At 62.2% G+C, this 55,843-nt stretch carries 50 protein-coding genes, 6 tRNA genes and 3 rRNA genes (2 of these 59 running past the window's edge); 44 read left to right on the forward strand and 15 right to left on the reverse strand.

What is annotated here, in order from left to right; genetic code table 11:
- The 4 genes from argC to AC5LXX_RS01250 form a co-directional block, all read right to left on the reverse strand.
- Positions 1–81: the 5' portion of an N-acetyl-gamma-glutamyl-phosphate reductase gene (gene argC, locus AC5LXX_RS01235; protein ID WP_493410266.1), read on the reverse strand. It extends 870 nt beyond the left edge of the window; the window shows 81 of its 951 coding nt (coding positions 1–81); its start codon is at positions 79–81; its stop codon lies beyond the left edge, outside the window.
- A gap of 161 nt (positions 82–242) precedes the next feature.
- On the reverse strand, positions 243–815 hold the full coding sequence (locus AC5LXX_RS01240; RefSeq protein WP_493410267.1) for a flavodoxin family protein: 573 nt from the start codon (positions 813–815) through the stop codon (positions 243–245).
- A gap of 192 nt (positions 816–1,007) precedes the next feature.
- On the reverse strand, positions 1,008–1,604 hold the full coding sequence (locus AC5LXX_RS01245) for a YbhB/YbcL family Raf kinase inhibitor-like protein (RefSeq protein ID WP_493410268.1): 597 nt from the start codon (positions 1,602–1,604) through the stop codon (positions 1,008–1,010).
- Positions 1,605–1,843: 239 nt separating this feature from the next.
- A complete protein-coding gene (locus tag AC5LXX_RS01250) occupies positions 1,844–2,530 on the reverse strand; it encodes an orotate phosphoribosyltransferase (protein ID WP_006482887.1) in 687 nt (228 codons plus the stop codon).
- A 460-nt stretch (positions 2,531–2,990) separates the two neighbouring features.
- On the opposite strand from AC5LXX_RS01250, the gene AC5LXX_RS01255 reads away from it, so the two are divergent.
- Positions 2,991–5,261, forward strand: a complete 2,271-nt coding sequence (locus AC5LXX_RS01255) for an NADP-dependent malic enzyme (RefSeq protein ID WP_493410269.1) — start codon at positions 2,991–2,993, stop codon at positions 5,259–5,261.
- 150 nt (positions 5,262–5,411) lie between these two features.
- Here the strand turns inward: AC5LXX_RS01255 and AC5LXX_RS01260 are convergent, their stop codons facing one another.
- Positions 5,412–9,002: an indolepyruvate ferredoxin oxidoreductase family protein gene (locus AC5LXX_RS01260; protein WP_493410270.1), complete on the reverse strand. Its 3,591-nt coding sequence runs from the start codon at positions 9,000–9,002 to the stop codon at positions 5,412–5,414.
- A gap of 329 nt (positions 9,003–9,331) precedes the next feature.
- On the opposite strand from AC5LXX_RS01260, the gene AC5LXX_RS01265 reads away from it, so the two are divergent.
- Positions 9,332–9,526 (forward strand): hypothetical protein, encoded by a 195-nt coding sequence (locus tag AC5LXX_RS01265; RefSeq protein WP_493410271.1) that lies wholly within the window; start codon positions 9,332–9,334, stop codon positions 9,524–9,526.
- A 132-nt stretch (positions 9,527–9,658) separates the two neighbouring features.
- On the opposite strand, the gene hppD is transcribed toward AC5LXX_RS01265, so the two are convergent.
- Positions 9,659–10,756: a 4-hydroxyphenylpyruvate dioxygenase gene (hppD, locus tag AC5LXX_RS01270; RefSeq protein WP_124456551.1), complete on the reverse strand. Its 1,098-nt coding sequence runs from the start codon at positions 10,754–10,756 to the stop codon at positions 9,659–9,661.
- Between the two features lie 213 nt (positions 10,757–10,969).
- On the opposite strand from hppD, the gene AC5LXX_RS01275 reads away from it, so the two are divergent.
- Positions 10,970–11,494, forward strand: a complete 525-nt coding sequence (locus AC5LXX_RS01275) for an Lrp/AsnC family transcriptional regulator (protein WP_059528294.1) — start codon at positions 10,970–10,972, stop codon at positions 11,492–11,494.
- A gap of 56 nt (positions 11,495–11,550) precedes the next feature.
- On the opposite strand, the gene AC5LXX_RS01280 is transcribed toward AC5LXX_RS01275, so the two are convergent.
- The 8 genes from AC5LXX_RS01280 to paaA all read right to left on the reverse strand — a co-directional run bounded on the left by AC5LXX_RS01280 (position 11,551) and on the right by paaA (position 17,837).
- A complete protein-coding gene (locus AC5LXX_RS01280) occupies positions 11,551–12,198 on the reverse strand; it encodes a GNAT family N-acetyltransferase (RefSeq protein WP_176048849.1) in 648 nt (215 codons plus the stop codon).
- 235 nt (positions 12,199–12,433) lie between these two features.
- On the reverse strand, positions 12,434–13,039 hold the full coding sequence (locus tag AC5LXX_RS01285) for a TetR/AcrR family transcriptional regulator (RefSeq protein WP_006482923.1): 606 nt from the start codon (positions 13,037–13,039) through the stop codon (positions 12,434–12,436).
- 16 nt (positions 13,040–13,055) lie between these two features.
- Positions 13,056–13,880, reverse strand: coding sequence for a DUF1835 domain-containing protein (locus tag AC5LXX_RS01290; protein ID WP_493410272.1), 825 nt, complete (start codon positions 13,878–13,880; stop codon positions 13,056–13,058).
- Between the two features lie 128 nt (positions 13,881–14,008).
- Positions 14,009–15,097 (reverse strand): 1,2-phenylacetyl-CoA epoxidase subunit PaaE, encoded by a 1,089-nt coding sequence (gene paaE, locus AC5LXX_RS01295; RefSeq protein WP_493410273.1) that lies wholly within the window; start codon positions 15,095–15,097, stop codon positions 14,009–14,011.
- 2 nt (positions 15,098–15,099) lie between these two features.
- The gene (paaD, locus tag AC5LXX_RS01300; protein WP_493410274.1) at positions 15,100–15,672 is read right to left on the reverse strand and encodes a 1,2-phenylacetyl-CoA epoxidase subunit PaaD; all 573 of its coding nucleotides are present in this window, start codon (positions 15,670–15,672) and stop codon (positions 15,100–15,102) included.
- A gap of 25 nt (positions 15,673–15,697) precedes the next feature.
- Positions 15,698–16,501, reverse strand: a complete 804-nt coding sequence (gene paaC / locus AC5LXX_RS01305) for a 1,2-phenylacetyl-CoA epoxidase subunit PaaC (RefSeq protein ID WP_124456546.1) — start codon at positions 16,499–16,501, stop codon at positions 15,698–15,700.
- Between the two features lie 10 nt (positions 16,502–16,511).
- Positions 16,512–16,796, reverse strand: a complete 285-nt coding sequence (paaB, locus tag AC5LXX_RS01310) for a 1,2-phenylacetyl-CoA epoxidase subunit PaaB (RefSeq protein ID WP_006482881.1) — start codon at positions 16,794–16,796, stop codon at positions 16,512–16,514.
- 36 nt (positions 16,797–16,832) lie between these two features.
- Complete coding sequence (paaA, locus tag AC5LXX_RS01315; protein ID WP_493410275.1) at positions 16,833–17,837, reverse strand: 1,2-phenylacetyl-CoA epoxidase subunit PaaA; 1,005 nt, start codon at positions 17,835–17,837, stop codon at positions 16,833–16,835.
- Between the two features lie 199 nt (positions 17,838–18,036).
- Here paaA and AC5LXX_RS01320 point away from each other — a divergent pair, with 199 nt between their 5' ends.
- The 6 genes from AC5LXX_RS01320 to rrf all read left to right on the forward strand — a co-directional run bounded on the left by AC5LXX_RS01320 (position 18,037) and on the right by rrf (position 25,059).
- The gene (locus tag AC5LXX_RS01320) at positions 18,037–19,302 is read left to right on the forward strand and encodes an SGNH/GDSL hydrolase family protein (RefSeq protein ID WP_493410276.1); all 1,266 of its coding nucleotides are present in this window, start codon (positions 18,037–18,039) and stop codon (positions 19,300–19,302) included.
- 564 nt (positions 19,303–19,866) lie between these two features.
- A 16S ribosomal RNA gene (locus tag AC5LXX_RS01325) occupies positions 19,867–21,399 on the forward strand.
- Between the two features lie 64 nt (positions 21,400–21,463).
- Positions 21,464–21,540, forward strand: a tRNA-Ile gene (locus tag AC5LXX_RS01330).
- A gap of 41 nt (positions 21,541–21,581) precedes the next feature.
- Positions 21,582–21,657 (forward strand) — tRNA-Ala (locus AC5LXX_RS01335).
- Positions 21,658–21,937: 280 nt separating this feature from the next.
- Positions 21,938–24,819, forward strand: a 23S ribosomal RNA gene (locus AC5LXX_RS01340).
- Positions 24,820–24,946: 127 nt separating this feature from the next.
- A 5S ribosomal RNA gene (gene rrf, locus AC5LXX_RS01345) occupies positions 24,947–25,059 on the forward strand.
- Together the 16S, 23S and 5S rRNA genes with 2 tRNA genes alongside form the textbook arrangement of a ribosomal RNA operon.
- Positions 25,060–25,797: 738 nt before the next feature.
- On the opposite strand, the gene AC5LXX_RS01350 is transcribed toward rrf, so the two are convergent.
- Positions 25,798–26,085, reverse strand: a complete 288-nt coding sequence (locus AC5LXX_RS01350) for a hypothetical protein (RefSeq protein ID WP_493410277.1) — start codon at positions 26,083–26,085, stop codon at positions 25,798–25,800.
- 845 nt (positions 26,086–26,930) lie between these two features.
- On the opposite strand from AC5LXX_RS01350, the gene AC5LXX_RS01355 reads away from it, so the two are divergent.
- The 35 genes from AC5LXX_RS01355 to rplF all read left to right on the forward strand — a co-directional run.
- A tRNA-Tyr gene (locus tag AC5LXX_RS01355) sits at positions 26,931–27,016 on the forward strand.
- 43 nt (positions 27,017–27,059) lie between these two features.
- Positions 27,060–27,133 (forward strand) — tRNA-Gly (locus AC5LXX_RS01360).
- Between the two features lie 24 nt (positions 27,134–27,157).
- Positions 27,158–27,232, forward strand: a tRNA-Thr gene (locus AC5LXX_RS01365).
- A gap of 66 nt (positions 27,233–27,298) precedes the next feature.
- Positions 27,299–28,489: an elongation factor Tu gene (gene tuf, locus AC5LXX_RS01370; RefSeq protein ID WP_011350666.1), complete on the forward strand. Its 1,191-nt coding sequence runs from the start codon at positions 27,299–27,301 to the stop codon at positions 28,487–28,489.
- A gap of 59 nt (positions 28,490–28,548) precedes the next feature.
- Positions 28,549–28,624 (forward strand) — tRNA-Trp (locus AC5LXX_RS01375).
- Between the two features lie 43 nt (positions 28,625–28,667).
- Positions 28,668–29,048, forward strand: coding sequence for a preprotein translocase subunit SecE (secE, locus tag AC5LXX_RS01380; protein ID WP_006482892.1), 381 nt, complete (start codon positions 28,668–28,670; stop codon positions 29,046–29,048).
- Between the two features lies 1 nt (position 29,049).
- Positions 29,050–29,607 (forward strand): transcription termination/antitermination protein NusG, encoded by a 558-nt coding sequence (gene nusG, locus AC5LXX_RS01385; RefSeq protein WP_006400672.1) that lies wholly within the window; start codon positions 29,050–29,052, stop codon positions 29,605–29,607.
- Between the two features lie 141 nt (positions 29,608–29,748).
- Positions 29,749–30,180 (forward strand): 50S ribosomal protein L11, encoded by a 432-nt coding sequence (gene rplK, locus AC5LXX_RS01390; protein WP_006477201.1) that lies wholly within the window; start codon positions 29,749–29,751, stop codon positions 30,178–30,180.
- Complete coding sequence (gene rplA, locus AC5LXX_RS01395) at positions 30,181–30,876, forward strand: 50S ribosomal protein L1 (RefSeq protein WP_124456905.1); 696 nt, start codon at positions 30,181–30,183, stop codon at positions 30,874–30,876.
- 308 nt (positions 30,877–31,184) lie between these two features.
- The gene (rplJ, locus tag AC5LXX_RS01400) at positions 31,185–31,682 is read left to right on the forward strand and encodes a 50S ribosomal protein L10 (protein WP_059232621.1); all 498 of its coding nucleotides are present in this window, start codon (positions 31,185–31,187) and stop codon (positions 31,680–31,682) included.
- 63 nt (positions 31,683–31,745) lie between these two features.
- Positions 31,746–32,120 (forward strand): 50S ribosomal protein L7/L12, encoded by a 375-nt coding sequence (gene rplL, locus AC5LXX_RS01405; RefSeq protein ID WP_006477198.1) that lies wholly within the window; start codon positions 31,746–31,748, stop codon positions 32,118–32,120.
- 380 nt (positions 32,121–32,500) lie between these two features.
- On the forward strand, positions 32,501–36,607 hold the full coding sequence (gene rpoB, locus AC5LXX_RS01410; RefSeq protein WP_124456904.1) for a DNA-directed RNA polymerase subunit beta: 4,107 nt from the start codon (positions 32,501–32,503) through the stop codon (positions 36,605–36,607).
- A 21-nt stretch (positions 36,608–36,628) separates the two neighbouring features.
- A complete protein-coding gene (gene rpoC / locus AC5LXX_RS01415; protein ID WP_124456903.1) occupies positions 36,629–40,870 on the forward strand; it encodes a DNA-directed RNA polymerase subunit beta' in 4,242 nt (1,413 codons plus the stop codon).
- 267 nt (positions 40,871–41,137) lie between these two features.
- The gene (gene recQ, locus AC5LXX_RS01420) at positions 41,138–42,985 is read left to right on the forward strand and encodes a DNA helicase RecQ (protein ID WP_322084667.1); all 1,848 of its coding nucleotides are present in this window, start codon (positions 41,138–41,140) and stop codon (positions 42,983–42,985) included.
- Between the two features lie 227 nt (positions 42,986–43,212).
- On the forward strand, positions 43,213–43,593 hold the full coding sequence (rpsL, locus tag AC5LXX_RS01425; RefSeq protein ID WP_006400662.1) for a 30S ribosomal protein S12: 381 nt from the start codon (positions 43,213–43,215) through the stop codon (positions 43,591–43,593).
- A 172-nt stretch (positions 43,594–43,765) separates the two neighbouring features.
- Positions 43,766–44,236, forward strand: a complete 471-nt coding sequence (gene rpsG / locus AC5LXX_RS01430; RefSeq protein ID WP_006477195.1) for a 30S ribosomal protein S7 — start codon at positions 43,766–43,768, stop codon at positions 44,234–44,236.
- A gap of 123 nt (positions 44,237–44,359) precedes the next feature.
- Positions 44,360–46,462, forward strand: a complete 2,103-nt coding sequence (gene fusA / locus AC5LXX_RS01435) for an elongation factor G (protein ID WP_493410278.1) — start codon at positions 44,360–44,362, stop codon at positions 46,460–46,462.
- A gap of 39 nt (positions 46,463–46,501) precedes the next feature.
- On the forward strand, positions 46,502–47,692 hold the full coding sequence (tuf, locus tag AC5LXX_RS01440; protein WP_011350666.1) for an elongation factor Tu: 1,191 nt from the start codon (positions 46,502–46,504) through the stop codon (positions 47,690–47,692).
- A gap of 287 nt (positions 47,693–47,979) precedes the next feature.
- Complete coding sequence (gene rpsJ, locus AC5LXX_RS01445) at positions 47,980–48,291, forward strand: 30S ribosomal protein S10 (RefSeq protein ID WP_004199280.1); 312 nt, start codon at positions 47,980–47,982, stop codon at positions 48,289–48,291.
- Between the two features lie 178 nt (positions 48,292–48,469).
- Positions 48,470–49,120, forward strand: coding sequence for a 50S ribosomal protein L3 (gene rplC / locus AC5LXX_RS01450; protein ID WP_006482922.1), 651 nt, complete (start codon positions 48,470–48,472; stop codon positions 49,118–49,120).
- Entirely contained in the window at positions 49,120–49,740 is a 621-nt protein-coding gene (gene rplD, locus AC5LXX_RS01455; protein WP_006477192.1) for a 50S ribosomal protein L4, read from the forward strand. Before rplC ends, rplD begins: the two co-directional genes overlap by 1 nt.
- Positions 49,737–50,051, forward strand: a complete 315-nt coding sequence (gene rplW, locus AC5LXX_RS01460; RefSeq protein ID WP_004199275.1) for a 50S ribosomal protein L23 — start codon at positions 49,737–49,739, stop codon at positions 50,049–50,051. Before rplD ends, rplW begins: the two co-directional genes overlap by 4 nt.
- A 2-nt stretch (positions 50,052–50,053) precedes the next feature.
- The gene (gene rplB, locus AC5LXX_RS01465; RefSeq protein ID WP_124456899.1) at positions 50,054–50,881 is read left to right on the forward strand and encodes a 50S ribosomal protein L2; all 828 of its coding nucleotides are present in this window, start codon (positions 50,054–50,056) and stop codon (positions 50,879–50,881) included.
- Between the two features lie 10 nt (positions 50,882–50,891).
- Positions 50,892–51,167 carry a 30S ribosomal protein S19 gene (rpsS, locus tag AC5LXX_RS01470; protein ID WP_004199273.1) on the forward strand — a complete coding sequence of 92 codons (276 nt, stop codon included), beginning with the start codon at positions 50,892–50,894 and terminating at the stop codon, positions 51,165–51,167.
- A gap of 12 nt (positions 51,168–51,179) precedes the next feature.
- Entirely contained in the window at positions 51,180–51,509 is a 330-nt protein-coding gene (gene rplV / locus AC5LXX_RS01475; protein ID WP_004199272.1) for a 50S ribosomal protein L22, read from the forward strand.
- A gap of 11 nt (positions 51,510–51,520) precedes the next feature.
- Positions 51,521–52,321, forward strand: a complete 801-nt coding sequence (rpsC, locus tag AC5LXX_RS01480; protein WP_006482899.1) for a 30S ribosomal protein S3 — start codon at positions 51,521–51,523, stop codon at positions 52,319–52,321.
- 2 nt (positions 52,322–52,323) lie between these two features.
- Entirely contained in the window at positions 52,324–52,740 is a 417-nt protein-coding gene (gene rplP, locus AC5LXX_RS01485; protein WP_006752927.1) for a 50S ribosomal protein L16, read from the forward strand.
- 9 nt (positions 52,741–52,749) lie between these two features.
- Entirely contained in the window at positions 52,750–52,944 is a 195-nt protein-coding gene (gene rpmC / locus AC5LXX_RS01490) for a 50S ribosomal protein L29 (RefSeq protein WP_006400652.1), read from the forward strand.
- Positions 52,941–53,213, forward strand: a complete 273-nt coding sequence (gene rpsQ, locus AC5LXX_RS01495) for a 30S ribosomal protein S17 (protein WP_006752928.1) — start codon at positions 52,941–52,943, stop codon at positions 53,211–53,213. Before rpmC ends, rpsQ begins: the two co-directional genes overlap by 4 nt.
- Positions 53,214–53,522: 309 nt before the next feature.
- Entirely contained in the window at positions 53,523–53,891 is a 369-nt protein-coding gene (gene rplN / locus AC5LXX_RS01500) for a 50S ribosomal protein L14 (protein ID WP_006752929.1), read from the forward strand.
- Between the two features lie 9 nt (positions 53,892–53,900).
- Positions 53,901–54,209 carry a 50S ribosomal protein L24 gene (rplX, locus tag AC5LXX_RS01505; RefSeq protein WP_006477187.1) on the forward strand — a complete coding sequence of 103 codons (309 nt, stop codon included), beginning with the start codon at positions 53,901–53,903 and terminating at the stop codon, positions 54,207–54,209.
- 16 nt (positions 54,210–54,225) lie between these two features.
- Positions 54,226–54,765 (forward strand): 50S ribosomal protein L5, encoded by a 540-nt coding sequence (gene rplE, locus AC5LXX_RS01510; protein WP_006477186.1) that lies wholly within the window; start codon positions 54,226–54,228, stop codon positions 54,763–54,765.
- 7 nt (positions 54,766–54,772) lie between these two features.
- Positions 54,773–55,078, forward strand: coding sequence for a 30S ribosomal protein S14 (gene rpsN / locus AC5LXX_RS01515; RefSeq protein ID WP_006482884.1), 306 nt, complete (start codon positions 54,773–54,775; stop codon positions 55,076–55,078).
- A gap of 14 nt (positions 55,079–55,092) precedes the next feature.
- Entirely contained in the window at positions 55,093–55,488 is a 396-nt protein-coding gene (gene rpsH / locus AC5LXX_RS01520; protein WP_006477185.1) for a 30S ribosomal protein S8, read from the forward strand.
- Between the two features lie 18 nt (positions 55,489–55,506).
- Positions 55,507–55,843: the 5' portion of a 50S ribosomal protein L6 gene (rplF, locus tag AC5LXX_RS01525; RefSeq protein WP_006477184.1), read on the forward strand. The gene runs 194 nt beyond the window's last position; the window shows 337 of its 531 coding nt (coding positions 1–337); the start codon lies at positions 55,507–55,509; the stop codon falls past the right edge of the window.

The raw sequence follows: 55,843 nt of genomic DNA on the forward strand, positions 1-55,843 counted from the left end.
GTCGCTGCGTGCCGACAGGTATTCGAAGATCTTGAGGCCGGTCGTGCCTTCCTGGCCGTCGACAAAAACTTTGGTGCTCATCTCGCTCTCACTGAATGAAACGCGGGCCCGCGCCCGGAAACCGCCATTTTAAGACCTCAACCGGCGGGGCTGCGCCGCGCGGGGCGAAAAAAGACGGCCGGCGGGCCGTCTTGTGTCCCTTTGGCGCCCGCCGGTGCGGGCGCGCGGGCGTCTGGGCGGGCTCAGCGGGCGCCGGCGTCCCAGCGCGCGGTCGCTTCGGCCACGCGCCGGCCGAAGGCCTTGCCGGTCTCGAGGTCGCCGGGCAGCGGGCCCTCGTCGGGCGTCGCATCGGCCGGCGATTGCGCGAGCAGGCCCGTCGAGCCGCCGAGGTAGTTGATGTCGTTGCGCGTGGCCGCCTTCGAATTGGCCGGCATCAGGCTCGTGCCGACCCATACCATCCCATGCTGCATCGCCAGCGTGACGAAATACTGAATCGTCGAGAACTTGTCGCCGTTCATCGTCGCGGAGTTCGTGAAGCCCGCGGCGATCTTGTCCTTCCACTTCTGCGTGAACCACGCTTTCGACGTGGCATCGGCGAATTGCTTGAACTGCGCCGACGGGCCGCCCATGTAGGTCGGCGCGCCGAAGACGATCGCGTCGGCCGCGTCGAGGGCGGCCCAGCCCGCGTCGTCGAGGTCGCCGACGGCGATCAGGCGCACGTTCGCGCCGGCGTCCTGCGCGCCGGCATGCACGGCCTCGGCCAGTTTCTGCGTGTGACCGTAGCCGCTGTGATAGACGATGGCGATGTTCGACATGAAGCGTTCTCCGGAAAGGGACGGGAACGGCGGACCGCAGGTTCGCCGCGTCACGCGTCGCCGGCGGGCGGCGCGACGGATGCGCGGCGTGGCGCCGCGACCGGTGACAACGAGTCTAGCAAGCCGAAATGACGGGAAAACGCGCGCGGGCGGCGCACTGAAATTCCCGGCGGCCGGCAATCGCGGCGCACGTTACTGCCCGTAGTTGACCGTCAGTTGCGCGGTGCCGATCGTCAGCGTGCCGATCTCGTGCTCGAACATCGGCGCGGGACGGCCCTGCGACACACGCAGGTCGGTGCCTTTCAGCGCATAGACGGTGATCACGTAGCGGTGCGGCTTGCCGGGCGGCGGGCACGGGCCGCCGTAGCCGTCGATGCCGAAGTCGTTGCGCGCTTCGCTCGCGCCGATGCGCCGCAGGAAGCCGGACGCGCTCGCGTCGGCGGGCAGGCTCGTGACGGTGGCCGGGATGCCCGCGACGGCCCAGTGCCACCAGCCGTGCCCGGGCGCGTCGGGATCGAAGATCGTGACCGCGTAGCCGCGCGTGCCGGGCGGCGGGTTGTGCCAGGTGAGCTGCGGCGAGCGGTTCGCGCCCTTGCAGTCGCCGCGGTCGAACACGTTCGCGGCGCGAACGCGCCCACCGGGCGTCAGGTCGTCGCTCGTCACGGTGAACGGGCTTTCCGCGTGCGCGGGCAGCGCCGCGAACACGGCGGCGCAGATGAAGACGAAGAGGATGGACGGAGACGGGCGGCCCGATGGCACAGGCGGAGTGATCCGGCGATCCACACGCATAGGGCGCTTCTCCGTCACGTGGGCCGGGCCGATGCTCCCGGCGTTGTTGGCATTGTGCGTTGCCCGCGCTGCTGATGGCGGCGATGGTTCCAGTCTAGCATTAGGGTTCGATGAGCGACGCACACCGCGACCCGCGATTGCGACCGGTCATCGTGCGGATCGACGGACGAAAAAAAACCGCCCGCGATCGAGCGGGCGGTTTTTTCGGCCGGGACGCCGGCATGCATGCCGGCGCGGCGTCATTCCTTCGGGGCCGTCGCGCCGCCGTGCGCAGCCGACCACTCGGCCGGCGCGTGCAGGAATTTCTCGACTTCGTCGAGCGTCTTCGTCTCGAAGTAGCCCGATGCCTTCGCGACGCGCAGCACGTCCCACCACGTCGCCAGCGCGTGCAGGTCGACGTCGATGTCCTTCAGGACCGACACGCTTTCCTTGAAGATGTTGTAGTGGAACAGCACGAAGCAGTGGTTCACCGTCGCGCCGGCGGTGCGCAGCGCGTTGACGAAGTTGATCTTGCTGCGGCTGTCGGTCGTCAGGTCTTCCACCAGCAGCACGCGCGAGCCTTCTTCAAGATGGCCTTCGATCTGCGCATTGCGGCCGAAACCCTTCGGCTTTTTGCGCACGTACTGCATCGGCACCATCATCCGGTCCGCGATCCAGGCCGCGAACGGGATGCCGGCCGTCTCGCCGCCGGCCACCGCGTCGATCTGCTCGAAGCCGATGTCACGCGTGATCGTCGTTTCCGCCATTTCCATCAGCGCCCGGCGCACGCGCGGGTACGAGATCAGCTTGCGGCAGTCGATATAGACGGGGCTTGCCCAGCCGGACGTGAAGATGAACGGTTTTTCGGCGTTGAAGTGCACCGCCTGCACTTCGAGCAGGATTTTGGCGGTCGTATCCGAGATCGACTGACGATCGTAGCCTGTCATGGGCATTCCTTGGGTGTTGAGCGAGGAGCGGGCGCGGGCCCGGTGGCGCAGCAAGGGGAACCTGCCCAGAGGGCCGGGGCGCGATCGGTGGGCCAATCGCATCGCTGCGCGCGTAGCCCGCTATTTTACCCGATTCAGGCCGGTTTTCGGCGGAATTCGCGCGGGTTCGCCGTGCCGCTCACCACCGGCGAAACAAACGGGGCCTGACCACCTCGGCGCTGATGCCATGGATGCGGCGCTGCACCAACGTAGGTCATTTAGGGGGTGTACACTAGGCGACCCTTAGAAATCGTTCAGTACTTTGTACTTTCCTCTTGCCACCCGCCAAGGTTCGATGGCGTGCCGACCCGGCGCGTCGCGTGCCGTCTCGCAGTCGACCATCCCCTCGATTCAAGCAGACGCGGCCGAAGGTGCTGTGTACTGAGCCGTCAATATTTCGCATGTCTCTCGCAGGTCAATCATGGACGAACAACTGAAGCAGGCCGCACTCGCCTATCACCAGAACCCGAAACCCGGCAAGATTTCGGTCACCCCGACCAAGCCGCTGTCGAACCAGCTCGATCTGTCGCTCGCGTATTCGCCCGGCGTCGCCGCGGCGTGCATGGCGATCTTCGACGAGCCGCTCGATGCGCAGAAGTACACGTCGCGCGGCAACCTCGTCGGCGTCGTGACGAACGGCACGGCAGTGCTCGGCCTCGGCAACATCGGCCCGCTCGCGTCGAAGCCGGTGATGGAAGGCAAGGGCTGCCTGTTCAAGAAATTCGCGGGCATCGACGTGTTCGACATCGAACTGTCGGAAACCGACCCGGACAAGCTCGTCGAGGCGATCGCGATGCTCGAGCCGACGCTCGGCGGCATCAACCTCGAGGACATCAAGGCGCCGGAGTGCTTCTACATCGAGCAGAAGCTGCGCGAGCGCATGAAGATCCCCGTCTTCCACGACGACCAGCACGGCACCGCGATCATCGCGTCGGCCGCGATCCTGAACGGCCTGAAGGTCGTCGGCAAGCAGCTGTCCGAAGTGAAGCTCGTGTGCTCGGGCGCCGGCGCCGCGGCCATCGCGTGCCTGGACCTGCTGGTGAACCTCGGCCTGACGAAGTCGAACGTCCTCGTCACCGATTCGAAGGGCGTGATCTACGAAGGGCGCGGCAACCTCGATCCGTCGAAGCAGCGCTATGCGGCGACCACCGACGCGCGCACGCTCGCCGACGCGATCGTCGGCGCGGACGTGTTCCTCGGCTGCTCGAGCGCGGGCGTGCTGAAGCAGGACATGGTCAAGACGATGGGCGACAAGCCGCTGATCCTGGCGCTCGCGAACCCGGAACCGGAAATCCGCCCGGAAGACGCGAAGGCCGTGCGCCCGGACGCGATCGTCGCGACCGGCCGCTCGGACTACCCGAACCAGGTCAACAACGTGCTGTGCTTCCCGTTCATCTTCCGCGGCGCGCTCGACGTCGGCGCGACGACGATCACGGAAGAAATGAAGCTCGCGTGCGTGCGCGCGATCGCCGAACTGGCCCAGGAAACCGACCAGAGCGAGGAAGTCGCGAAGGCGTATGAAGGCCACTCGCTCGAATTCGGGCCGGAGTACCTGATTCCGAAGCCGTTCGACCCGCGCCTGATCATCAAGATCGCGCCGGCCGTCGCGCAAGCCGCGATGGATTCGGGCGTCGCCACGCGTCCGATCCAGGACATGGACGCGTACCGCGAGCAGCTCGGCGCGACCGTCTACCGCACCGGCATGGTGATGCGCCCGGTGTTCGCGACCGCGAAGCAGAAGGAGGCCCGCATCGTGTTCGCCGAGGGCGAGGACGAGCGCGTGCTGCGCGCCGCGCAGTTCGTGCTGCAGGAAAAGATCGCGAAGCCGATCATCATCGGCCGTCCGTCGGTCGTCGACATGCGCCTCGCGAAGATCGGCTCGAAGCTGAAGGCCGGCGTCGATTTCGAGATCGTCGATCCGGAAGACGATGCGCGCTACCACCGCTACTGGCAGGCGTATCAGGAGATTGGCGCGCGTGACGGCGTGACGCCGGAAGTCGCGAAGGCCGCGATGCGCAAGTTCAACACGCTGATCGGCGCGATGCTCGTGCACCTGGGCGACGCGGACGGGATGATCTGCGGGATGATCGACACGTTCCACAGCCACCTGAAGTTCATCGAGCAGGTGCTGGGCCGTGCGAAGGGCGCCGAGCATTTCGCCGCGATGAACCTGCTGATGCTGCCGGGCCGCAACCTGTTCGTGTGCGACACGTACGTGAACGAACTGCCGAGCGCCGAACAGCTCGCCGACATGACGATCCAGGCCGCGGCCGAGATCGAGCGCTTCGGCATCGCGCCGAAGGCCGCGCTGCTGTCGAACTCGAACTTCGGCAGCGCGCCGTCGGCGTCGTCGCGCCGGATGGCCGAGGCCCGCAAGCTGATCGTCGAGCGTGCGCCGAACCTGGAAGTCGACGGTGAAATGCACGGCGACGCGGCGCTGTCGGAAGTGATCCGCAAGCAGGCGTTCCCCGGCACGACGCTGTCGGGCGAAGCGAACCTGCTGATCATGCCGAACGTCGAGGCGGCGAACATCGCATACAACCTGCTGAAGATGGTCGGCGGCGAAGGCGTGACGGTCGGCCCGTTCCTGCTCGGCGCAGCGAAGCCGGTCCACATCCTGACGCCGGCCGCGACCGTGCGCCGGATCATCAACATGACGGCCGTTGCCGCCGCGAACGTGAACACGAAGTAAGTCCACACCCGCGTGTGCCGCGCGTCACGCGCGGCGCAATGAAAAACGCCACGGAACCTGCGTTCCGTGGCGTTTTTTTTTGCGTGAACCGCAACCGGCGGCGGCGCGGGCGGGCGTTCCGGCTTCGAACGCCGCGCCGCGTGCCGCGCGTTACGCGACCTGCTGGTGCGACTGGCCGCCAGCCGGCGAACGCCACTTCGCGAGCAGCGCGTCCCACTTCACGCGCACCGCGCGCAGGTTGTTCTCCTTCACGTGGCCGTAGCCGCGAATGCCGTCCGGCAGTGCCGCGAGCTCGAGCGCGAGCGGGCGGTTGGTCGCGTTCAGCTTGGCCGTCACCTCGCTGATCAGCGCTTCGTACTCGCCGATCAGCGCGCGCTCGGTGCGACGCTCCTCGGTACGGCCGAACGGGTCGAGCGCCGTGCCGCGCAGGAACTTCGCCTTCGCGAGCAGCCGGAACGCCGACATCATCCACGGGCCGTACGCCTTCTTCACGAGATGGCCATGGGCGTCCGTCTTCGCGAACAGCGGCGGCGCGAGGTGGAATTTCAGCTTCCAGTCGCCTTCGAACTGCGCGGTCAGGCGGGCCAGGAACGCGGGGTCGGACTGCAGCCGCGCGACCTCGTATTCGTCCTTGTACGCCATCAGCTTGAACAGGTTGCGCGCGACCGCTTCGGTCAGTTGCTCCTGCACCGTGTCGCCGTCCGCCAGCGCGCGCTCGGCGGCGCGCACCTTGTCGACGAAGGCCGCATAGCGCGATGCATAGGCGGCGTCCTGGTATGCGGTGAGGAATTCCACGCGCTTCGCGATCAATGCGTCGACCGCCTTCTTCGTATGCAGCGCGATCACCGTGGCGCCTTGCGCGGGGCGTGCGTCGCCGGCCGCGGCCTGCTTCACGCTGGCCAGGTCGTACGCGGCGCGGCGACCCCAGTCGAACGCCGCGCGGTTCTTCTCGACCGACACCGCATTCAGCTCGATCGCGCGTTCGAGCGACGCGAGCGTGAGCGGCAGCCAGCCTTTCTGCCATGCGTAGCCGAGCACGAACGGGTTCGTGTAGATCGCGTCGCCGAGCAGCGCGACCGCGAAGCGGTTCGCGTCGATGAAGTCGACCGACTCACCGGCCGCCGCGCGGATGTCGTTCTCGGCAGACACGCCGGGGAACGCCCAGTTCGGGTTCTTGATGAACTCGGCGGTCGGCGTCTGCGCGCTGTTGACCACCACGCGCGTCGCGTCGTGCCGCATCCGCGACGTGCACTCGTCGCCGGCCGTGACGATCGCATCGCAGCCGATCACGAGATCGGCTTCGCCCATCGCGATTCGCGTGGCGTGAATGTCGGTCGGCGCGTGCGAGATCTGCACGTGGCTCATCACGGCGCCGCCTTTCTGCGCGAGGCCCGTGACGTCGAGCACGGTCACGCCCTTGTTTTCCAGGTGCGCGGCCATCCCGAGCAGCGCGCCGATCGTGACGACGCCCGTGCCGCCGACGCCGGTGACGAGCACGCCGTACGCGCGGTCGATGTCCGGCAAGGTCGGTTCGGGAATCGGCGGCAGCGCGCTGCCGTCGACCGACACGGCCTTCGGCTTCTTCAGCTGGCCGCCCTCGACCGTGACGAAGCTCGGGCAGAAGCCCTTCACGCAGGAGAAGTCCTTGTTGCAGCTCGACTGGTTGATCTGGCGCTTCGTGCCGAATTCGGTTTCCAGCGGCTCGACCGACAGGCAGTTCGATTGCACCGAGCAGTCGCCGCAGCCTTCGCACACCGCTTCGTTGATCACGACGCGTTTCGCCGGATCCGGATACGTGCCGCGCTTGCGGCGACGGCGCTTCTCGGTCGCGCAGGTCTGGTCGTAGATCAGGATCGTCGTGCCCTCGATCTCGCGCAGCTCGCGCTGCACGTCGTCGAGCTGGTCGCGGTGATGAATCGTCACGCCCGGCGCGAGCAGCGCCTTCTGGCTGTCGTACTTCTCCGGCTCGTCGGTGACGATCACGATCTTCTTCGCGCCTTCGGACGCGAGCTGGTGCGTGATCTGCGGCACCGTCAGCACGCCGTCGACCGGCTGGCCGCCCGTCATCGCGACCGCGTCGTTGTAGAGGATCTTGTAGGTGATGTTCGCCTTCGACGAAATCGCCGCGCGCACGGCCAGCAGGCCCGAGTGGAAGTAGGTGCCGTCGCCGAGGTTCGCGAACACGTGCTTCTCGTCCGTGAACGGCGCCTGGCCGATCCACGGCACGCCTTCGCCGCCCATCTGGCTGAAGGTGCTCGTGCTGCGGTCCATCCAGACGGTCATGTAGTGGCAGCCGATGCCGGCGATCGCGCGCGAGCCTTCCGGCACGTTGGTCGACGTGTTGTGCGGGCAGCCCGAGCAGAACCACGGCTTGCGCTCGGTCTGCACGTGCGGCTTCGCGAGGGCCATTTCCTTCGCGTTGATCACCGCGAGCCGCGCGGCGATGCGCGCGCGCACGTCGGACGGCAGCTCGAACTTCTCGAGACGCGTTGCGATCGCCTTCGCGATGATCGCGGGCGACAGCTCATAGTGCGCGGGCAGCAGCCAGTTGCCCATCGGCACCGACCATTCGCCGCCGGCGCCGTCCTTCTCGTCGAACTTGCCGAACACGCGCGGCCGCTGGCCGTCCGGCCAGTTGTACAGCTCTTCCTTGATCGCGTATTCGAGGATCTGGCGCTTTTCCTCGACGACCAGGATTTCGTCGAGGCCGCGCGCGAACGCCTGCGCGCCTTGCGCTTCGAGCGGCCACACGCAGCCGACCTTGTAGAGCCGGATGCCGATCCGCGCGCAGGTTTCGTCGTCGAGGCCGAGGTCGGTCAGCGCCTGGCGCACGTCGAGATACGCCTTGCCGCCCGTCATGATCCCGAAGCGCGCGCTCGGCGAATCGATCTCGATTCGGTCGAGCTTGTTCGCGCGCACGTAGGCGAGCGCCGCGTACCACTTGTAGTCGAGCAGCCGCGCTTCCTGCACGAGCGGCGGATCGGGCCAGCGGATGTTCAGCCCGCCTTCCGGCACGATGAAGTCGGTCGGCAGTACGATCTCGGTGCGATGCGGGTCGATGTCGACCGACGCCGACGATTCGACGACGTCCGTCACGCACTTGAGCGCGACCCACAGGCCCGAATAACGGCTCATCGCCCAGCCGTGCAGGCCGAAGTCGAGATATTCCTGCACGTTGGACGGGAACAGCACGGGCAGCCCGCAGGCCTTGAAGATGTGCTCGGACTGGTGCGCGAGCGTCGACGATTTCGCCGCGTGGTCGTCGCCGGCGAGTACCAGCACGCCGCCGTGCCGCGACGAGCCGGCCGAGTTCGCGTGCTTGAAGACGTCGCCGGTGCGGTCGACGCCCGGACCCTTGCCGTACCACATGCCGAACACGCCGTCGTGCTTCGCGCCGGGGTACAGGTTCACCTGCTGCGAGCCCCACACGGCGGTGGCGGCGAGATCTTCGTTGAGGCCGGGCTGGAACACGATCTGGTGGGCCGCCAGGTGCTGCTTGGCTTTCCAGAGCGACAGATCGAGGCCGCCGAGCGGCGAGCCGCGGTAGCCGGAGATGAAGCCGGCCGTGTTGAGACCGGCGGCGCGGTCGCGTTCCTGCTGGAGCATCGGCAGGCGCACGAGGGCCTGGATGCCGCTCATGTACGCGCGGCCGCGTTCCAGTGTGTATTTGTCATCTAGCGTGACGGACTTCAGCGCGGCTTCTAGCGACGCGCGTTGGTCTGCGTCTAGCGGGGCATTCATTAACTGTCTCCTCCACCCAGTTTGGGATCACCAAAACTCGACCGCTTCAGGCATCTTGTGGATGCATCGGCGTGGCCGGCATGTTCGCCGGTTTTAAGCGATGGTAGCACTGGGGCAAACCCGCCGCCCATCGGTTGGAATCCGGGTGAAATGGCGGCGGCGCACCAGAAAAAAGGGCGTGATGATGCGTTACATCATGTAAAGGCATGTAAAGCCGCGTTCATCAGCGGGCAAATGCCGTTAATCTTGTCGGCCTGCCGGAGGTGCCCGGTCGCGCTGGTTCGTTTCGACGCAATCGGGGAGGCGCCGGCAGTTTTACAGGAGGTGCAATGAACACACGTCATATCCAGAGTTTCCTGATCGTGTCCACCGCGTTTTTCGCGATGACCGGCCCGGTGCACGCGCGAGGCGCGAGCGCACTGGCGGCAGCCGGCGCGCAGATGCGTCAGATCGTGCCGGCCCAGGACGCCGCTGCACGGCCGTCGGCCGAGCGCGCCGTCGCGTCGAAGGCGAACGCGCGTTGATCCGGTCGCGTGGCCGGTAGGCCGCGCCGGAATGAAAAAAGGGCGGGAATCCGAGGATTCCCGCCCTTTTTCTTTGTGACGCCGGATCGTGCGGCCGGCCCGGTTGCCCGCGACGGCCGCCTGCCGAGTGCGTCAGGCCTTGTCCTGCACGACGCCGCGGCGGATCTGGTCGAGTTCGATCGATTCGAACAGCGCCTTGAAGTTGCCTTCGCCGAAGCCCTGGTTGCCCTTGCGCTGGATGATCTCGAAGAAGATCGGCCCGATCTGGTTCTCGGTGAAGATCTGCAGCAGCAGGTCGTCTTGCGCGCCGTCGATCAGGATCTTGCGCTTGCGCAGCTCGTCCAGCGATTCGCCGTGGTTCGGCACGCGGCGGTCGACCAGCTCGTAATACGTGTCGATCGTGTCGAGCAGCTTCACTTCCTTGCTGCGCAGGCCGTCGACCGCCTGGTAGATGTCGCTCGCGCCGAGCGCGATGTGCTGGATCCCTTCGCCGTGGTACGCGTCGAGGTATTCCTGGATCTGGCCGGCCGTTTCCGAGCCTTCCTCGTTGATCGGAATGCGAATCTTGCCGCACGGTGACGTCATCGCCTTCGACTTCACGCCCGTCACCTTGCCTTCGATGTCGAAGTAGCGCACTTCGCGGAAGTTGAACAGGCGCTCGTAGAATTCGGCCCATTCCTGCATGCGGCCCCGGTGCACGTTGTGCGTCAGGTGGTCGATGTACGTGAGGCCGTGGCCGACCGGGTTCGGGTTCGCGCCGGGAATCGGCTCGAAGTCGACGTCATAGATGCTGATGTCGCCGATCGCGCCCGGCTGCGCGCCGTTCTTGCCGCGCCAGCGGTCGACGAAATAGATCAGCGAATCGCCGATGCCCTTGATTGCCGGGATGTTCAGTTCCATCGGGCCCGTCTTGTTGTCGAAGCCCCAGGCGCCGAGGTCGAGCGCGTGCCGGTATGCCTTCGCGGCGTCCTGCACGCGGAACGCGATCGCGCAGATCGACGGGCCGTGCAGGCGCGCGAAGCGTTGCGCGAACGAATCGGGTTCGGCGTTGATGATGAAGTTGATGTCGCCCTGGCGGTAGACCGTCACGTCCTTGTGGCGGTGGCGCGCGATCGCGGTGAAACCCATCCGCTCGAACAGTTGTCCGAGCGCTTTCGGGTCCGGTGCCGTGTATTCGATGAATTCGAAGCCGTCGGTGCCGACGGGGTTGTCCCAGTTGGGGATCTGCATGTCGTGTCTCCTGTGCGGGGCGATCGGCCGGGTGACGTGCGCCTGCCTGGCCGGGTTCGATGTCGACGGCTGCGCGTGCGATGAGCATGCGCAGCGAGTCGAACCATGCGACAGAGTGTAGCGGGCGGCCGCGAGCGGAAACTTGCGAACTTAATCGCAGGCCCCTACGATGGCGCAATTTCCAGTCTCGAAATAATCATTGGAGGGCAGAAGATGGCGCAAGCCGAATTGGATGCCATCGACCGGCGGATTCTCGCGATTCTTCAGGAGAACGGGCGCCTGTCGAACCAGGAGATCGCCGAGCGCGTGAACCTGTCGCCGAGCCCGTGCCTGCGGCGGATCCGGCGGCTCGAGGAGATCGGCGTGATCACCGGCTATGTCGCGCTGCTGAATCCGCAGAAACTCGGGCTCGACCTGCTCGCATACGTGAGCGTGCGGCTCGAGAAGCGCGGCGGCCTTGCGCCGGTGCGGGTCGACGAGACGTCGGCGCGCGCGGGCGCGACCCATGCGGAGCTGTTCCGCGCGGCCGTGCAGACCTGGCCGGAAGTGGTCGCGTGCCACGCGATGACGGGGGACATGGATTACCTGCTGCGCGTGCAGGTCGAGGACATGGCGCATTTCTCCCGCTTCGTGCAGGAGCACTTGCTGCATCACCCGTCGGTGATCGACGTGAAGACGAGCTTCTCGCTCGAATGTTTCAAGGAGACGACGGCGTTGCCGATCCGTTCGGTGCGCTAGTGCGCAGGGGAAGGTGGGGGCCGGGCGCGCGTCAGGCGCGGCCCGGCTGGCTGAGGTTACGCCGTCAGTGCGGCGGGCATCAGCGATTCGATGAACTTCGTCGTGCGGTGCGCCTGGCGCTTCATCGCGTAGTCGAACACCGCGGCCTGTTCCTGCAGCATCTCGGCGATGATCGTCGAGTGGTCGGCCGGCGGCAGCGACAGGTACGCATCGGCTTCGCCGTACGCGTACTCGATCCGCATGCCGGACTTCTTCGCGATGTGCATCATCGTCGCGTTACGCGACAGGCAATGCATGTACAGCATCGTCACGCGCGTGTTGCGGCTGCGGATCGCCGCGCGCTCGAACAGCTTCGAGCCGACGCCGCGGCCGCGTGCGCTTTCGAGCACCGACACGCCGAATTCGGCCGTGCGCTTGTCGCCCTCGGCCGGCAGATAGGCCAGGTGGCCGACGCCGATCAGTTCGAGGTCGTGGTCGAACACGCCGAACACGGTGTCGCGACCGAAGTCGATCGTGCGGACGTAGTTCTCGATCACGTGGTCGGGCACCATCTGGCCGAAGCGCAGCAGGCGGTCCTCTTCGTCGAGCGAGAGAAAGTGGGTGAGCATCTGCTCACGGTCTTTGGAAGCCAGTTCCCTGACGAGAACCGGCGCACTGCCGACCGTGCCGACGACTTCGGCAGGGCCGTTGAATTGCGTGTTCATCGTGGGTTCCTCAGTGTGTGGCTGCACAAGCGGGTTGTGCAATGCAACAGCATTTTACCCGACGAGGGTTGGGGAAAACCCGTATTTGACGTTGTTTGTGCCGAGGAGAAATTCTAAAACCGCTTAGTTAATTTTATATCTATTTGATTTTAAACGGATTTTAAATTCATCATATGAAATGCGCGGCGGGCCGTCGCAGTGTACCCATCGCGCAACGCATGCTGCTGCGCGGCAATCAGGCTGCCGTCGACAGCCCGCGTTCGATCAGGTCGATCACCTGCTCGGCGAAGTCGCGGTAGCCGAGGCGGCCGCCCGGCTTCAACCACGTGAACGTCCAGTTGATCATCCCGAACACCATCATCGTCACCGATGTCTGGTTTTCCTTCGAGATGCGGTCCGGGTACGCGCGCGCAAGCTGGCGCGTGAACGCGGCGACGATGTCGCGCTGGCGGTCGAGCACGATTTCGCGCTGAGCATCTTCCAGATACTTCACGTCGTTGAGCAGCGCGACGTGGCGGCTGTGCGACGTCTCGTATTCGGCGAGGAACGCGCGCACGAGCTCGGCGAACGCGTCGCGCTCGCTGAGGCCGCGCCGCTGGCTCGCGCCTTCGACCTCGGCGATGATCAGCATCAGCCGTTTGGTGTAGCGGTCGAGCAGGTCGAACAGGATCGCTTCCTTGCTCTCGTAATAATGATAGAGGCGTGCCTTCGACGTGCCGCTCGCGGTCGCGAGATCGGACATCGACGTGCTCGGGTAGCTCGTCTGCGCGAATTTCTCGGCGGCCAGATCGAGGATCTGCTCGCGCTGGGATTCGTGGTCGGGCGCTCGGGTACGGGCCATGGTCGAATGCGAAAGATTAGCGGTGCGCGAGCGCCGTGCGGGCCGCGCGCACCTGCGTGGAAGAGAGGGCGTCGGGCGCGTCGTCCTGCAGCTCGAGCCGGCCGGCTGCCGCGAGCTCGCGGCAGCGCCACCAGGCGATCGAATCGCTGACGAACAGCCCGCCGCGGTCGGCGGCGGCCATGATGCTGCCGACGAGGCGTCGCGCGGGCAGCCAGTCGGCTTCCGCGCGCGAGACGATCAGCGCGTCGAGATCGGCATAGTAGCCGCTCTTGATCGTATTGCTGACCCAGTAGCGCAGTTCGGCGTTCAGGTGTTTCGCCTCCTGCCATTCGAGTGCGAGGCGGCCGATCCGCAGCACCGAGATTGGCGCGGCCACCGGGCGTTTGCGTGCCAGTTCCGCGGGCGAGAACATCCCGGTCGAGCAGGCCTGGTCGGCGCGCGACAGCGCCGTGCGCTGCGCCGAGTCGAAATCGGCGGCCGACAGCCGCACCTCGTTCAGGCGCTGCGGCACGTTGCGCAGGTGGTAGGCGACGCGGCGCAGCAACAGCTTGTCGCCGACGCTCGGCGCGTGCCACACGACCACCTGGCCCGTATCCATCGCGAGCTGGTCGAGACGCGCGAATTCGCCCTCGATTTCCGCGTTCCAGTCGGGGATCTGGTCGCCGAGCACGTGGTGCCAGAAGGCGGCGCGCGTGTCGGGCGTCTCGTCGGCGCCCTTGAGCGGTCCGACGCCGAGATCGTCGAGCAATCCGACGACGCGCTCGTCGCGCCCGGCTTGCGCGAGTGCCTCGCGCAACGACGCGGCGGCGGTGCCGCCCTGAATCACATGAATGGTACTCATCGGCCTGTCGTCAACAAAAGAAAACCGCCGGCCGGGCGGACGTTGCGATGTCCAGCCGGCCGGCGGCCCCTAGTGTAAGCGAGATGTGTGACGGCGAGAAACCGTCCGGCGCCGCGACGCAACGCCGCTCAGCGCTCGTCGTAGCTCACGACGACCTTGTCGCTGATCGGGTGGCACTGGCACGTGAGCACGAATCCGTCCTTCACTTCGTGTTCCTCGAGCGTGTAGTTCTTTTCCATCCGCACCTCTCCCTCGATCACCTTCGCGCGGCACGTGCAGCACACGCCGCCCTTGCACGCATACGGCAGCGCGAGGCCCGCGCGCAGGCCGACGTCGAGCAGGCTCACGCCCTGGTACGGCAGGCGCAGCTTGCGCTTCTTGCCGTCGAGCACGATTTCGAGGTCGGCGGCCGGCGTCTGGTCGGTAATGTCGACGACCGGCGTGCCGGCTTGCGGCAGCGGCGTGCCGAAGCGCTCGACATGCACCTTCGCCGGAGGCACGCCGGCCGCCTTCAGCGCGGCTTCGGCCGCGTCCATCATCGGCGCCGGGCCGCAGATGAACGCTTCGTCGATCGCGTCGGCCGGCGTCAGCGTGTCGAGGAATTCCGCGCATTTCGCCTGGTCGAGCACGCCGTTGAACAGCTCGACGTCCTGGATGTCGTCCGACAGCACGTGATACAGGACAAAGCGGTTCATGTAGCGGTTCTTCAGGTCCTCGAGCTCCTCGGCGAACATGATCGCGTCGACGCTGCGGTTCCCGTAGATCAGCGTGAACGTGCTGCGCGGCTCGAGTTCGAGCGTCGTCTTCACGATCGCGAGCACCGGCGTGATCCCAGAGCCGCCGGAAAACGCGACGTACTGCTTGCCGTGGTCGGCGTTCAGGTGCGTGAAGAAGCGGCCGTCCGGCGTCATTACGTCGATCGTGTGGCCGGGCTTCAGCGTGTCGAACGCGAAGTTCGAGAAGCGGCCGCCGCGCACGCGCTTGATGCCGATGCGCAGTTCGCCGTCACGGTCGTAGTCCGTCGTGCCGACGCAGATCGAATACGAGCGGCGCGTTTCCTCGCCGTCGATGTGGGTCTTCAGCGTGACGAACTGGCCCTGCGTGAAGCGGTACGCGTCGCGCAGCTCGGGCGGCACGTCGAAGGAGACCGTTACGGCGTCGGCGGTCTCGGGCCGCACGTCGCGGATACGCAGCGGATGAAATTGCGGGGTCGCCATATTCAGTAGGGTTTGAAGTAGTCGAAGGGTTCGCGGCAGTCGACGCAGCGATACAGCGCCTTGCAGGCCGTGGATGCGAATTGCGCGAGACGCTCGGTGCGGGCGGAGCCGCAGCGCGGGCAGGTGGGCGCCGCGACCGGCCGCGGCACGAAGCGCACGACGTTTTCCCGCGGTGCGCTGCTGCCGCACTGGCCGACCGGCGGCGCGATGCCGTACGCCCGCAGCTTGTCGCGCGCTTCCTGCGTGATCCAGTCGGTCGTCCAGGCGGGCGCGAGCACCGTCTCGATCCGGTGCGGCGGCAGGTCGGCGGCCTGCAGCGCGGCGGCGATGTCCTCGGCGATCTGCGACATGGCCGGGCAGCCCGAGTAGGTCGGCGTGATGACGACTTCGAGCTGGCCGTCGTCCGCGCGGCGGACGTCGCGCAGGATGCCGAGCTCGCGGATCGACACGACCGGGATCTCCGGATCGGGCACGGCTTCCAGCACGTCCCACGCGCGGGCGAGCAGCGGATCGTCGTGGTGCGCGGCGGGTGTGGCGTGTGCGGCGTGGGCAGGGGCAGCGGTCTGGACGGACATCGTCGGGCTCCGTGGCGTGGGCCGGTTACCAGGTCGCGCCGGGGTGCTGGCGCGCGAGGCTCTGCATTTCGGCAAGCAGGTAGCCCATGTGCTCCGAGTGCTCGCCCTGCTTGCCGGTCGTCACGTGCTTCACGGGCGCCGGCAGCGTGAGCGTCGCCTCGGCGAGCGCATCGTCCACGTCCGCGCGCCATGCGGCTTCGAGCGCGGCCGGCGCCGGGCCGATGCCCGGGGCGGCGATTGCGTCGTCGATCGCATCGGCGGCGAAGAATTCACGCGTGTACGGCATCAGGTAGTCGAGCGCATCCTGCGCGCGGCGGTGCGACGCGTCGGTGCCGTCGCCGAGGCGCACGAGCCATTCGCGTGCGTGCTGCACGTGATAGCGGGTTTCCTTCACCGATTTCGCGGCGATCGCGGCGAGCTGCGTGTCGGCCGACGTTTCCAGCGCGCTCCAGACGTGCAGCATCAGCGTCGCGTACAGGAAGTTGCGCACGATCGTCACCGCATAGTCCTTGTCGGCGTGCGCGGTGCCGGAGACCGGGCCGTAGTGCGGCAGCTCGGCGAGCGTGAAGTTCGCGAATTCGCGCTCGGTACGGAAGTACGCGTAGTCGTCCTCGGTTTTCGTCGCGCCGTTGAGCTGGCGCTCGAGCTCGGCCGCGTGCGTATACAGCATGCGTGCCTGGCCGATGAGGTCGAGGCTCATGTTGGTGAGCGCGATGTCTTCCTCGAGGATCGGGCCGTGGCCGCACCATTCGGCGTTGCGCTGACCGAGGATCAGCGCGTTGTCGGCGAGGCGCAGCACGTAGGAGAGGTGTTCGGGCGTGATCGTCATGGCGCGGGCGTTACATGTGGTTGACTTCGTCGGGCAGCGTGTAGAACGTCGGGTGACGGTAGATCTTGTCGCCCGCCGGTTCGAACAGCTCGGCCTTCTCGCTCGGGTCCGACGCGGTGATCGCCGACGACGGCACCACCCAGATGCTCACGCCTTCCTGGCGGCGCGTGTAGACGTCGCGCGCCATGCGCAGCGCCATCGTCGCGTCGGCGGCGTGCAGGCTGCCGCAATGCTTGTGGTCGAGGCCCTGCTTGCTGCGCACGAACACTTCCCAGATCGGCCATTCCTTGTTCATCGCTTTCTCCTGATTCCTGAATTCGAGTGTTGCCGCTCAGGCGGCGTGCTGTTCGGCGCGGGCGCGGGCGCGGCGCTTCGCTTCGTGCGCGAGCGCGGCTTCGCGCACCCAGGCGCCGTCGTCGTGCGCTTTCACGCGGGTCGCGAGGCGTTCCTTGTTGCACGGGCCGTCGCCGTTGACCACGCGCCAGAATTCGTCCCAGTCGATCGTGCCGTAGTCGTGATGGCCGCGCGCCTCGTTCCATTTCAGGTCGGGGTCGGGCAGCGTCACGCCGAGCACCTTCGCCTGGTCGACTGTCGCGTCGACGAATTTCTGGCGCAGGTCGTCGTTCGAGATCCGCTTGATGCCCCATTTCGCGGACTGGCTGCTGTGGACCGAATCGGCGTCGCTCGGGCCGAACATCATCAGCACCGGCCACCACCAGCGGTCGACGGCCTGCTGGACCATCGCGCGCTGCGCGTCGGTGCCCTTCATCATCGACAGCAGCGCATCGAAACCCTGCCGCTGGTGGAACGACTCTTCCTTGCACACGCGGATCATCGCGCGTGCATACGGGCCGTACGTGCAGCGGCACAGCGGGATCTGGTTCATGATCGCGGCGCCGTCGACGAGCCAGCCGATCACGCCGACGTCGGCCCAGGTCGGCGTCGGATAGTTGAAGATGCTCGAATATTTCGCCTTGCCGGCGTGCAGTGCGTCGATCAGCGAATCGCGCGACACGCCGAGCGTTTCGGCCGCGCTGTACAGATAGAGGCCGTGGCCGGCTTCGTCCTGGACCTTCGCGAGCAGGATCGCCTTGCGCTTCAGGCTCGGCGCGCGCGAGATCCAGTTGCCTTCCGGCAGCATGCCGACGACTTCCGAGTGCGCGTGCTGCGAGATCTGGCGCACCAGCGTCTTGCGATAGGCGTCGGGCATCCAGTCCTGCGGTTCGATCTTGCCGTCGGCCGCCATCACCGCATCGAACCGCGCCTGCTCGGGCGACTCGGCTGCGGCGTCGAGCGGCGCGACGTTGCCGGGGATGTCGAGGGATTGCGTGTACATGGCGAGGCTCTCGTCCGGTTGAATGTGTGCGAAGTATAAACCAACCGACCGGTCGGTTAATAAATTTCTTGCGCATTTGCGGCGAGACTCGGGTAAACGAGGGACGTCGGGGCGTGATCCGATGGTGCGAGCGCGGTCCTGCACGTGAGTTTCGCGCCTTCTGCGGCACAATGCCCGCTTTCCGATGAGGATTTTGCCGATGTCATTCCGAAGCAGTTTCGCCGCGGCCATGCTGGGTGCGGCCGTTTTCGTGTCGCCGCTCGCGGCGTCGGCCGCGCCGGCCGGATGGGTTGCCGCGTGGGCAACGGCGCTGCAGCCGATTCCCGACCTTGTCGCGCCGCCGCCGCTTTACCGCGCGCCCGACGTGGCCGGGCGGACCGTGCGCCAGATCGTGTATCCGACGGTGTCGGGGCGTGCCGCAAGGATTCGCGTGAGCAATGCCTACGGCAGCGCGCCGCTGGTCGTCGAGGCCGCGAGCCTCGCGCGCGCCGGTGAGGGCGCGGCGCTCGCCGGCGGCGCGGCCGTGCCGGTCCGGTTCGGCGGCAAGCCGTCGGTGACGCTCGCGCCGGGCCAGGAACTGGAAAGCGATCCGGTGGCCATCGACGTGATGTCCGCGCAGCCTTATGCGATCAGCCTCCAGATGGGGGCGAACCAGCGAATGACTGTCTGGCACCGCGTATCGAACCAGTTCAACTATGTGTCGGCGCCGGGCGATCACGTGAATGATCCGGGCGCTGCCGCGTTCCGCACCCGTTTTACCCAATATGCATGGGTGACCGAGCTGGCTGTCGAGGCCGGCACGGCGCGCGCCAGCGTCGCGGCGATCGGCGATTCGATCACCGACGGGCTGCGCTCCAGCGTGAACCGGAACCGCCGCTGGCCCGATGCGCTCGCGCGCCGGCTGACGGCATCGGGCGCCGATTCGGTGGGCGTCGTGAATCTGGGTATCAGCGGGAACCGGCTGCTCAGCGATTCCGCGTGCTACGGCACGTCGCTGGCTTCGAGGTTCGAGCGCGATGCGCTGTCGCGTGCGGGCGTGAAGGCGGTGGTCGTGCTGATCGGGATCAACGACATCAACTTCGCGGCGATGCCGCCGCGTGCGGGGCTCGATTGCGACCACCCGCACACGCAGGTCACGGCTGCGTCGCTGATCGACGGCTATCGCCGGCTGATCGAGGCTGCACACCGCCGCGGCGTGAAGGTATACGGCGCGACGCTCACGCCGGCCGCGTTGCCGGCCGGGCGCGAGGCGATCCGGCTCGAAGTGAACCGGTGGATCCGGAGCGGCGGCGGGTTCGACGGAGTGGTCGACTTCGACGCGGTGCTGCGCGATCCGGCGCGCCCGAGCGTGCTGCAGCGCCGATACGATAGCGGCGACGGTATCCACCCGAGCGACGCGGGCTATACGGCAATGGCCGACGCGGTGCCGGTCGAGCAACTGCAGGCTGTCGTGGGCGGCAAGTGATGCGCTTCTATATATAGAGGGCGGCGTTGCCGGCGGCGTGGAAGTCGGCGGCGTCACGTGGCCCGTCGAGCCCCGAGCCCCCGTGCGCGTCAGCGCACGGGGGCTTTTTCAAATTTCTTCACAAAAGGGCTTGCGGGAACGACGTGAGGTGCATAGAATCACGCCTCTTTCGCGCTAACGGAAACGCGGCGCGGGAGGAAGGGAAGCAGTACTGGTGAGGCTCGGTGGTAGCGGCCTCGGCGGTACGGAAGTTGAACCCCGCAGTCGCAACGATGTGATGTAAAAAGTTGTTGACGAGCTGCGAAACACGGTTCATAATCTCGCTTCTCTGCTGCTGAAAACGCAGCGCTGCTGGGAAACACGAAGTTTCTCGCAGAATGCTCTTTAAAAATTAACAGCCGATAAGTGTGGGCGCTTGATGAAAGCGAGCTGATCCTCGGATCAGATAGCAAAAGTATCAAGAGTCTCACACTAAAGTAAGTCAGGTTTATGAAGTGATTCATATTCCTGTCAGCTTTGAGTGAGCGACCGGTTCTTAACTGAACCGAAAACAGTAACAGGTTTGAACTGAAGAGTTTGATCCTGGCTCAGATTGAACGCTGGCGGCATGCCTTACACATGCAAGTCGAACGGCAGCACGGGTGCTTGCACCTGGTGGCGAGTGGCGAACGGGTGAGTAATACATCGGAACATGTCCTGTAGTGGGGGATAGCCCGGCGAAAGCCGGATTAATACCGCATACGATCTACGGATGAAAGCGGGGGACCTTCGGGCCTCGCGCTATAGGGTTGGCCGATGGCTGATTAGCTAGTTGGTGGGGTAAAGGCCTACCAAGGCGACGATCAGTAGCTGGTCTGAGAGGACGACCAGCCACACTGGGACTGAGACACGGCCCAGACTCCTACGGGAGGCAGCAGTGGGGAATTTTGGACAATGGGCGAAAGCCTGATCCAGCAATGCCGCGTGTGTGAAGAAGGCCTTCGGGTTGTAAAGCACTTTTGTCCGGAAAGAAATCCTTGGCCCTAATACGGTCGGGGGATGACGGTACCGGAAGAATAAGCACCGGCTAACTACGTGCCAGCAGCCGCGGTAATACGTAGGGTGCGAGCGTTAATCGGAATTACTGGGCGTAAAGCGTGCGCAGGCGGTTTGCTAAGACCGATGTGAAATCCCCGGGCTCAACCTGGGAACTGCATTGGTGACTGGCAGGCTAGAGTATGGCAGAGGGGGGTAGAATTCCACGTGTAGCAGTGAAATGCGTAGAGATGTGGAGGAATACCGATGGCGAAGGCAGCCCCCTGGGCCAATACTGACGCTCATGCACGAAAGCGTGGGGAGCAAACAGGATTAGATACCCTGGTAGTCCACGCCCTAAACGATGTCAACTAGTTGTTGGGGATTCATTTCCTTAGTAACGTAGCTAACGCGTGAAGTTGACCGCCTGGGGAGTACGGTCGCAAGATTAAAACTCAAAGGAATTGACGGGGACCCGCACAAGCGGTGGATGATGTGGATTAATTCGATGCAACGCGAAAAACCTTACCTACCCTTGACATGGTCGGAATCCCGCTGAGAGGTGGGAGTGCTCGAAAGAGAACCGGCGCACAGGTGCTGCATGGCTGTCGTCAGCTCGTGTCGTGAGATGTTGGGTTAAGTCCCGCAACGAGCGCAACCCTTGTCCTTAGTTGCTACGCAAGAGCACTCTAAGGAGACTGCCGGTGACAAACCGGAGGAAGGTGGGGATGACGTCAAGTCCTCATGGCCCTTATGGGTAGGGCTTCACACGTCATACAATGGTCGGAACAGAGGGTTGCCAACCCGCGAGGGGGAGCTAATCCCAGAAAACCGATCGTAGTCCGGATTGCACTCTGCAACTCGAGTGCATGAAGCTGGAATCGCTAGTAATCGCGGATCAGCATGCCGCGGTGAATACGTTCCCGGGTCTTGTACACACCGCCCGTCACACCATGGGAGTGGGTTTTACCAGAAGTGGCTAGTCTAACCGCAAGGAGGACGGTCACCACGGTAGGATTCATGACTGGGGTGAAGTCGTAACAAGGTAGCCGTATCGGAAGGTGCGGCTGGATCACCTCCTTTCCAGAGCTTCTCGCATAAGTTGAGCGCTCACGCTTATCGGCTGTAAATTTAAAGACAGACTCAGGGGTCTGTAGCTCAGTCGGTTAGAGCACCGTCTTGATAAGGCGGGGGTCGTTGGTTCGAATCCAACCAGACCCACCAATGTCTTGTCTAGCGATAGGTACCTGAGGTCATCTGTACATGGGGGCATAGCTCAGCTGGGAGAGCACCTGCTTTGCAAGCAGGGGGTCGTCGGTTCGATCCCGTCTGCCTCCACCAATCCTCAATGACAAGTGTTCGACTTCGTCGAACCTTTGTCATTGGCGATTGAGCCAGTCAGAGGATATCAACAGATATCGGCTGTCGTTCTTTAACAATCTGGAAGAAGCAAGTAATTTGGATAGCGGAAGCGTCTTGAGATGGACGTGGAAACTATCCGGGTTGTGATTGTATCGATGTATCTCAAGATGATTCGAACTCTAAGTTTGACTCAATTGGAATACGGCACAACGCGAGAACTCAACCTGTAGCGACTGTCGATGAGACAGACTCGTTATAGGGTCAAGCGAACAAGTGCATGTGGTGGATGCCTTGGCGATCACAGGCGATGAAGGACGCGGTAGCCTGCGAAAAGCTACGGGGAGCTGGCAAACAAGCTTTGATCCGTAGATGTCCGAATGGGGAAACCCACTCCTTTTGGAGTATCCATGGCTGAATACATAGGCCATGTGAAGCGAACGCGGTGAACTGAAACATCTAAGTAACCGCAGGAAAAGAAATCAACCGAGATTCCCAAAGTAGTGGCGAGCGAAATGGGATGAGCCTTGCACTCTTTATTTGTATTGTTAGCCGAACGCTCTGGAAAGTGCGGCCATAGCAGGTGATAGCCCTGTAGGCGAAAACAGTATGAAAGAACTAGGTGTGCGACAAGTAGGGCGGGACACGTGAAATCCTGTCTGAAGATGGGGGGACCATCCTCCAAGGCTAAATACTCGTGATCGACCGATAGTGAACCAGTACCGTGAGGGAAAGGCGAAAAGAACCCCGGGAGGGGAGTGAAATAGATCCTGAAACCGCATGCATACAAACAGTCGGAGCCTCGTAAGGGGTGACGGCGTACCTTTTGTATAATGGGTCAGCGACTTACGTTCAGTAGCAAGCTTAACCGTATAGGGCAGGCGTAGCGAAAGCGAGTCCGAATAGGGCGTTCAGTTGCTGGGCGTAGACCCGAAACCAAGTGATCTATCCATGGCCAGGATGAAGGTGCGGTAACACGTACTGGAGGTCCGAACCCACTAACGTTGAAAAGTTAGGGGATGAGCTGTGGATAGGGGTGAAAGGCTAAACAAACTTGGAAATAGCTGGTTCTCTCCGAAAACTATTTAGGTAGTGCCTCGTGTCTCACCTTCGGGGGTAGAGCACTGTCATGGTTGGGGGGTCTATTGCAGATTACCCCGCCATAGCAAACTCCGAATACCGAAGAGTGCAATCACGGGAGACAGACATCGGGTGCTAACGTCCGGTGTCAAGAGGGAAACAACCCAGACCGCCAGCTAAGGTCCCCAAATATAGCTAAGTGGGAAACGAAGTGGGAAGGCTAAAACAGTCAGGAGGTTGGCTTAGAAGCAGCCACCCTTTAAAGAAAGCGTAATAGCTCACTGATCGAGTCGTCCTGCGCGGAAGATGTAACGGGGCTAAGCTATATACCGAAGCTGCGGATGCGTGCTTTGCACGCATGGTAGGAGAGCGTTCCGTAAGCCTGCGAAGGTGCGTTGAAAAGCGTGCTGGAGGTATCGGAAGTGCGAATGCTGACATGAGTAGCGATAAAGGGGGTGAAAGGCCCCCTCGCCGTAAGCCCAAGGTTTCCTACGCAACGTTCATCGGCGTAGGGTGAGTCGGCCCCTAAGGCGAGGCAGAAATGCGTAGCTGATGGGAAGCAGGTCAATATTCCTGCACCATTGTTAGATGCGATGGGGGGACGGATCGCGGAAGGTTGTCCGGGTGTTGGAAGTCCCGGTCGCTGCATTGGAGAAGGCGCTTAGGCAAATCCGGGCGCGGAATTCAAGGGTGTGGCGCGAGCTCCCTAGGGAGCGAAGCAATTGGAAGTGGTTCCAAGAAAAGCCTCTAAGCTTCAGTCTAACGATGACCGTACCGCAAACCGACACAGGTGGGCGAGATGAGTATTCTAAGGCGCTTGAGAGAACTCGGGAGAAGGAACTCGGCAAATTGGTACCGTAACTTCGGGATAAGGTACGCCCTTGTAGCTTGATGCCCCTGCGGGCAAAGGGTGAAGGGGTTGCAATAAACTGGTGGCTGCGACTGTTTAATAAAAACACAGCACTCTGCAAACACGAAAGTGGACGTATAGGGTGTGACGCCTGCCCGGTGCCGGAAGATTAAATGATGGGGTGCAAGCTCTTGATTGAAGTCCCGGTAAACGGCGGCCGTAACTATAACGGTCCTAAGGTAGCGAAATTCCTTGTCGGGTAAGTTCCGACCTGCACGAATGGCGTAACGATGGCCACACTGTCTCCTCCCGAGACTCAGCGAAGTTGAAGTGTTTGTGATGATGCAATCTACCCGCGGCTAGACGGAAAGACCCCATGAACCTTTACTGTAGCTTTGCATTGGACTTTGAACCGATCTGTGTAGGATAGGTGGGAGGCTATGAAACCGGAACGCTAGTTTCGGTGGAGCCGTCCTTGAAATACCACCCTGGTTTGTTTGAGGTTCTAACCTTGGCCCGTGATCCGGGTCGGGGACAGTGCATGGTAGGCAGTTTGACTGGGGCGGTCTCCTCCCAAAGCGTAACGGAGGAGTACGAAGGTACGCTAGGTACGGTCGGAAATCGTGCTGATAGTGCAATGGCATAAGCGTGCTTAACTGCGAGACCGACAAGTCGAGCAGGTGCGAAAGCAGGTCATAGTGATCCGGTGGTTCTGTATGGAAGGGCCATCGCTCAACGGATAAAAGGTACTCTGGGGATAACAGGCTGATACCGCCCAAGAGTTCATATCGACGGCGGTGTTTGGCACCTCGATGTCGGCTCATCTCATCCTGGGGCTGTAGCCGGTCCCAAGGGTATGGCTGTTCGCCATTTAAAGAGGTACGTGAGCTGGGTTTAAAACGTCGTGAGACAGTTTGGTCCCTATCTGCCGTGGGCGTTGGATATTTGAAGGGGGCTGCTCCTAGTACGAGAGGACCGGAGTGGACGAACCTCTGGTGTACCGGTTGTCACGCCAGTGGCATCGCCGGGTAGCTATGTTCGGAAGAGATAACCGCTGAAAGCATCTAAGCGGGAAACTCGCCTTAAGATGAGATATCCCTGGGGACTAGATCCCCTTGAAGGGTCGTTCGAGACCAGGACGTTGATAGGTCAGGTGTGTAAGCGCAGTAATGCGTTCAGCTAACTGATACTAATTGCCCGTAAGGCTTGATCCTATAACAAGTCTGTTTCGCGCTACAGAGCGCGTCGGACGGTTGAATTCTCGTGTGTGATACACACAACCTAATTACTGCTTCTTCCAAGATTGGTTGTGCTGCAAAGCCAGCACAACAACCCTCTTTGCCTGATGACCATAGCGAGTCGGTCCCACCCCTTCCCATCCCGAACAGGACCGTGAAACGACTCTACGCCGATGATAGTGCGGATTCCCGTGTGAAAGTAGGTAATCGTCAGGCTCCCTAAGCCAAGAACCCCCGCCCGAAAGGCGGGGGTTTTTGCATTGGTGCGGCAGAAATGTGCGCAGGCCGTCGGCCAGGCGCAATGCGGCCGGAGCTGAAGCGTTGATGACGTCGAATAGAGCCGAGATCACATTCACGCAATCGGCGCAAATTCACTCCGACTACTTGGGGTGGCTGAGCACCGGCAACGGATGTTGCCGAGGTCGGCATCCTCCCGTCGGCTGTTCGAAGAGTGGTGCAGCTCTCGGTCGGCAGCCGTTCTGATCGAGTGCTCGACCGCCAATTTGCTGCAATTTCCTGCCAGAGATTTGCGCGACACCGCGCGCGGCCAGACGTAATGCGTCTTGCTGTTCGGCAATTAACCATTTCTTCCCATCAGCGCGCGTACTGAGCGCATCTCCTGCGAAAGTTGCGGCACTCGTTCCGCGACTACGATGCGCGTTTTGCGTTTCTCGCGACCAGATGCGCCGTCCGCGAGAGTGGCATGCCGGGTTCCGCTTGCCTGAACCAGACGTTTCTTGTCGAAGGCGCTGAACGATCGAGGCGCAAAGAAGTTCCGTGCCGGAATTGCATCGAGTAACACGAAGTGGCGCTATCAAGCGCCGTTCTTCGCCCATCCACCAGATATCGCCCGCAACAGGCTCATCCGAGATATTGGGTGCCCGGCTCGCTGGAAGGCAGGGGATCCGGTGGCAGTGCCAGTCGCAACGTGTGTGCGTGGTCGGGCGGAAGCCGTCAGAAATTGGCGCGGCACTCCAGGACGTTTGCCGAGGTCGCGGCTCGGAGCTTGTCAGGCCCACCTGGGTGTGAGCGCATATTGTCGGCGAGCTGGGGCTGCAATGTGTCCAGGCGCGCCGCATTGTCAGATTCGGCTGGCGGGGCGCTGTCGCCGGCAGCGATGAGGTGGGCGGACGCCCCGTTGAGCAGCCATGCATAGGCGCTCGAATCCTGATTTATCGGCTGCGCGACCGGCGAGCCGATATGGGCCGAGCTCAGGCTGCCGGCATCGAGCGCCGACTTCAACTGGTCATGTGCAACAGAGCGCTGCAGTCGTTCTGGTGAGTCCTGTGGTGTGGCTGTCTTCCCGAGCCTGCTGACGGATTTTGGCAATGATGCGCGAGCGACGCTACGCGCCTGCGAGATCGGCCGCATGTGCGGTCGGTATGGTCACGGCGGTGAAGGCAATCGTGAGAGCGAGCGGGCGCCTGAGAATTCGCGTGGAAGATGATGGAAGCCGGGTATCCTGCCGGCGACCGGCGACCGGCGACCGGCGACCGGCGACCGGCGACCGGCGACCGGCGACCGGCGACCGGCGACCGGCGACCGGCGACCGGCGACCGGCGACCGGCGACCGGCGACCGGCGACCGGCGTCGACAGGGGCGGGGCTAACGGAGCTCGGCCCACATCTCGCGTGGACGCAATGGTGCCATTACAGGGCCGGAGCGCCGGAAAGTGCGGATAACCCCGCGCACGGTACAGCCGCGAGCTCGAGTCAGGCAGCCGCGCGCCGGGACGAGCGAAATCCGGATTTCCCGCCAACGGCGGGCCCCGAAGCCGCCGAAAAATGCCGCGGGTGGGGGCGGCGAAGTCGTCCGGCACGAAATTTGCGGAAATTTTCGTCTACCCGCTTGGCATTGTGCGAAAGAGGTCGTATCATGGCGGTCTTTCGTTTTTAGCGCAGATGCAGATCGGCGCTAAGGGCGGAGTCTGACGAAGATGTGGCGCCGGTCGGCAGCATCTCGTGCTTGCCTTAGCCGGGCGGGCGCGGGGATCGGTCGTAAAGCAGGAGTCAGGAAGAGAGTGAAAATAATCTTCCGGATGTGCTTGACACGAGTGCGATGCACCCCCATAATCGTCAGTTCTCTACGGAGGGGTGCCCGAGTGGCTAAAGGGGGCAGACTGTAAATCTGTTGGCTTACGCCTACGTTGGTTCGAATCCAACCTCCTCCACCAAGATATCAGCGCAGTGAGCGGTAGGGAATCGTTAGTGGCCCGTGCGGGTGTAGCTCAATGGTAGAGCAGAAGCCTTCCAAGCTTACGACGAGGGTTCGATTCCCTTCACCCGCTCCAGACCGCTAAGTTGAAGCGTAAAGCGCCCATGTGGCTCAGTGGTAGAGCACTCCCTTGGTAAGGGAGAGGTCGGCAGTTCGATCCTGCCCATGGGCACCAGCAGTAAAAAGTCAGTGTCTTGTTTGCGCGCGGCGCAACCTGTGAAATTCCTTTTGGGAGTCGAAAATGGCCAAGGGTAAATTCGAGCGGACCAAGCCGCACGTGAACGTTGGTACGATTGGTCACGTTGACCACGGCAAGACGACGCTGACGGCAGCGATCACGACGGTTCTGACGAAGAAGTTCGGCGGCGAAGCGAAGGCATACGACCAGATCGACGCGGCACCGGAAGAAAAGGCGCGCGGCATCACGATCAACACGGCACACGTCGAGTACGAAACGGCCAACCGCCACTACGCACACGTCGACTGCCCGGGCCACGCTGACTATGTGAAGAACATGATCACGGGCGCAGCGCAGATGGACGGCGCGATCCTGGTTTGCTCGGCAGCTGACGGCCCGATGCCGCAGACGCGTGAGCACATCCTGCTGGCACGCCAGGTTGGCGTTCCGTACATCATCGTGTTCCTGAACAAGTGCGACATGGTGGACGACGCAGAACTGCTCGAGCTGGTCGAGATGGAAGTTCGCGAACTCCTGTCGAAGTACGACTTCCCGGGCGACGACACGCCGATCGTGAAGGGTTCGGCCAAGCTGGCGCTGGAAGGCGACACGGGCGAGCTGGGCGAAGTGGCGATCATGAGCCTGGCCGACGCGCTGGACACGTACATCCCGACGCCGGAGCGTGCAGTTGACGGCGCGTTCCTGATGCCGGTGGAAGACGTGTTCTCGATCTCGGGCCGTGGTACGGTGGTGACGGGTCGCGTTGAGCGCGGCATCGTGAAGGTCGGCGAAGAAATCGAAATCGTCGGTATCAAGCCGACGGTGAAGACGACCTGCACGGGCGTTGAAATGTTCCGCAAGCTGCTGGACCAGGGTCAGGCAGGCGACAACGTTGGTATCCTGCTGCGCGGCACGAAGCGTGAAGACGTGGAGCGTGGCCAGGTTCTGGCGAAGCCGGGTTCGATCACGCCGCACACGCACTTCACGGCTGAAGTGTACGTGCTGAGCAAGGACGAAGGCGGCCGTCACACGCCGTTCTTCAACAACTACCGTCCGCAGTTCTACTTCCGTACGACGGACGTGACGGGCTCGATCGAGCTGCCGAAGGACAAGGAAATGGTGATGCCGGGCGACAACGTGTCGATCACGGTGAAGCTGATCGCTCCGATCGCGATGGAAGAAGGTCTGCGCTTCGCAATCCGCGAAGGCGGCCGTACCGTCGGCGCCGGCGTCGTCGCCAAGATCATCGAGTAAGCCAGTTATTCGTTGATCGACAGTTTTGGGGCTGGCAACAGCCGGCCCCAACATGGTTTAGGGGTATAGCTCAACTGGCAGAGCGTCGGTCTCCAAAACCGAAGGTTGGGGGTTCGATTCCCTCTGCCCCTGCCAAAAAATAGCCACGTGTCCTACGTGGCATTTGTTTTAAGGTGTTATGGCGAATCCATCCGTCGAAACTGTAAATACCTCCGGCGATAAGCTGATGCTGGCCCTGGGCGTATTGCTGGTCTTGGCCGGATTCGTGGGCTTCTTCTGGCTGGCCAATCAGCAGTGGTATGTCCGCGGTGCCGCGTTGGCGGTGGGTATCATCGCCGGCGTGGCCGTCGGACTGATGTCCGCTCCTGGCAAGAGTCTCATCGCCTTTGCCAAGGATTCGTACAAGGAAGTCCGGAAGGTCGTTTGGCCCACCCGCAAGGAAGCAACGCAAACTACACTCGTCGTGTTCGGTTTCGTGCTCGTGATGGCGATTTTCCTCTGGTTGAGTGACAAATCGATCGAATGGGTGATTTTCTCGGCGATTCTGGGTTGGAAATGATATGAGCGATACTCCGGCATCCCCGAGCGGAAAACGTTGGTACGTCGTGCACGCCTACTCCGGTATGGAGAAGAGCGTGCAACGTGCGCTTCAGGAGCGCATCGAACGTGCTGGCATGCAGGACAAATTCGGTCAGATCCTGGTTCCGACCGAAGAAGTGGTCGAAGTCAAGGGCGGCCACAAGGCTGTGACCGAGCGTCGTTTCTTCCCCGGCTACGTGCTGGTGGAAATGGAAATGACGGACGAAACGTGGCACCTCGTGAAGAACACCGCGAAGGTCACCGGTTTCGTCGGCGGTGCGCGTAACCGCCCGACCCCGATTTCCCCGAAGGAAGTCGAGAAGATCATGTCGCAGATGCAGGAAGGCGTCGAAAAGCCGCGCCCGAAGACCCTGTTCGAAGTTGGCGAGATGGTGCGTGTCAAGGAAGGCCCGTTCACGGACTTCAACGGCACCGTCGAAGAAGTCAACTACGAGAAATCGCGCGTGCGTGTGTCGGTCACCATTTTTGGCCGATCCACCCCGGTCGAACTCGAGTTCGGCCAGGTCGAAAAAGTTTGATCCCGATTCGGTGGGCAGCCTCGGCTGCCCACCTTCGCGCTTACGGCCCGCGTCATGGCCGTTGAGGAGCGTCAGTAGCCAGCGGCGAACGCGCGTTATTACTCACCGAACGCCTTTCCGGCGTTCCAATGAGGTTCACAAATGGCAAAGAAGATTATCGGCTTTATCAAGCTGCAGATCCCTGCAGGTAAAGCCAACCCGTCGCCGCCGGTCGGTCCGGCACTGGGCCAGCGCGGCCTGAACATCATGGAGTTCTGCAAGGCGTTCAACGCGCAGACTCAAGGCATGGAGCCGGGTCTGCCGGTGCCGGTGGTCATCACGGCATTCGCTGACAAGAGCTTCACGTTCGTGATGAAGACGCCGCCGGCAACCGTCCTGATCAAGAAGGCGGCGAAGGTGGACAAGGGCTCGAGCAAGCCGCACACCGACAAGGTCGGTTCGATCACGCGCGCTCAAGCTGAAGAAATCGCAAAGACCAAGATGCCGGACCTTACGGCAGCTGATCTGGACGCAGCCGTTCGCACCATCGCTGGTAGCGCACGCTCGATGGGCATCACTGTGGAGGGCGTGTAAATGGCTAAGATCTCCAAGCGCCGTCAGGCATTTGCCGCCAAGGTTGATCGTCAGAAGCTGTACGCGATCGAAGACGCACTGAGCCTCGTGAAGGAATGCGCGAGCGCGAAGTTCGACGAGTCGATCGACGTCGCAGTCCAGCTCGGCATCGATGCAAAGAAGTCGGACCAGGTCGTTCGTGGTTCGGTCGTTCTGCCGGCCGGTACGGGCAAGTCGGTGCGCGTTGCCGTGTTCGCGCAAGGCGAAAAGGCCGAGCAGGCTCGTGCAGCAGGCGCGGAAATCGTCGGTATGGAAGACCTGGCTGAGCAGATCAAGGCTGGCCAGATGGACTTTGACATCGTGATCGCTTCGCCGGACACGATGCGTATCGTCGGTACGCTCGGCCAGATCCTCGGCCCGCGCGGCCTGATGCCGAACCCGAAGGTCGGTACGGTCACGCCGGACGTCGCAACCGCCGTCAAGAACGCGAAGGCTGGTCAGGTGCAATTCCGTGTCGACAAGGCCGGTATCATCCACGCGACCATCGGCCGTGCATCGTTCGAACCGACCGCACTGCGTTCGAACCTGTCGGCGCTGATCGAAGCGCTGCAGAAGGCCAAGCCGGCAACGAGCAAGGGCGTGTACCTGCGCAAGATCGCACTGTCGAGCACGATGGGCGTCGGCGTGCGTGTCGACCAGGCTACGCTGGCAGCGTAAGAAAGTATTCGGGCCGCTTCGTTCGCGAAGCGGCCTACATGGGCTTTGGGCGGTTGTTCGTGCAGCATGGCGGGCAACCGGTTATCAAAGACCGTTGGTGGGACGCAGCAGGCAGGTGATCCCTTAATTCAAGCCAACGCAGATGGCGAACCCGAAAAAGTTTTGCAGTGGTGAAGCCGCAGGCCGCGAAGCGATTCGCGGCGTGAGGTGGAAATACTCCTAACGAGGTCGGACGCCGTTGTTGAACGAGGTACGTGAGGTTTCGGCCATGCCGGCCACGCCGAACGTATCGTTTCTGGAGGCTAACCGTGCCGCTTAATAGAGAAGACAAGCAAGCCGTCGTCGCTGAGGTTTCCGCGCAAGTCGCGAAGGCCCAGACCGTTGTGCTGGCTGAGTATCGTGGAATTGCGGTTGGCGATCTGACCAAGCTGCGCGCGCAAGCGCGTGAGCAAAAGGTTTACCTGCGCGTGTTGAAGAACACGCTGGCGCGTCGCGCCGTTGAAGGTACGCCGTTTGCTCCGCTGGCAGAGCAGATGACTGGTCCGTTGATCTACGGCATCTCGGAAGATGCAATTGCTGCTGCTAAGGTCGTCAACGACTTCGGCAAGAGCAACGACAAGTTGATCATCAAGGCTGGTTCGTTCGATGGCAAGGTGATGGACAAGGCTGGCGTGCAAGCGCTGGCAAGCATCCCGAGCCGCGAAGAACTGCTCTCGAAGCTGCTGTTCGTTATGCAATCGCCTGTTTCGGGCTTCGCGCGTGCTCTGGCAGCGCTGGCCGAGAAGAAGCAAGCGGAAGCTGCGTAAGCGAACGTGCATCAGCGTCATTGATCGCTGGCTGTATCCGAATTCAATTTAGGAGTATTTCAAATGGCAATCGCAAAAGAAGACATCCTGGCAGCAGTCGAAGGGATGACCGTTCTGGAACTGAACGAACTGGTCAAGGCGTTCGAAGAGAAGTTTGGCGTGTCGGCAGCTGCAGTGGCAGTCGCTGGCCCGGCAGGCGGCGGCGCTGCTGCTGCTGCAGAAGAAAAGACCGAATTCACGGTCGTCCTGGCTGAAGCCGGCGCGAACAAGGTTTCGGTCATCAAGGCCGTTCGTGAACTGACGGGCCTGGGCCTGAAGGAAGCGAAGGACCTGGTTGACGGTGCACCGAAGCCCGTCAAGGAAGGCGTCGACAAGGCTGCTGCTGAAGAAGCCAAGAAGAAGCTGGAAGAAGCAGGCGCGAAGGTCGAAGTCAAGTAAGTTTCGACGCGCTGTGCGAAGGCTGGCGGTATTTTCACCGCCGGCCTTTTTGTGCTTTGTGGGAACGTTATTCTGGCACTCATTCGGGAGCCCGAATAATCGGTCCCAGAAGCCAAAGAAAACCGCCTCATCGTTGTGAAAGGTCACGCGCGATTGGCGGTTCTCTTTGTCTTCTGAAGCGACTGCAGAAGGCAAGTTTGGTCGGGTAGCGGGCAACACAGGCATCCGCTGCCGTCAGCCAGCGGTTGGTAGCGGCCAACCACCAAGCTTCTCGGCTCGTTCAAGCCGTCAACGGCCATCGGGTCTCAGTCGGTGAACACTCGGGTTTGAAACGTCCAGGTATTCCGCCTCGATAGCACCCGCCGTGATTCGGAGATCGTATGCAATATTCCTTCACCGAGAAGAAGCGCATTCGCAAGAGTTTCGCGAAGCGCCCCATCGTTCACCAAGTTCCGTTCTTGCTGGCTACCCAGCTTGAATCATTCAGCACGTTTCTGCAAGCCGATGTGCCGGCTACGCAACGCAAGCCTGAAGGTTTGCAGGCCGCGTTCACATCGGTATTTCCCATTGTTTCGCACAACGGTTTCGCGCGCCTCGAGTTCGTGAGCTATGCGCTGTCCTCGCCGGCATTCAACATCAAGGAATGCCAGCAGCGGGGCCTGACGTACTGTTCCGCGCTGCGCGCGAAGGTCCGCCTTGTCATCCTCGACAAGGAATCGCCGAACAAGCCGGTCGTCAAGGAAGTGAAGGAGCAGGAAGTGTACATGGGCGAAATTCCGCTCATGACGCCGACGGGCTCGTTCGTCATCAACGGCACCGAGCGTGTCATCGTCTCGCAGCTGCACCGTTCGCCGGGCGTGTTCTTCGAACACGACAAGGGCAAGACGCACAGCTCGGGCAAGCTGTTGTTCTCGGCACGGATCATTCCGTACCGCGGCTCGTGGCTCGACTTCGAATTCGATCCGAAGGACATCCTGTACTTCCGCGTCGACCGTCGCCGCAAGATGCCGGTCACGATCCTGCTGAAGGCCATCGGCCTGACGCCGGAACAGATCCTCGCGAACTTCTTCGTGTTCGACAACTTCACGCTGATGGACGAAGGCGCGCAACTCGAGTTCGTGCCCGAGCGCCTGCGTGGTGAAGTCGCGCGTTTCGACATCACGGATCGTGATGGCAAGGTCATTGTCCAGAAGGACAAGCGGATCAACGCGAAGCACATTCGCGACCTCGAAGCCGCGAAGACCAAGTTCATCTCGGTGCCGGAAGACTATCTGCTCGGCCGCGTGCTGGCGAAGAACGTCGTCGACGGCGATACTGGCGAAGTGATCGCGAGCGCGAACGACGAAGTCACGGAAAGCGTGCTCGAGAAGCTGCGCGAAGCGGGCATCAAGGACATCCAGACGCTCTACACGAACGACCTGGACCAGGGCCCGTACATCTCGTCGACGCTGCGTGTCGACGAAACGACCGACCGCACTGCCGCGCGCATCGCGATCTACCGCATGATGCGTCCGGGCGAGCCGCCGACCGAAGAAGCGGTCGAGGCACTGTTCAACCGTCTGTTCTACAGCGAAGAAGCGTACGACCTGTCGAAGGTCGGCCGCATGAAGTTCAACCGCCGCGTCGGCCGTGACGAGATCGTCGGCCCGATGACGCTGCAGGACGACGACATCCTCGCGACGATCAAGATCCTCGTCGAGCTGCGCAACGGCAAGGGCGAAGTGGACGACATCGACCACCTCGGCAACCGTCGTGTGCGTTGCGTCGGCGAACTGGCGGAGAACCAGTTCCGCGCCGGTCTCGTGCGTGTCGAACGTGCAGTCAAGGAACGCCTCGGCCAGGCCGAAAGCGAAAACCTGATGCCGCACGACCTGATCAACTCGAAGCCGATTTCGTCGGCGATTCGCGAGTTCTTCGGTTCGTCGCAGCTGTCGCAGTTCATGGACCAGACCAACCCGCTGTCGGAAATCACGCACAAGCGCCGTGTTTCCGCACTGGGCCCGGGCGGTCTGACGCGTGAACGCGCAGGCTTCGAAGTCCGCGACGTGCACCCGACCCACTATGGCCGCGTGTGCCCGATCGAAACGCCGGAAGGTCCGAACATCGGCCTGATCAACTCGCTCGCACTGTACGCGCACCTGAACGAATACGGCTTCCTCGAGACGCCGTACCGCAAGGTCGTGGACAGCAAGGTGACCGACCAGATCGACTACCTGTCGGCGATCGAAGAAGGCCGCTACATGATCGCGCAGGCAAACGCCGCGATCGACGAGAACGGCCAGCTGATCGACGAACTCGTGTCGTCGCGTGAAGCCGGCGAAACGATGATGGTCACGCCGGACCGTATCCAGTACATGGACGTCGCGCCGTCGCAGATCGTGTCGGTTGCAGCTTCGCTGATTCCGTTCCTCGAGCACGATGACGCGAACCGTGCACTGATGGGTTCGAACATGCAGCGTCAGGCCGTGCCGTGTCTGCGTCCGGAAAAGCCGGTCGTCGGTACGGGTATCGAGCGCACCTGTGCGGTCGACTCGGGTACGACGGTTCAGGCGTTCCGTGGCGGCGTCGTCGACTATGTCGACGCAGGCCGTATCGTGATTCGCGTGAACGACGAAGAAGCGGTCGCAGGTGAAGTCGGTGTCGACATCTACAACCTGATCAAGTACACGCGTTCGAACCAGAACACGAACATCAACCAGCGTCCGATCGTGAAGATGGGCGACAAGGTCTCGCGCGGCGACGTGCTGGCCGACGGCGCCTCGACGGACCTGGGCGAGCTCGCGCTCGGCCAGAACATGCTGATCGCGTTCATGCCGTGGAACGGCTACAACTTCGAGGATTCGATCCTGATCTCGGAGAAGGTCGTGGCCGACGATCGCTACACGTCGATCCACATCGAAGAGCTGAACGTCGTTGCACGCGACACGAAGCTCGGGCCGGAAGAAATCACGCGCGACATCTCGAACCTGGCGGAAGTCCAGCTCGGCCGTCTCGACGAATCGGGCATCGTGTATATCGGTGCGGAAGTCGAAGCGGGCGACGTGCTGGTCGGCAAGGTCACGCCGAAGGGCGAGACCCAGCTGACGCCGGAAGAGAAGCTGCTGCGCGCGATCTTCGGCGAGAAGGCTTCGGACGTGAAGGACACGTCGCTGCGCGTGCCGTCGGGCATGAGCGGCACCGTGATCGACGTCCAGGTGTTCACGCGTGAAGGTATCCAGCGCGACAAGCGTGCGCAACAGATCATCGACGACGAACTGAAGCGCTATCGTCTCGACCTGAACGACCAGCTGCGCATCGTGGAAGGCGACGCGTTCCAGCGTCTCGCGCGCATGCTCGTGGGCAAGGTCGCGAACGGCGGTCCGAAGAAGCTCGCGAAGGGCACGAAGATCGACCAGGCTTACCTGGAAGACCTCGACCACTACCACTGGTTCGACATCCGCCTCGCGGACGACGAAGCAGCGGCGCAGCTCGAAGCGATCAAGAACTCGATCGAAGAGAAGCGTCACCAGTTCGACCTCGCGTTCGAAGAGAAGCGCAAGAAGCTCACGCAAGGCGACGAACTGCCGCCGGGCGTGCTGAAGATGGTCAAGGTGTACCTCGCGGTGAAGCGCCGCCTGCAGCCTGGCGACAAGATGGCAGGCCGTCACGGTAACAAGGGTGTCGTGTCGAAGATCGTCCCGATCGAAGACATGCCGTACATGGCCGACGGCCGTCCGGCAGACGTCGTGCTGAACCCGCTCGGCGTGCCGTCGCGGATGAACGTGGGTCAGGTTCTGGAAGTGCACCTCGGCTGGGCCGCGAAGGGTCTCGGCTGGCGTATCGGCGAAATGCTGCAGCGTCAGGCGAAGATCGAGGAACTGCGCGTGTTCCTGACGAAGATCTACAACGAGTCGGGCCGCCAGGAAGATCTGGAAAGCTTCACCGACGACGAGATCCTCGAACTCGCGAAGAACCTGCGTGAAGGCGTGCCGTTCGCGACGCCGGTGTTCGACGGTGCGACCGAGGAAGAAATGGGCAAGATGCTCGACCTCGCGTTCCCGGACGACATCGCTGAACAGCTCGGCATGAACCCGTCGAAGAACCAGGTTCGTCTGTACGACGGCCGCACGGGTGAAATGTTCGAACGTCGCGTGACGCTCGGCTACATGCACTACCTGAAGCTGCACCACTTGGTCGACGACAAGATGCACGCGCGTTCGACCGGTCCGTACTCGCTCGTCACGCAGCAGCCGCTGGGTGGTAAGGCGCAGTTCGGTGGCCAGCGTTTCGGTGAAATGGAAGTGTGGGCACTCGAAGCGTACGGCGCGTCCTACGTGCTGCAGGAAATGCTGACGGTGAAGTCGGACGACGTGAACGGCCGGACCAAGGTCTATGAGAACCTGGTCAAGGGCGATCACGTGATCGATGCAGGCATGCCGGAATCCTTCAACGTGCTCGTGAAGGAAATCCGCTCGCTCGGTATCGATATCGATCTCGACCGCAATTAATCGGACTACGGAGAGAAAGCAATGAAAGCTCTGCTCGATCTATTCAAGCAAGTCCAACAGGAAGAAGTTTTCGACGCGATCAAGATCGGTCTGGCCTCGCCCGACAAGATCCGTTCGTGGTCGTTCGGCGAAGTGAAGAAGCCGGAGACCATCAACTACCGTACGTTCAAGCCGGAACGCGATGGTCTCTTCTGCGCGAAGATCTTCGGGCCGATCAAGGACTACGAGTGCCTGTGCGGCAAGTACAAGCGTCTGAAGCACCGCGGCGTGATCTGCGAGAAGTGCGGCGTCGAAGTGACGCTGGCGAAGGTGCGTCGCGAACGGATGGGCCACATCGAGCTGGCCTCGCCGGTCGCGCACATCTGGTTCCTGAAGTCGCTGCCGTCGCGTCTGGGCATGGTGCTCGACATGACGCTGCGCGACATCGAACGCGTGCTGTACTTCGAAGCCTACGTGGTGATCGAACCGGGCATGACGCCGCTGAAGGCGCGGCAGATCATGACCGAAGAGGATTACTACAACAAGGTCGAGGAATACGGCGACGAATTCCGTGCCGAGATGGGCGCGGAAGGCGTGCGTGAACTGCTGCGCGCGATCAACATCGACGAGCAGGTCGAGACGCTGCGCACCGAGCTGAAGAACACCGGCTCGGAAGCGAAGATCAAGAAGTACGCGAAGCGCCTGAAGGTTCTCGAGGCATTCCAGCGTTCGGGCATCAAGCCCGAGTGGATGATTCTCGAAGTGCTGCCGGTGCTGCCGCCGGAACTGCGTCCGCTCGTGCCGCTGGATGGCGGCCGTTTCGCGACGTCGGACCTGAACGACCTGTATCGCCGCGTGATCAACCGTAACAACCGGTTGAAGCGCCTGCTCGAGCTGAAGGCACCTGAAATCATCGTCCGCAACGAAAAGCGGATGCTGCAGGAAGCCGTCGACTCGCTGCTCGACAACGGTCGTCGCGGCAAGGCGATGACGGGCGCGAACAAGCGTCCGCTGAAGTCGCTCGCCGACATGATCAAGGGCAAGGGCGGTCGTTTCCGTCAGAACCTGCTGGGCAAGCGCGTCGACTACTCGGGCCGTTCGGTCATCGTGGTCGGCCCGACGCTGAAGCTGCACCAGTGCGGCCTGCCGAAGCTGATGGCGCTCGAGCTGTTCAAGCCGTTCATCTTCAACAAGCTGGAAGTGATGGGGGTAGCTACGACCATCAAGGCTGCGAAGAAGGAAGTCGAGAACCAGACGCCGGTGGTGTGGGACATCCTCGAAGAGGTGATCCGCGAGCACCCGGTGATGCTGAACCGTGCGCCGACGCTGCACCGTCTCGGTATCCAGGCGTTCGAGCCGGTGCTGATCGAAGGCAAGGCGATTCAGCTGCACCCGCTCGTCTGCGCGGCGTTCAACGCCGACTTCGACGGTGACCAGATGGCCGTTCACGTGCCGCTGTCGCTCGAAGCGCAGATGGAAGCGCGTACGCTGATGCTGGCGTCGAACAACGTGCTGTTCCCGGCCAACGGCGATCCGTCGATCGTGCCGTCGCAGGATATCGTGCTGGGTCTGTACTACGCGACCCGCGAAGCCGTCAACGCGAAGGGCGAAGGCCTGTCGTTCACGGGCGTGTCGGAAGTGATCCGCGCGTACGAGAACAAGGAAGTCGAGCTGGCCTCGCGCGTCAACGTGCGGATCACCGAAATGGTTCGCAACGAGGACACGTCGGAAGGCGCGCCGGAATTCGTGCCGAAGATCTCGCTGTACGCGACGACCGTCGGCCGCGCGATCCTGTCGGAGATCCTGCCGCACGGCCTGCCGTTCTCGGTGCTGAACAAGCCGCTGAAGAAGAAGGAAATCTCGCGCCTGATCAACACGGCGTTCCGCAAGTGCGGTCTGCGCGCGACGGTGGTGTTCGCCGACCAGCTGATGCAGTCGGGTTTCCGTCTCGCGACGCGTGCCGGCATTTCGATCTGCGTGGACGACATGCTCGTGCCGCCGCAGAAGGAAACGATCGTCGGCGACGCCGCGAAGAAGGTGAAGGAGTACGACCGCCAGTACATGTCGGGTCTCGTCACCGCGCAGGAACGCTACAACAACGTGGTCGACATCTGGTCGGCAACGTCGGAAGCGGTCGGCAAGGCGATGATGGAGCAGCTGTCGACGGAGCCGGTGACGGACCGCGACGGCAAGGAAACGCGCCAGGAATCGTTCAACTCGATCTACATGATGGCCGACTCGGGCGCCCGGGGTTCGGCGGTTCAGATTCGTCAGCTGGCCGGTATGCGAGGCCTGATGGCGAAGCCGGACGGCTCGATTATCGAGACGCCGATTACCGCGAACTTCCGCGAAGGTCTGAACGTGTTGCAGTACTTCATCTCGACCCACGGTGCACGTAAGGGTCTGGCTGATACGGCACTGAAGACCGCGAACTCGGGTTACCTGACGCGTCGTCTCGTCGACGTCACGCAGGATCTGGTCGTGGTGGAAGACGATTGCGGCACGTCGAACGGCGTCGCGATGAAGGCGCTGGTCGAAGGCGGTGAAGTCGTCGAAGCGCTGCGCGACCGTATCCTCGGCCGCGTCGCGGTCGCGGACGTCGTGAACCCGGAAACGCAGGAAACGGTGTACGAATCGGGCATGCTGCTCGACGAAACGGCGGTCGAGGAAATCGAACGCCTCGGCATCGACGAAGTGCGCGTGCGCACGCCGCTGACCTGCGAAACGCGTTACGGCCTGTGCGCGGCCTGCTACGGCCGTGACCTCGGCCGCGGCTCGCTCGTGAACGTCGGCGAAGCAGTCGGCGTGATCGCGGCACAGTCGATCGGTGAACCGGGCACGCAGCTGACGATGCGTACGTTCCACATCGGTGGTGCGGCATCGCGTGCGGCAGTGGCTTCGTCGGTCGAAGCGAAGAGCAACGGTATCGTGCGCTTCACGGCGACGATGCGCTACGTCACGAACGCGAAGGGCGAGCAGATCGTCATTTCCCGTTCGGGCGAAGCGATGATCACCGACGACTTCGGTCGCGAGCGCGAGCGTCACAAAGTGCCGTACGGCGCCACGCTGCTGCAGCTCGACGGTGCGACGATCAAGGCAGGCACGCAGCTCGCCACGTGGGATCCGCTGACGCGTCCGATCATCACCGAGTACGGTGGTACGGTGAAGTTCGAGAACGTCGAGGAAGGCGTGACCGTCGCGAAGCAGATCGACGACGTGACCGGCCTGTCGACGCTGGTCGTGATCGACGTGAAGCGTCGCGGTTCGCAGGCGTCGAAGAGCGTGCGTCCGCAGGTGAAGCTGCTCGACGCGAACGGCGAAGAAGTGAAGATTCCGGGCACCGAGCACGCAGTGCAGATCGGCTTCCAGGTTGGCGCACTGATCACCGTGAAGGATGGCCAGCAGGTGCAGGTCGGTGAAGTGCTCGCACGTATCCCGACCGAAGCGCAGAAGACGCGTGACATTACCGGCGGTCTGCCGCGGGTGGCGGAACTGTTCGAAGCGCGTTCGCCGAAGGATGCCGGCATTCTCGCGGAAGTCACCGGTACGACGTCGTTCGGTAAGGACACGAAGGGCAAGCAGCGTCTCGTCATCACGGATCTCGAGGGCAACCAGCACGAGTTCCTGATCGCGAAGGAAAAGCAGGTTCTGGTTCACGATGCACAGGTCGTCAACAAGGGCGAAATGATCGTGGACGGTCCGGCCGATCCGCACGACATCCTGCGTCTGCAGGGTATCGAGGCGCTGTCGCGCTACATCGTCGACGAAGTGCAGGACGTGTATCGTCTGCAGGGCGTGAAGATCAACGACAAGCACATCGAGGTGATCGTTCGCCAGATGCTGCGTCGTGTGCAGATCACCGACAACGGTGATACGCGCTTCATCCCGGGCGAACAGGTCGAGCGTTCCGACATGCTGGACGAGAACGATCGCATGATCGCCGAGGACAAGCGTCCGGCTTCGTACGACAACGTGCTGCTCGGTATCACGAAGGCGTCGCTGTCGACCGACTCGTTCATCTCCGCGGCATCGTTCCAGGAAACGACCCGCGTGCTGACCGAAGCGGCGATCATGGGCAAGCGCGACGATCTGCGTGGCCTGAAGGAAAACGTGATCGTCGGCCGTCTGATTCCGGCCGGTACGGGTCTCGCGTTCCACAAGGCACGCAAGGCGAAGGAATCGTCGGATCGCGAGCGTTTCGACCAGATCGCAGCGGAAGAGGCATTCGACTTCGGCACGCCGAGCGCGCCGGCAGAAGAGCCGCAACACCCGGCAGCCGAGTAAGTGCGGGCGGCGCGAGCCGCCTCACCTCGCTGTCACCGAAACCGCCCGGTTCCGCCGGGCGGTTTTTTTTCATCCGTCGTTCACGTGCATGACGGGCCTGTGCAGTGCACGCGCGTGCCCCGCCATCATTGGCCGCGCAGCCAGGGCAGGCCCGTCATGCACGCGAACGAACCCTGACCGAATGGCCAACGTCGCACGATTCGCCACGCGCTGAGCGAGCGGGTTGTTAAAATCGCGGTCATCGTTTAGCCGTCCTTGTTCTCATTCATGTCCCGCGCCCTCGAAATTCTCGACGAAGTATTTGGTTATTCCGCCTTTCGCGGCCAGCAGGGCGAGATCGTCGAGCACGTCGCCGGCGGCGGCGATTGTCTCGTGCTGATGCCGACGGGCGGCGGCAAGTCGCTGTGCTACCAGATCCCGGCGCTGCTGCGCCGCGAGACCGGGCAGGGCGCCGGCATCGTCGTGTCGCCGCTGATCGCGCTGATGCAGGACCAGGTCGCCGCGCTGCGCGAAGTCGGCGTACGCGCGGCCTACCTGAATTCGACGCTGTCGGGCGCCGAGGCCGCGGCCACCGAGCGCGCGCTGCGCGAGGGCGAAATCGACCTGCTGTACGTCGCGCCCGAGCGGTTGATGACGGGGCGCTTCCTCGACCTGCTCGAGCGCGCGAAGATCGGCCTGTTCGCGATCGACGAAGCGCACTGCGTGTCGCAGTGGGGGCACGATTTCCGCCCGGAATACATCCAGCTGTCGGTGCTGCACGAGCGGTTCCCGTCGGTGCCGCGCATCGCGCTGACGGCCACGGCCGACGCGATCACGCGCGACGAGATCATCCATCGTCTCGCGCTCGACGATGCACGCGTGTTCGTGTCGAGTTTCGATCGCCCGAACATCCGCTACCGGATCGTCGAGAAGGACAACGCGCGCTCACAGCTGCTCGATTTCATCCGCGCCGAACACACGAATGCAGACGGCACGACGGACGCCGGCGTCGTCTATTGCCTGTCGCGCCGCAAGGTCGAGGAAACGGCCGAGTGGCTGAAGGCGCAGGGCGTGCGCGCGCTGCCGTATCACGCGGGAATGGAGTTCGAGGTGCGGCAGAAGCACCAGGAAATGTTCCAGCGCGAAGAGGGCATCGTGATGTGCGCGACGATCGCGTTCGGCATGGGCATCGACAAACCCGACGTGCGCTTCGTCGCGCACCTGGACCTGCCGAAGAGCGTCGAAGGGTACTACCAGGAAACCGGCCGCGCGGGCCGCGACGGGATGCCCGCGAATGCGTGGATGGCGTACGGCCTCGGGGACGTCGTCCAGCAGCGCAAGATGATCGACGAGTCCGACGCGGACGACGCGCACAAGCGCGTGCAGACGTCGAAGCTCGATGCGCTGCTCGGGCTGTGCGAGACGATCTCGTGCCGCCGCGTGCGGCTGCTGAACTATTTCGGCGAAGAGAGCCGGCCGTGCGGCAACTGCGACACATGCCTCGAGCCGCCCGCATCGTGGGATGCCACGCGCGAGGCGCAGATGGCGCTGTCGTGCGTGTTCCGCGCGCAGCGCGCGAGCGGCTTCAATTTCGGCTCGAGCCACCTGATCGAGATCCTGCGCGGCGGGCGCACCGAGAAAGTGTTGCAGCGCGGCCACGACCAGCTCACGACGTTCGGGATCGGCGCATCGCTGTCCGAGCCCGAATGGCGCGCGATTTTCCGGCAGCTCGTCGCGTACGGCTACCTGGCCGTCGATCATGGCGGCTTCGGCGCGCTCGTGCTGACCGAGGCGGCGAAGCCCGTCCTGAAGAACGAGGAGAAGGTCACGCTGCGCCGCTATGTGAAGCCGCAGCGCACGCGGCAGTCGTCGGGCCGCAGCGGCACGCGCGTCGACCCGACGGCCGGCATGGATGCGCGCGAGCGCGCGCGGTGGGATGCGCTGCGTGCGTGGCGCGCGGAAACCGCCAAGACGGACGGCGTGCCGGCCTACGTGATCTTCCACGACGCGACGCTCGCGGAAATCGCGCGCAACGCGCCGGAGTCGATCGACGACCTGCGCCACATTCCCGGCATGGGCGTACGCAAGCTCGAGCGCTTCGGCGACGAGATCATCGACGTCGTCGAATCGGCCTGACACAGGTGTTCCGACCCTTCCGGCAAACCACGCGGTCGACGGGCGAATCACGCAAGCCGTTGACTTAGTTGGTATTTCCGGAATATCATGCTGGGTTCCGGTATTCGGTGGGCCGCGTCGCGTTCGAAAGCTCGCGCCCGATTCGCCGGTTCGGAAGTCAACTGTGCGCCGATTCTCGCTTTGCCCGAAATCGGTGTGCAGATTTTGTTCAATTTCAGGAATAAACAATGCCAACCATCAACCAACTGGTTCGCAAAGGCCGTCAGTCGGAAACGACGAAGAGCAAGAGCCCGGCCCTGCAGGACTGCCCCCAGCGTCGCGGCGTGTGCACCCGTGTGTACACGACGACGCCGAAGAAGCCGAACTCGGCACTCCGTAAGGTCGCCAAGGTTCGTCTGACGAACGGCTTCGAAGTGATTTCGTACATCGGCGGTGAAGGCCACAACCTGCAGGAACACTCGGTTGTGCTGATCCGCGGCGGCCGTGTGAAGGACTTGCCGGGTGTGCGTTACCACATGGTTCGCGGCTCGCTGGATACCCAGGGCGTCAAGGACCGTAAGCAAGCGCGCTCGAAGTACGGCGCGAAGCGTGCAAAGGCTGCCAAGTAAGCAGTTTTTGATCAGGGATCGCCGCAGGGCGGTCAAGGCGGGAGTGCCGGATTGCCGGTGCTGTCGAGTAAGTGGTCACCCGGCCAAGCTGGTTAGTCGTGAAGATGTGATCGGGTTTGTTGGTGGCCGCGGAGCTGGAACCAGCTCCAACTGAACAAGTAAAGGAAGAATCATGCCGCGTCGTCGCGAAGTCCCCAAGCGGGAAGTGTTGCCGGATCCGAAGTTCGGTAACGTTGATGTTGCCAAGTTCATGAACATGCTGATGCTGTCCGGCAAGAAGTCGGTCGCAGAGCGCATCGTTTATGGCGCATTCGAACAGATCCAGACCAAGGGTGGCAAGGACCCGCTGGAAGTGTTCACGGTTGCGCTCAACAACGTGAAGCCGGTGGTCGAAGTGAAGAGCCGTCGCGTTGGTGGTGCCAACTATCAAGTTCCGGTCGAAGTGCGCCCGTCGCGTCGTATGGCATTGGCGATGCGCTGGCTGCGTGAGGCTGCGAAGAAGCGTAGCGAGAAGTCGATGGCCCTGCGCCTGGCAGGTGAACTCTCCGAAGCGGCCGAAGGCCGTGGCGGCGCGATGAAGAAGCGCGACGAAGTTCACCGCATGGCAGAAGCCAACCGCGCGTTCTCGCATTTCCGTTTCTAAGCGCCTGGCTGGGCTGTTAGCGGAAATAAATTCCGGGCGGGTGCGCTTTTCAGGCGCCTCGCCCGTTTGTGTTGAAGCATGATGCAGCTGGGCTGCATCGTGTCATCCCAGTAGAGGATCAAAGTGGCTCGCAAGACTCCTATCGAGCGCTACCGCAATATCGGTATTAGCGCTCACATCGACGCCGGCAAAACGACGACGACCGAGCGCATTCTGTTTTACACCGGTGTGAACCACAAGATCGGTGAAGTTCACGACGGCGCAGCCACGATGGACTGGATGGAGCAGGAACAGGAGCGTGGCATCACGATCACGTCCGCTGCTACCACGGCCTTCTGGAAGGGCATGGGCGGCAACTATCCGGAACACCGCATCAACATCATCGACACCCCGGGCCACGTCGACTTCACGATTGAAGTCGAGCGCTCGATGCGCGTGCTCGACGGCGCGTGCATGGTGTACTGCGCAGTGGGCGGCGTGCAGCCGCAGTCGGAAACGGTGTGGCGCCAGGCGAACAAGTACAAGGTGCCGCGTCTCGCGTTCGTCAACAAGATGGACCGTACCGGCGCGAACTTCTTCAAGGTCTACGACCAGCTCCGTCTGCGCCTGAAGGCGAACCCGGTTCCGGTCGTGGTGCCGATCGGCGCGGAAGAAAACTTCAAGGGCGTCGTCGACCTGATCAAGATGAAGGCGATCGTGTGGGACGAAGCGTCGCAAGGCACGAAGTTCGACTACGTCGACATCCCGGCCGAGCTCGCGGAAACCTGCAAGGAATGGCGCGAAAAGATGGTCGAGGCGGCTGCTGAAGCCAACGAAGACCTGATGAACAAGTACCTGGAAGAAGGCGATCTGCCGGAAGCCGACATCGTCAAGGCGCTGCGTGATCGTACGATCGCGTGCGAAATCCAGCCGATGCTGTGCGGTACCGCGTTCAAGAACAAGGGCGTGCAGCGTATGCTCGACGCCGTGATCGACTTCCTGCCGTCGCCGGTCGACATCCCGCCGGTCAAGGGCGAACTCGAAAACGGCGAGTCGGCAGAACGCCGCGCGGCGGACGACGAGAAGTTCTCGGCACTCGCGTTCAAGATCATGACCGACCCGTTCGTCGGCCAGCTGATCTTCTTCCGCGTGTACTCGGGCGTCGTGAATTCGGGCGACACGCTGCTGAACTCGACGAAGGACAAGAAGGAACGTCTGGGTCGTATTCTGCAGATGCACGCGAACCAGCGCGAAGAAATCAAGGAAGTTCGCGCAGGCGACATCGCTGCTGCGGTCGGCCTGAAGGAAGCGACCACGGGCGACACGCTGTGCGATCCGGCGAACCCGATCATCCTCGAGCGCATGGTGTTCCCGGAGCCGGTGATTTCGCAGGCAGTCGAGCCGAAGACCAAGGCTGACCAGGAAAAGATGGGCCTCGCACTGAACCGTCTGGCTCAGGAAGATCCGTCGTTCCGCGTGCAGACCGACGAAGAGTCGGGCCAGACCATCATTTCGGGCATGGGCGAGCTCCACCTCGAAATTCTGGTCGACCGGATGAAGCGTGAATTCGGCGTGGAAGCAACCGTCGGCAAGCCGCAGGTTGCGTACCGCGAAACGATCCGTTCGACGGCGAAGGACGTCGACGGCAAGTTCGTCAAGCAGTCGGGCGGTCGCGGCCAGTACGGTCACGCGGTCATCACGCTCGAGCCGAACGAACAAGGCAAGGGCTACGAGTTCTTCGACGAGATCAAGGGTGGTGTGATTCCGCGTGAATACATCCCGGCGGTCGACAAGGGTATCCAGGACACGCTGAAGTCGGGCGTGCTGGCTGGCTTCCCGGTCGTCGACGTGAAGGTTCACCTGACGTTCGGTTCGTACCACGACGTTGACTCGAACGAAAACGCGTTCCGCATGGCCGGTTCGATGGCGTTCAAGGAAGCGATGCGCAAGGCGAACCCGGTCGTCCTCGAGCCGATGATGGCTGTCGAAGTCGAGACGCCGGAAGACTACATGGGCAACGTGATGGGCGACCTGTCGGGCCGTCGCGGTATCGTCCAGGGCATGGAAGACATGGTCGGCGGCGGCAAGATCGTTCGCGCCGAAGTGCCGCTGTCGGAAATGTTCGGTTACTCGACGTCGCTGCGTTCGCTGACGCAAGGTCGTGCAACGTACACGATGGAGTTCAAGCACTACGCTGAAGCTCCGCGCAACGTTGCTGACGCGATCATCAGCGCGAAGTCGAAGTAATTCGTTATCTCAATCGATAATTTTTGAAAGAAGAGAATCATGGCAAAAGGTAAATTCGAGCGGACCAAGCCGCACGTGAACGTTGGTACGATTGGTCACGTTGACCACGGCAAGACGACGCTGACGGCAGCGATCACGACGGTTCTGACGAAGAAGTTCGGCGGCGAAGCGAAGGCATACGACCAGATCGACGCGGCACCGGAAGAAAAGGCGCGCGGCATCACGATCAACACGGCACACGTCGAGTACGAAACGGCCAACCGCCACTACGCACACGTCGACTGCCCGGGCCACGCTGACTATGTGAAGAACATGATCACGGGCGCAGCGCAGATGGACGGCGCGATCCTGGTTTGCTCGGCAGCTGACGGCCCGATGCCGCAGACGCGTGAGCACATCCTGCTGGCACGCCAGGTTGGCGTTCCGTACATCATCGTGTTCCTGAACAAGTGCGACATGGTGGACGACGCAGAACTGCTCGAGCTGGTCGAGATGGAAGTTCGCGAACTCCTGTCGAAGTACGACTTCCCGGGCGACGACACGCCGATCGTGAAGGGTTCGGCAAAGCTGGCGCTGGAAGGCGACACGGGCGAGCTGGGCGAAGTGGCGATCATGAGCCTGGCCGACGCGCTGGACACGTACATCCCGACGCCGGAGCGTGCAGTTGACGGCGCGTTCCTGATGCCGGTGGAAGACGTGTTCTCGATCTCGGGCCGTGGTACGGTGGTGACGGGTCGTGTCGAGCGCGGCATCGTGAAGGTCGGCGAGGAAATCGAAATCGTCGGTATCAAGCCGACGGTGAAGACGACCTGCACGGGCGTTGAAATGTTCCGCAAGCTGCTGGACCAAGGTCAGGCAGGCGACAACGTTGGTATCCTGCTGCGCGGCACGAAGCGTGAAGACGTGGAGCGTGGCCAGGTTCTGGCGAAGCCGGGTTCGATCACGCCGCACACGCACTTCACGGCTGAAGTGTACGTGCTGAGCAAGGACGAAGGCGGCCGTCACACGCCGTTCTTCAACAACTACCGTCCGCAGTTCTACTTCCGTACGACGGACGTGACGGGCTCGATCGAGCTGCCGAAGGACAAGGAAATGGTGATGCCGGGCGACAACGTGTCGATCACGGTGAAGCTGATCGCTCCGATCGCGATGGAAGAAGGTCTGCGCTTCGCAATCCGCGAAGGCGGCCGTACCGTCGGCGCCGGCGTCGTCGCCAAGATCATCGAGTAACATCGACGATCCGCGGATCCCGACGGGGTCCGCGATTCCCGCGGTATGCAGTTGTACCGTCGAAACCGGGTGTCCAGCTTGCGCTGGCACCCGGTTTTGCTTTTCCGGCGGCGCGTTGCGCGGGCCGAGAAATGCATGCCACGGTTTCGAAATTTCGTGTAGAATCGCGGGCTTAGCAGTGGAAGTACCGTCAGGAACGTGATGTCTCGCTCCCCGCAGGCGTCATGTTTCACGTTCTTTTAGTGTCCGGCGATGCAACATCGCCTCGCTCTTTTCAAGGAATCGTCATGCAGCAACAGAAAATCCGCATTCGCCTGAAGGCATTCGACTATCGTCTGATCGATCAATCGGCTGCCGAGATCGTCGATACCGCGAAGCGGACTGGCGCAATCGTCCGTGGCCCGGTGCCGCTGCCGACGCGCATTCAGCGTTTTGACATCCTGCGTTCGCCGCACGTCAACAAGACGTCGCGCGATCAGCTCGAAATCCGCACCCACCAGCGCCTGATGGACATCGTCGACCCGACGGACAAGACCGTTGACGCGCTGATGAAGCTCGACCTGCCGGCTGGCGTCGACGTGGAAATCAAGCTGCAGTAAGGCTTCCAGCGCCGGTCGGCTCGCCGGGCGGTGCTAAGTCTTTGTATTGCTTGCGGAAATCGGGAAGTCGGGCTATACTGCTTGGCTTTTCGCGTATTCGCGTAAAAAAGTTGGGCCTTGCGTGCCCGGCATTTTGTAAATCAGCCCCGACCAATCGCAGTCGGGAATGGAGAAAATGATGAGCCTTGGACTCGTAGGTCGCAAGGTTGGCATGACCCGTATCTTCACGGCTGAAGGGGATTCGATTCCCGTCACCGTGCTGGACGTGTCGGACAACCGCGTGACGCAGATCAAGACTGTTGAAACCGACGGCTACACGGCCGTGCAGGTTGCATTCGGCTCCCGTCGTGCATCGCGCGTGACGAAGCCGCTGGCAGGTCATCTCGCCAAAGCCGGTGTCGAAGCCGGTGAAATCCTCAAGGAATTCCGCATTGACGCGGCCAAGGCAGCTGAGCTGTCGAATGGCGCCGTGGTCGGTGCAGATCTTTTCGAAGTGGGCCAGAAGGTCGACGTGCAAGGCGTGTCGATCGGTAAGGGCTACGCCGGTACGATCAAGCGTTACAACTTCTCCTCCGGCCGTGCCACGCACGGTAACTCGCGCTCGCACAACGTGCCGGGCTCGATCGGTATGGCGCAGGATCCGGGTCGTGTTTTCCCGGGTAAACGCATGACGGGTCACATGGGTGACGTGACGGTGACGGTGCAGAACCTCGAAATCGCTCGTATCGACGCAGAGCGCAAGCTGCTGCTCGTGAAGGGTGCGATTCCGGGCGCGAAGGGCGGCAAGGTCTTCGTGACGCCGGCCGTCAAGACCAAGGGGGCGAAATAATGGAACTCAAGCTCCTGAACGAAAATGGTCAGGAAGGTGCAGTGGTCAACGCATCGGACGTCGTGTTCGGTCGTGACTACAACGAAGCGCTGATCCACCAGGTCGTCGTCGCTTACCAGGCGAATGCTCGCCAGGGTAACCGCGCACAGAAGGACCGTGAGCAAGTCAAGCACACGACCAAGAAGCCGTGGCGCCAGAAGGGTACGGGCCGCGCTCGTGCCGGTATGTCGTCGAGCCCGTTGTGGCGTGGCGGTGGTCGTATTTTCCCGAATTCGCCGGAAGAAAACTTCTCGCACAAGGTCAACAAGAAGATGCATCGCGCAGGTCTCTGCTCGATCTTCTCGCAGCTGGCCCGTGAAGGCCGTCTGTCGGTCGTCGAGGACATCATCCTCGAAGCGCCGAAGACCAAGCTGCTGGCCGACAAATTCAAGACCATGGGTCTCGACTCCGTGCTGATCATTACGGATACGGTCGACGAGAACCTGTACCTGGCATCGCGCAACCTGCCGCACGTGGCAATTGTCGAGCCGCGCTACGCTGACCCGCTGTCGCTGATCTACTTCAAGAAAGTGCTGGTCACGAAGGCTGCGGTCGCCCAGATCGAGGAGTTGCTGTCATGAGCGAGATTCGCAAGAACGATCATCGTTTGATGCAGGTCCTGCTCGCACCGGTGATCTCGGAAAAGGCGACGCTGGTTGCCGACAAGAACGAGCAAGTCGTGTTCGAAGTCGCACCGGATGCCACGAAGCAGGAAGTGAAGGCGGCTGTCGAGCTGCTGTTCAAGGTTGAAGTTGATTCCGTCAACGTGCTGGTTCAGAAGGGCAAGCAAAAGCGCTTTGGCCGTTCGATGGGCCGCCGCAAGGACGTGAAGAAGGCGTACGTTTGCCTGAAGCCCGGCCAGGAAATCAACTTTGAAGCGGAGGCCAAGTAATCATGGCAATCGTTAAAGTTAAGCCGACATCGCCGGGTCGCCGCGCGATGGTCAAGGTGGTCAACAAGAACCTGCACCAGGGCAAGCCGTTCGCGGCACTGCTCGACACGCAGAGCTCGACCGCCGGCCGTAACAACAACGGTCGTATCACCACGCGTCACAAGGGTGGTGGTCACAAGCAGCACTACCGTATCGTCGATTTCCGTCGCACGAAGGATGGCATCCCGGCAAAGGTCGAGCGTCTCGAGTACGACCCGAACCGTAGCGCGAACATCGCGCTGGTGCTCTACGCAGACGGCGAGCGTCGCTACATCATCGCCCCGAAGGGCCTGACGGTCGGCCAACAGCTGATGTCGGGTTCGGAAGCGCCGATCCGTGCAGGCAACACGCTGCCGATCCGCAACATTCCGGTCGGTACGACGATCCACTGCATCGAGATGCTGCCGGGCAAGGGCGCGCAAATGGCGCGTTCGGCTGGCACGTCGGCCATGCTGCTGGCACGTGAAGGCGTCTACGCGCAGGTTCGTCTGCGTTCGGGCGAAATCCGCCGCGTGCACATCGAGTGCCGTGCAACGATCGGTGAAGTCGGTAACGAAGAGCATAGCCTGCGCCAGATCGGCAAGGCTGGCGCGAACCGCTGGCGCGGTATCCGCCCGACGGTGCGTGGCGTTGCGATGAACCCGGTTGATCACCCGCACGGTGGTGGTGAGGGCAAGACGGCTGCAGGTCGCGATCCGGTGAGCCCGTGGGGTACGCCGGCTAAGGGTTACCGCACCCGCAGCAACAAGCGCACGACGACGATGATCGTCCAGCGCCGTCACAAGCGTTAAGGAGTAGGCAATGGCACGTTCTGTTAAAAAAGGTCCGTTCTGCGACGCCCATTTGCTGAAGAAAGTTGAGGCGGCTGCAGCTTCGCGCGACAAAAAGCCGATCAAGACCTGGTCGCGTCGCTCGACGATTCTGCCGGATTTCATCGGCCTGACGATCGCTGTTCACAACGGCCGTCAACACGTTCCGGTGTACATCTCGGAAAACATGGTCGGCCACAAGCTTGGCGAGTTCGCACTGACCCGTACGTTCAAGGGTCACGCAGCCGACAAGAAGGCCAAGAAATAAGGGGCAATCAAGATGGAAGTGAAAGCAATTCATCGCGGTGCCCGCATCTCGGCGCAGAAAACGCGCCTTGTGGCTGACCAGATCCGCGGTTTGCCGGTCGACAAGGCGCTGAACGTTCTGACGTTCTCGCCGAAGAAGGCGGCTGGCATCGTGAAGAAGGTTGTGCTGTCGGCAATCGCGAATGCGGAGCACAACGAAGGCGCTGATATCGACGAGCTCAAGATCAAGAGCATCTACGTCGACAAGGCTGCATCGCTCAAGCGTTTCACCGCGCGCGCCAAGGGCCGCGGTAACCGCATCGAGAAGCAATCCTGTCACATCACTGTGACGGTCGGGAATTAAGGAGCCATACGATGGGACAGAAAATTCATCCGACTGGCTTCCGCCTGGCTGTCAGCCGCAATTGGGCTTCGCGTTGGTACGCGAACAACAACAATTTCGCGGCGATGCTGCAGGAAGACATCGGTGTTCGTGAATACCTGAAGAAGAAGCTGAAGAACGCTTCGGTCGGTCGGGTCGTCATCGAGCGTCCGGCGAAGAACGCGCGCATCACGATTTACAGCTCGCGTCCGGGTGTGGTCATCGGCAAGAAGGGCGAGGATATCGAGCAGCTGAAGACGGAACTGCAACGCCGCATGGGCGTTCCGGTTCACGTCAACATCGAAGAAATCCGCAAGCCGGAAACCGATGCTCAGCTGATCGCTGATTCGATCACGCAACAGCTCGAGCGCCGGATCATGTTCCGTCGCGCGATGAAGCGTGCGATGCAGAACGCGATGCGTCTGGGTGCTCAAGGCATCAAGATCATGAGCGCGGGCCGTCTGAACGGTATCGAAATCGCTCGTACGGAGTGGTATCGCGAAGGTCGCGTGCCGCTTCACACGCTGCGTGCTGATATCGACTACGCGACTTCGGAAGCGAAGACGACTTACGGGATCATCGGCGTCAAGGTGTGGGTCTACAAGGGCGATACGCTCGGCCGCAACGACGCACCGGTGGTGGAAGAAGTAGCCGAAGACAAGCGTCCGCGTCGCAATGCGCGTCCGGGCGACCGTCGTCCGCGCCGTGATGGCGAAGGCGGCGCTCCGGGTGCTCGCCGTGGCGCACCGCGCCGTGGCGCCGGCAAGCCCGAAGACGGCAAGACTGGAGAATAACGATGCTGCAACCGAAACGCAGAAAGTATCGTAAAGAGCAGAAGGGTCGTAACACCGGCAAGGCGACGCGCGGCAACGCAGTGTCGTTCGGTGACTTCGGCCTGAAGGCTATCGGTCGCGGTCGTCTGACCGCCCGCCAGATTGAAGCGGCACGTCGTGCAATGACGCGTCACATCAAGCGTGGCGGCCGCATCTGGATCCGGATCTTCCCGGACAAGCCGATTTCGCAGAAGCCGGCCGAAGTGCGTATGGGTAACGGTAAGGGTAACCCGGAGTACTACGTCGCCGAGATTCAGCCGGGCAAGATGCTCTATGAAATGGACGGCGTAACCGAAGAACTGGCACGCGAAGCGTTCCGTCTGGCTGCAGCCAAGCTGCCGCTGAAGACGGCATTCATCGTGCGCCAGCTCGGCGCCTAAGGAGAAAACATGAAGGCTTCCGAACTTCTCCAGAAAGACCAGGCCGCGCTCAACAAGGAGCTGGCGGACCTGCTGAAGGCGCAATTCGGCCTGCGCATGCAACTCGCGACCCAGCAGCTCACGAACACGAGCCAGCTGAAGAAGGTTCGTCGCGACATCGCACGTGTGCGGACCGTCATGACTCAGAAGGCGAACCAGAAATGAACGATAGCGTGAAAACCTCGCTGAAGCGGACGCTGGTCGGTCGGGTCGTCAGCAACAAGATGGACAAGACCGTCACCGTGCTGATCGAGCACCGCGTCAAGCACCCGATCTACGGCAAGTATGTCGTGCGCTCGAAGAAGTACCACGCGCATGATGAAGCGAACACCTGCAACGAAGGCGATCTCGTCGAAATCCAGGAAACTCGTCCTGTTTCGAAGACGAAGGCCTGGACGGTGTCGCGCCTCGTCGAAGCAGCTCGCGTCATCTAAGCGGGCAGCGCAGTAGGCAGTAACAGGCACTTCTCCTCGAAGTGCTTGAAATCGCAAAGTTTTTGCTTGCGTGACCAGGATTATTTGTTATAATCCTGGTCTTCCCTCTTTATGGGAGCCCCGTCGCGGGCGAAGTTGGTGGGGGAAGCGGACTGGCGCCTGCCTGTCCGAAAGATTCACCGAATTGCGATGGCGGGTTTCGTTTGCCGTCGCTGCTGTTCCAACCCAAGCAGCCGATTGGCTGACGGGACCAAGACTGACCGAATGCATCATGGTGGTGCATCCGGATTAAGTTGGGAAAGACAAACCATGATCCAGACCGAATCTCGGCTCGAAGTAGCCGACAACACGGGTGCACGTGAAGTCATGTGCATCAAGGTGCTCGGCGGCTCGAAGCGTCGTTATGCCGGCATTGGCGACATCATCAAGGTGACCGTCAAAGAGGCAACGCCGCGCGGGCGCGTGAAGAAAGGCGAAATTTACAACGCCGTGGTGGTCCGCACCGCCAAGGGCGTGCGCCGTCAAGACGGCTCGCTGATCAAGTTCGACGGCAACGCCGCTGTGCTTTTGAATAACAAGCTCGAGCCGATCGGCACCCGTATCTTCGGGCCGGTGACGCGTGAGCTGCGTAGCGAACGATTCATGAAGATCGTTTCGCTGGCGCCGGAAGTGCTGTAAGGAGTCGCGATGAACAAGATTCGCAAAGGTGACGAAGTTATCGTCGTTACTGGCAAGGACAAGGGCAAGCGCGGCGTCGTGCTGGCTGTCGGTGCTGAACATGTGACGGTTGAAGGTATCAACCTCGTCAAGAAGCATGTGAAGCCGAACCCGATGAAGGGTACGACGGGCGGCGTGGAAGCGAAGACGATGCCCCTGCATATTTCGAACGTCGCACTGGTCGACGCGAATGGCAAGGCGTCGCGTGTTGGCATCAAGGTCGAGGAAGGCAAGAAGGTTCGCTTCCTGAAGACGACCGGTGCCGTACTGAGCGCCTGACGCAGCGGAGTAAAAAATGGCTCGTTTTCAAGAGTTTTACAAAGAAAAGGTTGTGCCCGGCCTGATCGAGAAGTTCGGTTACAAGTCGGTCATGGAAGTGCCGCGCATCACCAAGATCACGCTGAACATGGGTCTTGGCGAAGCGATCGCTGACAAGAAGATCATCGAGAACGCCGTTGGCGACCTCACGAAGATCGCCGGCCAGAAGCCGGTCGTCACGAAGGCTCGCAAGGCAATCGCAGGCTTCAAGATCCGCCAGGGTTACCCGATCGGCGCGATGGTGACGCTGCGTGGCCAGGCGATGTACGAATTCCTCGACCGTTTCGTGACGGTTGCCCTGCCCCGCGTGCGAGATTTCCGCGGTGTGTCGGGTCGTGCTTTCGATGGCCGTGGCAACTACAACATCGGTGTGAAAGAGCAGATCATTTTCCCCGAAATCGACTACGACAAGATCGACGCACTGCGTGGGCTGAACATCAGCATCACGACGACTGCGAAGACCGACGACGAAGCAAAGGCTCTGCTCGCCAGCTTCAAGTTCCCGTTCAGAAACTGAGGTTACCGTGGCTAAACTGGCACTGATCGAACGTGAAAAGAAGCGCGCCCGCCTGGTCGCGAAGTTCGCAGCAAAGCGCGAAGCGCTGAAGGCGATCGTCGAAGACCAAAGCAAGTCGGAAGAAGAGCGCTACGAAGCACGCCTTGAGCTGCAGCAACTGCCCCGCAACGCAAACCCGACCCGCCAGCGTAACCGCTGCGCGATCACGGGCCGTCCGCGTGGCACGTTCCGTAAATTCGGCCTCGCGCGTAACAAGATTCGTGAAATCGCATTCCGTGGCGAGATTCCTGGCCTGACCAAGGCGAGCTGGTAATAGGAGAAACGTAAATGAGCATGAGTGATCCTATCGCCGATATGCTGACTCGCATCCGCAACGCGCAGATGGTCGAGAAGGTATCGGTTGCGATGCCCTCGTCGAAGGTCAAGGTTGCAATCGCGCAAGTCCTCAAGGACGAAGGTTATATCGACGATTTCGCCGTGAAGGCGGAAGGTGCGAAGTCCGAACTGAATATCGCGCTGAAGTACTACGCAGGTCGCCCGGTCATCGAACGCCTCGAGCGCGTGTCGAAGCCTGGTCTGCGCGTGTACCGCGGCCGTAACGACATTCCGCAGGTCATGAACGGCCTCGGCGTGGCTATCGTGTCGACGCCGAAGGGCGTGATGACCGACCGCAAGGCGCGCGCTACCGGCGTCGGCGGCGAAGTCATCTGCTACGTCGCTTAAAGCCGAGGAGAGAGAAACATGTCTCGAGTAGGTAAGAGCCCGATCGCGCTGCAAGGCGCGGAAGTCAAGCTGGCCGACGGTGCTATCACCGTCAAGGGCCCGCTGGGCACCATCACGCAAGCGATCAATCCGCTCGTGAACGTGGCGAACAACGACGGCACGCTGAATCTGTCGCCGGTCGACGAAAGCCGCGAAGCAAATGCACTGTCGGGCACGATGCGCGCGATCATCGCGAATGCCGTGCACGGCGTGACCAAGGGTTTCGAGCGCAAGCTGACGCTGGTTGGCGTCGGTTACCGTGCGCAAGCGCAAGGCGACAAGCTGAATCTGTCGCTGGGTTTCTCGCACCCGGTGG

Source organism: Burkholderia torrens (assembly GCF_984668525.1).

Excerpts from the sequence above, each read along its gene's own strand:
- rplB (WP_124456899.1), top strand. The coding sequence starts at position 50,054 with ATGGCAATCGTTAAAGTTAAGCCGACATCGCCGGGTCGCCGCGCGATG.
- AC5LXX_RS01275 (WP_059528294.1), top strand. The coding sequence starts at position 10,970 with ATGGCGCAAGCCGAATTGGATGCCATCGACCGGCGGATTCTCGCGATT.
- rplW (WP_004199275.1), top strand. The coding sequence starts at position 49,737 with ATGAGCGAGATTCGCAAGAACGATCATCGTTTGATGCAGGTCCTGCTC.
- paaD (WP_493410274.1), bottom strand. The coding sequence starts at position 15,672 with ATGTCCGTCCAGACCGCTGCCCCTGCCCACGCCGCACACGCCACACCC.
- AC5LXX_RS01265 (WP_493410271.1), top strand. The coding sequence starts at position 9,332 with ATGAACACACGTCATATCCAGAGTTTCCTGATCGTGTCCACCGCGTTT.
- paaA (WP_493410275.1), bottom strand. The coding sequence starts at position 17,837 with ATGTACACGCAATCCCTCGACATCCCCGGCAACGTCGCGCCGCTCGAC.
- rplL (WP_006477198.1), top strand. The coding sequence starts at position 31,746 with ATGGCAATCGCAAAAGAAGACATCCTGGCAGCAGTCGAAGGGATGACC.
- nusG (WP_006400672.1), top strand. The coding sequence starts at position 29,050 with ATGAGCGATACTCCGGCATCCCCGAGCGGAAAACGTTGGTACGTCGTG.
- rplC (WP_006482922.1), top strand. The coding sequence starts at position 48,470 with ATGAGCCTTGGACTCGTAGGTCGCAAGGTTGGCATGACCCGTATCTTC.
- rplV (WP_004199272.1), top strand. The coding sequence starts at position 51,180 with ATGGAAGTGAAAGCAATTCATCGCGGTGCCCGCATCTCGGCGCAGAAA.
- paaE (WP_493410273.1), bottom strand. The coding sequence starts at position 15,097 with ATGGCGACCCCGCAATTTCATCCGCTGCGTATCCGCGACGTGCGGCCC.
- rpoB (WP_124456904.1), top strand. The coding sequence starts at position 32,501 with ATGCAATATTCCTTCACCGAGAAGAAGCGCATTCGCAAGAGTTTCGCG.
- rpsC (WP_006482899.1), top strand. The coding sequence starts at position 51,521 with ATGGGACAGAAAATTCATCCGACTGGCTTCCGCCTGGCTGTCAGCCGC.
- rplP (WP_006752927.1), top strand. The coding sequence starts at position 52,324 with ATGCTGCAACCGAAACGCAGAAAGTATCGTAAAGAGCAGAAGGGTCGT.
- rpsJ (WP_004199280.1), top strand. The coding sequence starts at position 47,980 with ATGCAGCAACAGAAAATCCGCATTCGCCTGAAGGCATTCGACTATCGT.
- rpsH (WP_006477185.1), top strand. The coding sequence starts at position 55,093 with ATGAGCATGAGTGATCCTATCGCCGATATGCTGACTCGCATCCGCAAC.
- AC5LXX_RS01285 (WP_006482923.1), bottom strand. The coding sequence starts at position 13,039 with ATGGCCCGTACCCGAGCGCCCGACCACGAATCCCAGCGCGAGCAGATC.
- AC5LXX_RS01280 (WP_176048849.1), bottom strand. The coding sequence starts at position 12,198 with ATGAACACGCAATTCAACGGCCCTGCCGAAGTCGTCGGCACGGTCGGC.
- tuf (WP_011350666.1), top strand. The coding sequence starts at position 46,502 with ATGGCAAAAGGTAAATTCGAGCGGACCAAGCCGCACGTGAACGTTGGT.
- rplN (WP_006752929.1), top strand. The coding sequence starts at position 53,523 with ATGATCCAGACCGAATCTCGGCTCGAAGTAGCCGACAACACGGGTGCA.
- rpmC (WP_006400652.1), top strand. The coding sequence starts at position 52,750 with ATGAAGGCTTCCGAACTTCTCCAGAAAGACCAGGCCGCGCTCAACAAG.
- rpsG (WP_006477195.1), top strand. The coding sequence starts at position 43,766 with ATGCCGCGTCGTCGCGAAGTCCCCAAGCGGGAAGTGTTGCCGGATCCG.
- rplD (WP_006477192.1), top strand. The coding sequence starts at position 49,120 with ATGGAACTCAAGCTCCTGAACGAAAATGGTCAGGAAGGTGCAGTGGTC.
- AC5LXX_RS01255 (WP_493410269.1), top strand. The coding sequence starts at position 2,991 with ATGGACGAACAACTGAAGCAGGCCGCACTCGCCTATCACCAGAACCCG.
- rpsS (WP_004199273.1), top strand. The coding sequence starts at position 50,892 with ATGGCACGTTCTGTTAAAAAAGGTCCGTTCTGCGACGCCCATTTGCTG.
- rplE (WP_006477186.1), top strand. The coding sequence starts at position 54,226 with ATGGCTCGTTTTCAAGAGTTTTACAAAGAAAAGGTTGTGCCCGGCCTG.
- rplA (WP_124456905.1), top strand. The coding sequence starts at position 30,181 with ATGGCTAAGATCTCCAAGCGCCGTCAGGCATTTGCCGCCAAGGTTGAT.
- rpoC (WP_124456903.1), top strand. The coding sequence starts at position 36,629 with ATGAAAGCTCTGCTCGATCTATTCAAGCAAGTCCAACAGGAAGAAGTT.
- AC5LXX_RS01290 (WP_493410272.1), bottom strand. The coding sequence starts at position 13,880 with ATGAGTACCATTCATGTGATTCAGGGCGGCACCGCCGCCGCGTCGTTG.
- recQ (WP_322084667.1), top strand. The coding sequence starts at position 41,138 with ATGTCCCGCGCCCTCGAAATTCTCGACGAAGTATTTGGTTATTCCGCC.
- secE (WP_006482892.1), top strand. The coding sequence starts at position 28,668 with ATGGCGAATCCATCCGTCGAAACTGTAAATACCTCCGGCGATAAGCTG.
- paaB (WP_006482881.1), bottom strand. The coding sequence starts at position 16,796 with ATGAACAAGGAATGGCCGATCTGGGAAGTGTTCGTGCGCAGCAAGCAG.
- AC5LXX_RS01260 (WP_493410270.1), bottom strand. The coding sequence starts at position 9,002 with ATGAATGCCCCGCTAGACGCAGACCAACGCGCGTCGCTAGAAGCCGCG.
- rpsQ (WP_006752928.1), top strand. The coding sequence starts at position 52,941 with ATGAACGATAGCGTGAAAACCTCGCTGAAGCGGACGCTGGTCGGTCGG.
- paaC (WP_124456546.1), bottom strand. The coding sequence starts at position 16,501 with ATGACGATCACGCCCGAACACCTCTCCTACGTGCTGCGCCTCGCCGAC.
- AC5LXX_RS01250 (WP_006482887.1), bottom strand. The coding sequence starts at position 2,530 with ATGACAGGCTACGATCGTCAGTCGATCTCGGATACGACCGCCAAAATC.
- rplX (WP_006477187.1), top strand. The coding sequence starts at position 53,901 with ATGAACAAGATTCGCAAAGGTGACGAAGTTATCGTCGTTACTGGCAAG.
- AC5LXX_RS01245 (WP_493410268.1), bottom strand. The coding sequence starts at position 1,604 with ATGCGTGTGGATCGCCGGATCACTCCGCCTGTGCCATCGGGCCGCCCG.
- hppD (WP_124456551.1), bottom strand. The coding sequence starts at position 10,756 with ATGCAGATCCCCAACTGGGACAACCCCGTCGGCACCGACGGCTTCGAA.
- AC5LXX_RS01320 (WP_493410276.1), top strand. The coding sequence starts at position 18,037 with ATGTCATTCCGAAGCAGTTTCGCCGCGGCCATGCTGGGTGCGGCCGTT.
- rpsL (WP_006400662.1), top strand. The coding sequence starts at position 43,213 with ATGCCAACCATCAACCAACTGGTTCGCAAAGGCCGTCAGTCGGAAACG.
- rplK (WP_006477201.1), top strand. The coding sequence starts at position 29,749 with ATGGCAAAGAAGATTATCGGCTTTATCAAGCTGCAGATCCCTGCAGGT.
- AC5LXX_RS01240 (WP_493410267.1), bottom strand. The coding sequence starts at position 815 with ATGTCGAACATCGCCATCGTCTATCACAGCGGCTACGGTCACACGCAG.
- tuf (WP_011350666.1), top strand. The coding sequence starts at position 27,299 with ATGGCCAAGGGTAAATTCGAGCGGACCAAGCCGCACGTGAACGTTGGT.